The organism is bacterium SCSIO 12827 (assembly GCA_024397995.1).
Lineage (GTDB): Bacteria > Pseudomonadota > Alphaproteobacteria > Rhodospirillales > Casp-alpha2 > UBA1479.
Genome location: CP073746.1, coordinates 629739 through 685362 on the forward strand (window position 1 = coordinate 629739; position 55624 = coordinate 685362).

Genomic DNA, 55624 nt, shown 5'->3' on the forward strand with positions numbered 1-55624 from the left:
CCTGGAAACCTTCGATGACCGCGCCAAGGAAGCCGGCGTCGGCACGGGCGAGACCCGACCGTTGCGCGAAAGCGACATCCAGGTGGTGCGTGACGGCATGCGCAAGATGGGTAAGAAGGCGTTCACGGACAATTTCATCCGATCCCAGGCGACGGTCCTCATCACCCCGGGCAAGCCGCCCATGCCGGTGATGAAGGAATACTTCATTTCGGTCGAGATGATCCGCCAGCACATTCTGACCAACGTGGATTTCCGCGGCGCCGGCTTGGTGTTCCAGCATCTGACCCGCTCCCTCGATCAGATGCTCATCGAATGTTTCGATGAAGTGAATCCGGACCGCGCCAAGGCGTCCCTCAATCTGAACGTGGAAACCGTGTTCACCCATTCGTTCCAGAACCTCCTGGAAAAGGGCGGCAAGGCATTGTCGAGCTTGGTCCTGGAGTTTCGCGCCGAAAACATCCTGCAGAACTGGGATCAGTTCCAGACCGCGTCGGAACTGATCACCTCCCACGGCGGCACCATCGCCATTGACGCCATCATTCCGGAAAGCCTGGGCGTGATGGACCTGCCGCGTCTGGGCGCCAAGCTGGCCAAGGTGTTTTGGCGGCCGGGCACGGAAAATTCCCTGCCCAAGTTCAAGGAAACGATCCAGGGCTTGCAGCAGCGCGGCACAGTCCTGGTCATGGCGCGGGTCGACGACGAACTGGCGATCAAGACCGCTCATGCCTGCGGTATCACCATGTTCCAGGGCTTCCTGATCGACGACATGGTGCGCTAGGCGTTTCCTTGTTAGGATAAGCCATGCGCTTTCCAGAACGCTTTCTGCCGGTACGCTTCCTGATTATCGCCTGCGTCCTGATGGCCGCCGCCGTCACGGCCGCGCGGGCCGAGGACGACGTTTCCAACACCGACCTGATCAAAGCGTTCGCCGGGGTCGCCCTTGGCTCCGAACACGAAAAGCGCATTCCCCGCATCATCAAATGGGTCGCCCCGGTCAACGTCGCCATCATCGGCAAGGGCTATCCGCCGTTGTTCGAGGAATTGGTTGTCCGTCAGCTGGATGATCTCGCCAAGGAAACCGGTCATCCGGTGAAGCTGGTGTATTCCGAGGTCATGCGCCAGGAAAAGCGCCTGGCGCCCAACGTGTCCAAGATTCCCATCAACGTGCTGGTGTTCTTCGGGCCCAAGGCGTCGCTCCCGGCGGTCATCGAAAAGCGCACCAAGGGCGCCTACAAAGCCGTCGATGCGGAAAGGATGCTGCGTCTCGGCTTCTGTCACGGGCGCCTGCGTATCAATAAGGCGGGGGCTTTGACCTTCGGCTATGCGGCGGTGCCGGCGGAAATCGTGACCCAGGTCCAGTACGGCAATGTTCAGGTCGATCCCAAAATCTTCCTGCGTGCCTGCGTGACCGAGGAAATCACACAGCTCATGGGGCTGGTCAACGACGTTGACGGGCTGACGTTTTCGATCTTCTCGGACACCAGCCGCCATGTCGACCTGACCCATGCCGACCGCTGGATGCTGCGCATGCTCTACGATCCGCGCATGAAACCGGGCATGAAGGCGGATCAGGCGCTGCCCATCGCGGCCCAGTATCTGGCCCTTAAACGGCCCGGTAAATAGCGGCTTCCAACGCTTTCTAAAACGTCCAGAACAGATCGCGCAGGTCGAACATGGCCTCCGCGGCCAGTGCCGTGAGCGTCAGCGGCAGGGCTACGGCCAAGGCGGCAAGGGGGGCTTTCAAGGTCTCCATGACAGGTCTCCTTTCTCCGTCCAAGCAAGGAGAAGAAGACCAAGGAACCCGGGCCGGGGAAGGGCGGGAAAAGGGCAATATCGGGGCGGCGAAGATCAAAAAAAGCGGGGGAACCAGCGTATCCCCCGCTTTTTTCAAATTTTCTAATGCGTTGCGCCCCAAAGGGCGGTTTTCTTAGACGACCTTGATGGTCAGTTCGTCCACGCCGTCGACCCCGCCCTTCAGCACGTCGCCGCGCTGCACGGCGCCGACACCAGCGGGCGTGCCGGTGAAGATCAAGTCGCCGGGGGCCAGGGTGAACAGGCCCGACAGATATTCGATCATTTCCGGAATTTTCCAGATCATCTGATTCAGGTCGCCGTCCTGGCGAACCTCGCCGTTGCGTTCCAGCCAGATGCGGCCAGAGGTCGGGTGACCGGTTTTTTCGGCCGGGTGGATCGCCGTGCAGGGGGCGGCCAGATCGAACGCCTTGCCCACGTCCCAGGGGCGGCCCATTTTCTTGGCTTCGCCTTGCAGGTCGCGGCGCGTCATATCCAGGCCCACGGCATAGCCGAAAACGTGGTCGAGCGCCTGTGCCGCCGGAATGTTGGTGCCGCCGGATTTCAGGCCGAGAACCATCTCCAACTCCCAATGAACGTCGTTCGAGGCGACCGGATAGGGCCACTCACCACCGCCGACCATCAGGTTGTCAGGGCATTTCATGAAAAAGAACGGCGGCTCGCGATCCGGGTCATGGCCCATTTCGATGGCGTGCTCGGCGAAGTTGCGGCCCACGCAATAGACGCGGCGCACGGGGAACTGGTCGTCCGTGCCGGCAACGGGCAGGAATGACTGGGGCGGCTGGGGAATGACGTAGGCCATCGGGAATCCTCGGATTTTTAAAGGTGGTGGGGCGGGCCGCCGGTCGGCGGCGCCCAATCGGTATGTTCGGATTTACGCGATGCGTCTCAGGCGCGCAATAGGATTCCCAAGGTTCTGAGGTGGGAGACACCGTTGCGGATTTCGGGTTCGCTGAGATTTGGCAGGCTCGTTTCCAACTCCGCGCGGGTGACGACGTCCCGGTCGAGGACCCATTCTGCAAGTTCCGCGGTGGCGGGAGTGATGGTGTCCCGGGTCTTCGGTGTTTTGACCTGCCAGTCTTGGCCCCGCCGCGCCAGTTTGACCCCGGCAGACTGGACGCGGAAGAAACCGGCGAATTCGGGGTCGGGAAGATCGAAGCCGGGAACCATGTCGAACAGTCGCCGGCGCTGTTCTTCCAACAATTCGGTGGTGACCTGGGGGTCGTCGAGTATATCCATCAGTCGCCCGGCAAGGTCGCGGACGCGTTCACGGTACAATTCGGGTTCATCCACGGTCGGCATCTCGCGGCGGAACAGGGGATCGGCAGTCGCCGCGCGGCTCACCGTGCGCAGAAAATCCAGGCCGGTTGGTCTGACCGTCCCGAACGACAGATGCAGGCAGGAATCCGACGCGGCCAGCGCGTCGTGGTACTGGCCGCGCGGAATATAGAGGATATCCCCCGGCGTCATGGTGATTTCCTGCGCCAGGGCGCCCCGGGCCTTGGCGTGATAGGCTTCATCGAAACTGGCGTAGCGATAGCCGTCGGCCTCGATCGGTTCTTCAAACCGTCCTTCATAAAGTTGCCAGGTCTTTTCGCCCTCGATATGGACGGCGAACACCTCCATGGTGTCGAAATGGCTTTTGAAGGCGGGCCGCTGGCAGCGGGAGTAATAGGCATTGCAGGTGACGCGGGACGCTGTCGCCATCTGCAAGGCCGTGGCGATCGCCGCCGACCCGGAATCCAGCATCTCCATCAAGTCCAGAACCAGGGACGCGCCGTCTTCAAGAAGGCCTCCGACCCGGGGCCAGTCCGGCACCATGGCGCGTCCGCCTTCGCGCAGAGTGCCCATGGAGCAGAATTCGTCGGGGGCCAGATTGCGGCCGTCCAGCGCCATTTTCATGGTATGGGCGTTCCATACCGTGGTCATGTTGATCAGCCGGTTGAACGACGACCAGTCGAACAGGCGGCGGATCTTGTCGGCATCGCCCGGAATGTGGACGGCCCGGCGGCCGGAATACTCGGTGAAAAAGGTTTCCGGCGTCATGGGTGCGATCAGATCGCGAAACGTTATGCTGGTTTGAGGATCCCGCACCGAACCACCCTTCTTATGCCCGCATTTCAGACTTTTACTGGCCGTTCTGGCCGCGACCGTAGTTTACGAAAACTCGTATGTATGCGCCAGCCTGGGCCCGCCCAGGATCGCCCGGTTATCCACACACCACCCGATAAGGGAATATTTTCGTTTTGTGTGATTCCCCTTGGAGGCGTATGTAGGACATCAGGCGGGAACGTCGCGCGGCGGCTGCGCGCGTTCCGTGACGATATACTAATAACAAAATGTTGGCAGGCGACTACCTGGGATAGGCAGCCTTTTCCAAAGGGCCGTGCCGTGTGATCGGCATTGTCTTCACCAGAGGACGGATAGCCATGTCCAACTCGACAGAAAATTCTACTACGGCAGGGGGCTTTGCGGGAAATCCCAATGCCTTCCTTCCCGGCGACTGGTTTTTCGAGTTTGATCAGGATTACGGCGACGGCATCCACGTTATAAAGCGTGGGCTCGACGCCTCGCTTCTGGTCGTGCGTAAATACGACATCGGCACCGAAGAGGTTTTGGCCTTCTCGACCTATGACGGCAAGCGCCGGGCCATGACCGTGTTCCACTTCCACCCAGATTTCGACCTTCACAGCCGCCGCCATTACATGGAGGCCCACCGCGAAGGTTACGATGTCGCGCGCACGGTCACGAGCCATCTGGAGGCCCAGCGCGCCGAACGCCAGGCCGCCATCAGGCGCCGAGTCGCCAAGGCGCGCCGCGCCGTGACCTTGGCCGCCCATGCCGCCGCCGTGTTCATCCTGGCCCATTATTCGCCCGGACGCTGACCCCTTCCCGCCGCGACTGGCTGTGTTACGCTCCTTGCTTGGATGAACCAGCCGGGAGACCTGCCATGGCACTCGCGACCCCCTATCTGATGTTCGTCGGCGATGCGCCGGACCAACTCGCGGCAAAGGTTGCCATCGGGGTCGTTCATTGGCGGCCCGAATGGTGCAAGGGTCAGCTTCGCCTGGCCGGCTGCAAGGCCGACCTGGGCATTCCCGACATGACCATTGCCGACGCGGTCAAGGCCGGCTGCAAGACCATGGTCATCGGTGTCGCCAACCGGGGCGGCGTGATTCCCGACAATTGGGTCGGCGTCATCGTCGAGGCCATCGAGGCCGGCATGGACGTGGCCGCGGGGCTGCACCGGCGGCTGCGTGACGTGCCTGCGATCGCCGAGGCGGCGGCCCGTCACGGGCGGACGCTGACCGACGCCCGCCACCCGTCCCGCGATTTCGACGTCGCCTCGGGCCAGGCCAGGGCAGGACGGCGGATATTGACCGTGGGCACGGATGTGTCCGTGGGCAAGATGTTCACGTCGCTGGCCATCGAGCGGGAGATGAAAACCCGCGGCATGAAGGCGGATTTCCGCGCCACCGGCCAGACCGGCATCTTCATCGCCGGCGAAGGGGCGTCCGTCGACGCCGTGGTCGCCGATTTCATCGCCGGCGCCGCCGAATGGCTGACACCCGCCAACGATCCGGATCACTGGGACGTGGTCGAGGGCCAGGGCTCCCTGTTCCATGCCTCTTATTCCGGGGTCACCCTGGGCCTGATCCATGGGGCCAGGCCCCACGCCCTGGTGCTGTGCCACGACGCGGCGCGGCTGGAAATGCGGGGCACACCTGGCGTGCCCGTGCCCGCGTTGGAGGACTGCATCGCGGTCAACGAGCGCATGGCCCGCATGTTCGAGCCCGACGCCAAGGTCGTCGGCGTGTCCGTGAACACAAGTTCCATGGGGGCGGCGCGGGCCACGGCCTATCTGGCCGAGATTTCCGAGCGCCTGGGTCTGCCCGCCGTTGATGCGGTGCGCACGGGCGTCGCCCCCATCGTCGACGCCATCGAGAAGCTGTAACCGTGGCGGGGTCGCGCCGCCTGTCCGCCGTCGACCAGGGCTGGCCCCTGGCCCGGCCCTTCGCCATTTCGCGCGGCGTCAAGACCGAGGCCCGGGTCGTCGTCTGCGAGGTCGAGGACGCCGACGGGCGGGCCGGACGCGGCGAATGCGTGCCCTATGCGCGCTACGGCGAAACGGTTGATAGCGTGATCCACCAGATCGCCGAGGTCGCCGATGCCGTGGCCGAGGGGGGCGGACGCCGCGATCTGCTCGACCTTCTGCCGGCCGGGGCTGCGCGCAATGCCGTCGACTGCGCGCTGTGGGATCTGGAATGTAAACAGGCGGGCCAGCGTGCCTGGGACTTGGCGGGCCTGCCGGAACCGCTGCCTGCGGTGACGGCGGAAACCATCGGCATTGCCAGCCCCCAGGAAATGGCGGTTCAGGCCCGCCGCCTGGCCAAGGCCCCCCTGCTGAAGGTCAAACTGGACGGCGCCGATGTGCGTGCGCGCTTAAGTGCCGTTCGCGAGGCCGCCCCCGAGGCCCGCCTGGTCGTTGATCCAAACGAAGGTTGGGACCTGCATCGACTGGAAAACCTGGCGCCGTTCCTGACTGAGATGGGCGTGGAGATGCTGGAACAGCCGGTGCCCGCCCATGGGGATGAAATTTTGCGCGGCCTGTCCTATCCGATCCCAATCTGCGCCGATGAAAGCTGCCACACGGCGGAGGATTTGGAGCGTCTCGCCGGGCTCTATGACATGGTAAACGTAAAATTGGACAAGACCGGCGGCCTGACGGCGGCCCTCGATCTGGCCGATGCCGCCTGCGCGCAGGGCTTCGGGCTGATGGTCGGCTGCATGGTCGCGACCTCCCTGGCCATGGCCCCGGCCACGCTTTTGATGGGCCGGGCCCGGGTCGTCGATCTGGACGGTCCCTTGTTGCTGCGCGAAGACCGCGTGCCGGGCCTGGATTTCGCGGACGGGCGCATTCATCCGCCGATACGGGATCTCTGGGGATGACGTTCCGGTTGTGTCATTAGATTATTCTAATGGTCTGATTTTAAACACTATTGGCTTTGTTAATCATTCACGTTAAGTAGAATGTGAATACAGGCGCAACTTTAAGACGCCAAGGGAAACGCCATGGGTGAGCAACACGTTAGACGGTGGAGAGGGGGCTGGCTCCCTCCGTTGAGAAGCAATGGGCGTATACAATCTGGAGCGGCTGACCTTTCTTCTGGTCGATGACAACCGTTTCGTACTCAAGATTTTGCAGGACGTACTGAAAACCCTCGGGGCCGGTCAGGTCATCACCGCGGAGAACGGCGTCGAAGCAATTGAATTCCTGAGCGCCCATCACGGCCCTTATGGCTGTCCCGTGGATATGATCATTTCCGACCTGGTCATGGCGCCGATCGACGGCCACCTGCTGCTGAAGTGGGTCCGCCAGGGCAAGGAATCGCCCAACCGCTTCATGCCTTTCATCATGATGTCCGGTGCCGCCGACGCGGAAAACGTCGAGAAGGCGCGCGACGGCGGGGCCAGCGAATTTCTGGCCAAGCCGTTTTCCGCCCAGACCGTTTGCAACCGGGTGCTTGAGGTCGTCGACTTTCCGCGCCAGTTCGTCGCAACCCGGGAATACTTTGGTCCCGACCGGCACCGCAAGAGCGACCCGAAGTGCCCTCACGACCGGCGCCGAATCAACGAAAAGGACGCGACCATCGTCTATTCCTCGGACCGGGTGCGTCGCCCCAGGAACGATGGCGACGTCTTCCTGTTCCGCCTGCCCAACAAGCTGAAGGAAAAGGTCGGCGGCCTGGGCATGAGCCCGCCGGGCGAACTGCCGTTGCGCCACCTGCAGGCGGCGGATCAGCACCTACAGCGCAAGGGCTTGGAATTCCATGACTGGGCGCTCGGCTATCTGGCGACTTTGTCGAGCATCTGCGAGCGCGCCCTGCAGCAATCGGTGGATCAGCGTGCCCGCCATTTCAAGAACATCAACCTGCTGGCCCATGAACTTCGCGGCCAGGGCGGAACCTTCGGCTACCCCATCATCACCAACGTCGGCGAGATGCTGTACAAGATGACTCAGGCGCCCTGTCCGACCGAAGACCGCGCGGTCAAGGTCATCAAGGCCCATATCGACACCATGCGCAGTGTGTTCCGTGACAAGATCACCGGCGACGGTGGTGAGATCGGCATTCAGTTGATGCAGGATCTGAAGCGGGCGATCCGAAAGTACACTTTCGAGGAACCCCGCGCCGAAGCCGCCGCCAAGGCGGCCAATGTCGCGAGACCGAAAGCGAAGCATGGCGGGGTCGAGCGCATCGTCGCCCCCCGTCCCAAGTCCGGCCCCGGCGACTGACCGGCGACCGGGTACCAAGCTCAGCCGCCTTCGATCTCTTCCCGTTTCATCTCAAGCGCCAGCCACTCCTCTTCCAGGGTGGCCAGTTTCGCTTCGGCCTTGGTCAGGGCCGCCGCCGTATCGGTGAAGCGCGTGGCATTCTTGGCGAACAGGTTGGGATCGGACAGGACCTTCTTATGGCCCGCGATCTCTTCCTCAAGCTTGGCCATGCGGTCGGGCAGAATCTTCAACGCGTGACTGTCCTTGAAGGACAGTTTGCGCTTTTCCTTCGGTCCTCCCGGCGAAGACGAAGCCGCGTTCTTTGCCGCGCCCTTATCCTTCTTCGGCTTGTCGCGCAGTGGCGCCTCGCCGCGCTGCGCCAACATGTCGGAATAACCGCCGGGATATTCCCGCCATTGGCCTTCGCCTTCCCAAGCGACGGTCGAAGTCACGACCCGGTCGATGAAATCGCGGTCGTGACTGACCAGCAGAACGGCCCCTTCATAATCGGCCAGCATTTCCTGCAGCAGGTCGAGGGTTTCCAGGTCAAGATCGTTGGTCGGCTCGTCCAGCACCAGAAGGTTGGACGGGCGGGCCAAGGCACGGGCCAGCATCAGCCGCCCGCGCTCGCCGCCCGACAATTCGCCGATCGGGGTCGGTGCCTGTTCCGGCAGGAACAGGAAGTCCTTCATGTAGCTGATGACGTGGCGCGGCTCGCCGCCGACGGAAATCGTGTCGCCGCTGCCGTCGGTCAGGGCGTCGGACAGGCTGGTCCGGGGGTTCAAGCTTTCGCGCTTTTGGTCCAGGGTCACCATCTCGACCGACACGCCGACCTTGACCTTGCCCGTATCGGGGGCGGCCTGGCCCGTCAGGATGTTCAACAGGGTCGTCTTGCCGGCCCCGTTGGGGCCGATGATACCGACCCGGTCGCCGCGCAGGATGCGGGTGGAAAATCCGTCGATCAGGGTGCGGTCGCCGTAGGCCTTGGTGATGTCCTCGGCGTCGATCACCAGCTTGCCCGAGGTTTCGCTCTGGGCGGCGGCCAGTTTCACCTCGCCGGTGACCTGGCGCAGTTCGCGTTTCTGCTGGCGCATGTCCATCAGATTGCCGAGCCTGCGCTGGTTGCGCTTGCGCCGGGCCGACACGCCGTGGATCAGCCAATGGGTTTCGGCGGCGATCTTGCGGTCCAGCTTGTGGCGGGCGGTGCTTTCCTGTTCCAGCAATTCGTCGCGCCATTCCTCGAACGCGGCAAAGCCCTGTTCCAGGCGCTTGACCTCGCCCCGGTCCAGCCACAGGGTCGCCCGTGACAGGTTTTCCAGGAACCGGCGGTCGTGGCTGATCATCACGATGGCCGACGGCATGGACTTCAATTCCTGTTCCAGCCAGGCGATGGCGGGCAGGTCCAGGTGGTTGGTCGGCTCATCCAGCAACAGAATGTCGGGCTTGGGGGCCAAGGCGCGGGCCAGGGCGGCGCGCCGGGCCTCGCCGCCGGACAGATGGCCGGGGGTTTCCTGGCCGGTCAGGCCCAGGACATCCAAAAGATACTGTGCGCGGTAGGGATCGTCGCCCGGCGCCAGGCCGTCCTCGACATAATCCAGGGTCGTGGCGTGGCCGGACAGATCCGGTTCCTGCGCCAGATAGCGTACGGTCGCCCCGGCTGTACGAAAATTTCGCCCTTGTCCGGGTCGATCAGCCCGCCCGCGATCTTCAGCAGGGTTGATTTGCCGGACCCGTTGCGCCCGACCAGGCACAGGCGGTCGCCGCGCATGACGGCAAGCTCCGCCCCCCCAAGAAGCGGCGTGCCGCCGAAGGTCAGATCGATGTCGCGAAGGTGGAGGATGGGTGGGGCCAAGGGTGGGGAAACCTAGTCTGTGGGCGAGAAGCGCCGCACATTACTAAATTCCGCGCGCCAATGGAGAAATTCCTTTGGCCTTTCTGAAAGCGGCCCGCGTTATCCCCGAACCCGGTCGAGAAACGGGCCGACCGCCGCCAAAAAGCCAGCCGGATTGTCGATATTCGACAGATGGGCCGCGTCCGGAATGACTTCCAGCGTCGATCCCGTGACCAGGGCATGGACGCTTTCCGCCGCCGCCAGGGGGGTGCGCTGATCCTGGTCGCCGGTGACGATATGCATGGGCTTGTCGATGCCCTGCAACTGCGTGCGCACGTCCTCGGTAAAGACGGAGCGCACGGCGTCCAGGTAATCGTCCTTGGTCATGCCGGTGATGGCGGCGATCAGGGCCTGATGATGAGCCGCATCGGTCGCCGGCAGCAGGGTGCTGTCGGCATAGTCCTTGGCGAACTCGGTCATGGTCATGGTCGCCATCTTGGCTTCCATGCCTTTGACCCGGTCCGGCCCCGCGTCGCCCATGAAAGCGAAGCTGTCTGCATAGACGATGGACAGAACATCATCGGGGGCCATGGCGTGCAGGCGGGCGCATTGCAGCCCGCCCATGGAAATCCCCATGATGTGCGCAGGCAACAAGCCCAGTTCCTTGAGCAACGCATGGGCATCCTCGGCGACGGCCTGCATGCTCACCCCGCCCCGATTGGACGAACGGCCATGGCCGCGGGCGTCCAGGGCGACGCAGGTGAACTTATCCTGCAGGGCCGAGATCTGGCCGTCCCACAGATAACCGTTGGTGCCCAGGCTGTGCAGCATCAGCAGGGTCGGGCCGCTGCCGGCCTGGCGGTAATGAAGGGTTTCGCCGTTAACGGAAATCGTGGTCATGGATTGGTCCTGTTCTTAGGTTTTGTCTTGGGAGGTTATCTCGACCGCAATCAGGTTTGCCCCATAACGCGCCTGTCCGGCAAGGTCCATGGTCGGGGCGAGGCGCATGTATTCCTTGATCGCGACCAGGGCGTCGCGGTCCCGGTCGGCTAATTTGGCAATATAGGCATCGACCGCCGCCGTCAGGCTGCCCTTGAGGGCAACCCGGGAAATTAGCCCGAAAGTGTGGGCCGTTTGCGCGTCGATTTCGTCCCGGGTCAGCACCATGTCGAGCACGGCCTTGGCCGGCATTTTCGGCAGGGCGGCGGAAATCGCCAGGGTCGGTGGCAGGTTACCGTCCATTTCCGGCATGGAGAAGCGGGCGCTCTCTTCGGCAATGGTCACATCCGCCTGAGCAGCGAAGGCGCAGCCGAAACCCTTGGCCCGGCCCTGCACGGCGGCCAGCACGGGCACCGGCGTCATGCGCAGGTTTTCGTAGACGCCCAAGATGGCATCGGCGACCCGCTCGCGAAACGCTCGCGCGTTGGCAGGCGGCGTCACGCCCGGCACGATGCGCCGGCCCAGGCAGAAATCGCCCCCTTCGCCGGTCACCACCACAAGCTTCACGGCCTTGTCCGACCCTTCCGCGCGGATGGCGGCACCAATGGCCTGCATGTCGGGCGGGGCCAGGGTGTTGCCCTCCGCCCCCTGGCACAGGGTCACACGGGCGACGGGGCCGTCGCGGGAAACGCGGAAACGGTCGCTGGTGCTCATCAGCAGTCCTCCTGAATGGGCTCTTGCGCGGCGTTGATCAGCTCGATGATACGCTGCGGGGTGATGGGGCAATCGGTGATGCGGATGTCGAAGGGCGATAAGGCGTTCTCCACCGCCGCGACGATGGCGGCGGGGGCGGGGATGGTGCCGCCCTCGCCGGCCCCCTTGGCACCCAGCGGATTCAGAGGCGTCGGGCTTTCCATATGCACGATGTCGCAGGTCGGTACGATTTCCGCCGTTGGCATCAGGTAGTCGGCGAAGGTGGTGGTCAGGGGATTGGCGTCGGCGTCGAACACCATGCGTTCCAACAGCGCGTTGCCGATGCCGTGGGCGACCCCGCCCTGGACCTGGCCGTCGACCAGCATGGGGTTGATGACCGTGCCGCAGTCGTGAACCACGGTGTATTTCAGGATGGTGACTTGGCCGGTGTCCGCATCGACCTCGACCTCGGCGAGGTGGCTGCCGTTGGAATAGGTGGCCTGCGGCGGGGTGAAGTATCCCGACGCTTCCAAATCCGGTTTCACCCCCACGGGCAGGGCATAGCCCGGCATGCCGCTGGTCATCTTGGCCAGTTCTTCGAAGGTGATGCTGTCGCCCTGTTCACCCTTGATGCGCACGGCGCCATGGGTCAGTTCCACGTCTTCCGGCTTCACGTCGAACTTGGCGGCGGCCAGGGCCAGGGTCTTGCCGCGCAGTTCGGCGGAGGCCATGCGAACGGACGACCCGGCGTTGACGGTAATTCTGGAAGCATACGTCCCCGCACCGCGCGGCATGACGCCCGTATCGCCGCCGACCACGTCGATGTCGCCCATGTCCACGTTCAATTCGTCCGCGCAGATCTGCGCCAGGGTCGTGCGGTGGGCCTGTCCCGCCGCCGCCGCCCCGGTATAGATCGCGACGCGCCCGTTGGTCAGGATGCGGATGGTCGCCCCCTCGAAGGGGCCCAGGCCCGTGCCCTCCACATAATTGCCGATGCCGATGCCGATGTGGCGCCCTTCGGCCAATGCCGCCTTCTGGCGGGCCGGAAAATCGTCATAGCCGGCGGCGGCCAAGGCCTGGGCCTGGGATTCCGGATAGTCGCCGGTGTCGTACATCACCGGCGCGCCGTCGCGGTAGGTCAGGCCCATGTCGTAGGGCATGTCCGATGCCTGGATGAAATTGCGCCGGCGTACTTCGGCCGGGTCGAGGTTCAGTTTTTGCGCCACGGCGTCCATCAGCCGTTCCATGGCGAACACGGCCTGCGGCCGCCCGGCACCCCGCAAGGGCGTGGTCGGCACCAGGTTGGTGAAGGCGATGGTCACCGCCATGCGGTAAGCCGGCAGCTTGTAGGGCCCGGGCAGGGTGGTGGCCGAGATATAGGGCATGATGATGCCCCAGGGCAGATAGGCCCCGGCATCGTGGATCAACGTTCCCTTGATGCCGAGCAGCACACCATTCGCGTCCACGGCGGCGGATACGTCCCAGACCTGGTCCCGCTCCTGCGTCGTGGTCAGGAAATGTTCGCGCCGGTCCTCGGCCCATTTCACGGGCCGACCCAACAGGCGGGCCGCCGCCGGAATGACCAGTTCTTCCGGATAGACCTGGTTCTTGGGCCCGAAGCCGCCGCCCACGTCAGGCGTGATGACCCGCACGCGGTCTTCGGGCAGGCCGAACATGTCGATCACGGCGCGCTGGGTGTTGTGGGGTGTTTGGGTCGACGTCCAGATGCGAAAAGCGTCGCTGACCAGATCATAGACAGCGACCACGCCCCGGCATTCCATGGGATGACCGGTGCCCCGGTGGGGCGCGTACCGTTCGCGGATGACATGGGCGGCGTTGCGGAACGCCGCGTCCACATCGCCGAAGCCCAGGTTCAGCCGCCCGGCGATGTTATCGGTCATCGAAGAATGGGTGACGGGCGCACCCGGCTTCAGGGCCGTGTCGCAATGGCTGGCGGCGGGCAGGGGTTCCCAATCGACGATCACCCGTTCCGCCGCGTCCTCGGCCAGGTGGCGGCTATCGGCGATCACGACCGCCACCGCCTCGCCGACGAAGCAGACTTCCGACGTGGCCAGCGGCTCCTGGGTCACGGCATAGGTGATTTCCGGATGGGGGACTTGCAGCAGGATGCGCTTGTCCCGCATCTCGGGCGGCAGGTCCTGGGCCGTCAGCACGGCGACCACGCCCGGCATGGCGCGGGCATCCTCGGCATCGATTTCGGTGAAGGTGGCATGGGCGAAGGGGCTGCGCACGAAGGCGGCTTCCAGCATCCCCGGCAGTTTCAGATCGTCCAGGAACTGGCCGCGGCCGGTCAGCAGGTCCGGGTCTTCCAATCGCTTCACGCGCTGGCCGACGAAGGCGGTCGAACTCATGACGCGGTCCCCCCGCGCATGGTCTCGGCGGCGGCCAGCGCCGCGCGCACGATGGTGTCGTATCCCGTGCAGCGGCAGATGTTGCCGGAAAGGGCTTCGCGCAATTCCGGCTCGTCCGCGTTCGGATGATCGCGCAGATAGGCCGTCAGCGTCGTCAGGATGCCTGGGGTGCAGAACCCGCATTGCAGGCCGTGATGCTCCATGAAGGCCCCTTGCAGGGGGCTCAAGGTACCGTCTTCGCCGACCAATCCCTCGATGGTGGTGACCTGGCACCCCTCGGCCTGAACCGCCAGCATCAGACAGCCGCGCACGGCCTGGCCATCGACCAGAACGGTGCAGGCGCCGCAGACCCCATGTTCACATCCCAGGTGCGTGCCGGTCAGGCCCAGGCCGTGGCGCAGGAAATCGGCCAGGGAATAGCGGTCTTCCGTTACGGCGGAATGTTCCTTGCCGTTGACGGTCAGGGTGATGCGGCGTTTGGGCAGGGCATCAGACATGGGCGGGCTCCGACGCGCGGACGCAGGCATTGGCGAGGGAACGGCGCAGCAGCACGCCCGCGAGGTGTTGGCGGTAGGTTTCCGTGACCAGGGCGTCGCCGGCCATGGGCCGCTCGGCGATGAGGGCGCCCGCCGCGCGGAACAGGGCGTCCGACGGCGCCTCACCGATCATCATGGCTTCCACGTCGGTCGGGCGGACCGGCCCGTCGTCGATGCCGATCAGCACCACGGCGGCGCGGTCGATGCATCCGTTTGCGTCCAGGGTGATCAGGCTGCCGACACCGGCCATGGCGAAATCGCCGTGGCGTTGGGCGAATTCCCGGAAATCCCAGCCGTGGCCCGAAGGCCAGGCATCGAAAGAAAGGGAGGTCAGAATTTCGCCCCCGTTGATATCGGGGGTCATGTAGCCCAGGGGGTAATCGGCCATGGCGACGCGGCGCGTGCCGTTCTGGCTGGTCAACGTGATCTCGGCCCCCAACAGGGCGGCCATACCCGGCAGTTCCGCCGCCGGGTCCAGGTGCGCCAGCGACCCGCCCACCGTGCCCCGATTGCGAGTCTGGACATGGCCGACAAAGCCGAGTGCTTCGCGCAGAATCGGGCAGCAGGCGGCCAAGGCGGCGTCTTCCAACACCGTGCGCTGGCGGGTCATGGCACCGAGGGTGACGCGCCCGCCGTCAATCGTGATCCCGGCGATCTCCGCCACCGGGTTGAGGTCGATCAGATGGTCGACCGCGACATAGCGCAGGTTCATCATGGCCATCAGGGACTGCCCGCCGGACAAGAGCCGCGCGTTGTCCAGCGTCGCCGCCATCTCGGCGGCCTCGGCGAGGGACCCTGCCCGATGATAGGTGAAGGGGGCGGGCTTCATGCGTCGGGCGTGTCCAGCTTGCCGGCCTTGAAGCGCGCCGTCAGCCCCTGCCACAAAAGCGACCCCACCTTGATCGCTTCCGGGTCCGGCTCTTCCCCGCTGTCGATGCGCTTGCTCAGGCGGGCCGCGAACTGATCGACCAACTGCTGCGCCGTCTTGGTGACCATGCCGGCCCCCCGCGCGTATTGGATGATGCTGCCGGCCAGGTTCAGGTCCGTCACCAGTTCCACGCGGGTGCCGTTGGCGGTCGGATGCAGTTGGAAGGTCACGGTGGCATGGGCAGAGCCGCGGCCCCGGTCTTCCCGCCCCTTGGCGGACACGCGGACCTTCATGACCTCCGGGTCCACGTCCTCGATCACCGCCGTGCCGCGGAACGACAGGCTGACCGGGCCCAGTTTCAGTTCTACCATGCCTTCGTAGGTGTGCTCGTCCACCACCGCTGTCAGCTTGGTGCCGGGCAGGCAGGGCGCGACATAGGGGATATTCAGCAAGGTGCGCCAGGCATCGTCGGGGGCAAGGCCGAGGTCCAAAGTGTTCTCGATGATCACGGCACCGGGCTCCGTTTGTCGGATTCCGGTGCTTCGAATTCGGCCAGCATCTTTTTCAGCAGGGCCGCGAGGGTATCCTGCTCCGCCGGGGTCAGGGTCTCGATCAAGCGGGCCTGGGTTTCCACATGGGCGACAAGGGCCTGTTCGATCAGCTTCCGCCCTCGGTCGGTCAGGACGATCCGCACGCTGCGGCCGTCATCACGGTTGGCCCGGCGCACGACATATCCCGATCGCTCCAACTGGTCGATGCGGTGGGTCATGGTGCCCGACGTGACCATGGTCGAGGCGATCAATTCACCCGGTGACAGGCTGTAGGGCGGACCGACGCGGAGCAGGGTCGACAGCACGTCGAACCCCGCCACATTCAGGTCGAACTTGGCCCAGGTCTCTTCCATCCCGCGCAGAAAGAAGGTGCCGAGCCGCCGCACGCGACCGACCACGCCCATGGGCGCGGTGGCCAGGTTCGGAAATCCCTGCCGCCATTCGGCAAGAATGCGGTCGACATGATCCTCGGGGCGATTCAAAGAGTGATCCATGCCGGACAGTATTCTCTGGCAACTATCTTGACGTCAAGATTAATTTTCAAATCCGGATATGGCGTTCGGCGCGGCACCCGATCACCGGATGCCGCGCCGAAGATATCTATCGGGCGACGCCCGGCAGCCAGAGGGCCAGCTGCGGCATGAACCAGACCGCCAAAACCACGAGGAAAATCGTGGCCAGGAACGGCAGGCAGGCGCGAACCACAAGATCGAAAGGCACATTGGCGATCTTGGTCATGACGAACAGCACCATGCCGAAGGGCGGGGTGGCCTCGCCGATCACCAGAACCATGATCATGATGACGCCGAAGTGGACCGGGTCGATGCCGACGCTGACCGCGATTGGAACCAGGATCGGCGTCAGGATGTTGATCGACACGGCGACGGCCATGAAGCAGCCGATCACCAGCAGGAACACGATCATCAGGGCCATCACCAATGTCGGGTCCGTGGTCAGGCCCGAAATGGCGTCAGCAATGCCTTGCGGCAGGCGTGCGCGGGTCAAAATCCAGCCGAACAGGCCGGAACAGGCCAGGATGAACATGATGACCGTGGAATCGTATGCGGATCGCCAGAACACCCGGCCGAGGGCGGCCAAGCCGACCGAGCGATAGATGAACACCGCCACGACGGTCGCCCATAGGGCGGCGATGGCGGCGGACTCCGTGGCCGTGAAAAAGCCCGCGAGAATCCCGCCGATCAGGATTACCGGCGTCAACAGGGCCCAGAAGGATTCCCGAAAGGATTGCCCGAGTGCGCGCATGCCGGGGAAGGGCTCCGACGGCAGCTTGCGCCGGCGCGCCAGGAAGGCGACCAAGATCATCAGGCCAATGGCCATCAAGACACCCGGGATGGCACCGGCCAGAAGCACGTCGGCCGGCGAAACCTCGGCCAGCACGGCATAAAGAATGGCGGCGATCGAGGGCGGAATGATCGGGCCGATCAGGGCGCTGCCGACGGTGACCCCGATGGTGGTCTTGTCGTCGTAATTGGCTTCGCGCATGGCTTTGACTTCGATGGCGCCCAGGCCGGCGGCATCCGCCGTGCCCGACCCGGACATGCCCGCGAACAGCATCGAGGCCAGCACGTTGACCTGGGCAAGCCCACCGCGCCAATGACCGACCAAGGCATTGGCGAAACCGAACAGCCGCGTCGTCGCGCCCGATTCATTCATCAGATGGCCGACAAACAGGAACAGGGGAATGGCCAGCAGGGTGAAGGAATTGATCGTTCCCACCAGACGTTGGGTGATGATTTCGTAGGGAATTTCCATAAGCCCGCGGGTCAGCCCGAAATATCCCAGGCTCGAGGCACCCAGCGCGATCCCGGCGGACACGCCAAGGACGAGCATCCCGATCAGGCCCGCCATCAACCAACCTGCGGCGATCATGTCCGGGGCTCCGTCGTGTCGGTGGTATGAGGAGCACCGGCCAGGTCGCCGAGCGCCCCGGCCAGTTTGGCGGCGGCGGTGATCGTCGCCAGAACGCAGCCGATGAACGGTGCCATGTAGATATGTCCTTGATGTAAGAAGCGGATTGCCGGCAGGATCCAGCCCCAGTTCGACAGCATCAGGCGGAAGGAGCCGTAGGCCACGGCGGACAGCAGCACGATGGTGACCAGGTATTGAAACACCCTGAACCCCGCGCGCATCCGGGGGCGGCTGCCGAGCAGCCGGTCGATCAGATCAATGCGGACATCGCCGTCCTGGTGCACGACCATGACGAGGCCGAGAAACACCGCATAGATGTTCAACAGGCGGGCGGCGTCTTCACTGAAGACCATGGACAGGTCCAGATGGCGATAGCCGACCTGGGCCAGGATCATGATCAGGAATCCGGCGAAGCAAAAGGCGGCGAGGACCATTGAGGTCCTCGCCACAAGGTTCAATACGCGAGTCATTTTTTTTATTGATCTCTGCGCGCTAGTTGCTGGCTTTGACGGCCGCGTCCCAGACGCCCGGGGCGAGGATGTCGCGGGCGGCCTTTTCAACGATCGGCAGGGCGTCCGTGCGGAACGACGGCTTCGGTTCGATGACCTTCACGCCCTTGGCGGCAATGTCCTTGACGATCTTGTCGTTAAGGGACGATGCGGCGTCGGTGGCTGCCTTGCTGGCGGCGTCCGTGGCGGCCTGGACGGCGGTGCGTTCGGCGTCGGTCAGCTTTTTCCAGAAATCCTGGTTGGCCATGACCGTCACGTAGCCCTGTTGGTGGCGGGTTGCGACCAGGTGGTCGGACACTTCGTACAGGCGCCGGCCCCAGATGTTGGACAGCATGTTTTCCTGGGCGTCGATCACACCGGACTGCATGGCGGAAAACACTTCCTTGGACGGCATCGGGGCGATGGTCGCACCCAGGCCGCTCCAGATATCGATCCACAGCGGGATCTTGGGCATGCGGATCTTGATGCCCTTCAGGCCGGGGACGGTATCAAAGGTCTTGCCCTTGGTGCTGGTCCAACGGGCGCCCTGGTAATAATAGCCGAGCGTCACGGCGTTGCCCTTCTTGAGCAGGGCTTCTTCCATCTGCTTGCCGATCGGGCCGGCAAGAAAGCGCTGCACCGCCTCAAAGCTCTGGAACAGATAGGGCACCAGGGTGGCGTCAAGTTCCGGATAATACTGGGAGGAATGGATCACGCCCATGTGGATCGAGGTTTCGCCCATGCGCACCAGGTCGATTAATTCCCGTTCCGCGCCAAGCTGGCTGTCGAGGAAGACTTCCAGTTCCAGTTCCGGCGCGCGGGACTTCAGCTCCTTCGTGAAGGTGTCGACAAAGATCTTGTTCATGCCGCTGTTGGGCGCGGAGGAGGCAAGGGTCACTTTCTTGGCCTGGGCCGGCAAGGCGGCGAAGCTCAGCAGCACGATGGCTGCCAGTAGTTTCTTCAGCATTGTTTGTTTCCTCAGATTTTCTTGGGGAGGGAGTGGGCAGGTCTGCGCCCGGCAGGTGATCGGGCCCGCAGCGCGCGGGCCCGGGGAGATCACTTGTATTTCTGTTCGAAGTCGTAGACCTGGCCGAAGCCCATGAGCTGGCTGAATTCCGCGAACGGGTAGAAGTCGACCTTGGAGCCGGCGGTCGAGCCGGTTTCCTTGAGGTCCGTGTACACGGCCTTCAAGGCCTGACCGGCGGCCAGGAACCCGCTTCCGGGGAACAGGGCGATTTTGTAGCCGAGGGATTGCAGGTCGTCGCGGCTGAGTACCGGGGTGCGGCCGCCTTCGACCATGTTGGCCAGCAGCGGCAGATCGAAGCGTTCGCAGATCGTGCGCATCTCTTCTTCGCTTTCCGGGGATTCGACGAACAGGATATCGGCGCCCGCTTCGGCAAAGGCATCGGCGCGCCGCAGGGCTTCGTCCAGGCCCAGGGTGGTGCGGGAATCCGTGCGGGCGATGATCAGGAATTCATCACTGTCACGGGTGTCGCGGGCGACGCGGATCTTGGCCAGCATGTCTTCCAGCGGCACCACGTTGCGGCCCAGCATGTGGCCGCATTTCTTGGGGAATTCCTGATCTTCGAGCTGGATCGCCGTGGCGCCGGCCCGTTCGTAGCCGCGCACCGTGTGTTCCAGGTTAAGCAATCCGCCGTAGCCGGTGTCGCCGTCGGCGATCAGGGGTGTCTTAGTGCCCTCGGCGATCTGGCGCACACGGCTGACCATGTCCGTATAGGTCGCGATGCCGGCATCGGGCAGGCCCAGGTGCGAGGCCACGACGCCGTAGCCGGTCATGTAAAGGACGTCGAACCCCAGAGAATCCGCGACTTTCGCCGAAATCATGTCGAACACGCCGGGGGCGATAAGAATCTCATCCTGCTTTAGACGTTGGGACAGGCTTTTCATTCGAACATTTCCTCTTCGTGGAATAATTGTATGCAATAAAGGCTATTTTTGCCGTTTCGGGGGCTGTTTTAGCCTATATTGCATACAATAAACAAGACTATGTGGCGCATCGCCTGGGACAGTATGTTTGCCGGCGTGATGCCCAGGGAGTGAAAGCATGGCGACGTCAAGTGATCGGGTGTACCGACAGATCCGCGAAGGCATTCTTGCCGGCGACTACGCTGTGGGCGACCGCCTGCGTGAAGGCGAACTGGCGACGCAGTTCGGCGTCAGCCGCACACCCGTGCGCATCGCCCTGCAGCGCCTGGTCAATGACCGGCTGATCGACTTCACGGCCCATGCCGGTGCCATCGTGCGCGGCTACGCCGATGCGGAGATGGTCGAAATTCTGGAAATCCGCGCGCTGTTGGAACCCCAGGGTGCCCGCCTGGCAGCCCTTAACCGCAAACAGGAACACCTGGACGAGTTGTTCGAGCTATGCGCGCGGATGGAAACGTTGGGTGACCGGAGCGAGCCGGACTTCGGGCAGATCGCGCCCCTCAACAACCGGTTTCATCAGGTCCTGCTGGATGCATCGGGGCAACGCCAGCTTCTGGTCGTCACGACGTCCCTGATCGAATTGAACAATGTGGTTCAGTCCTACAGGAAATTCGCCCGCGCCGATGTCGACCGCAGTTTCGCCGAGCATCGCCAACTGGCCACGGCGATCGAGCGCGGCCAGAGCGATCTGGCGGCCGCGATCATGCTCAGCCACGTCCATGCCGCGCTTGCCAATTTCAAGTTGCGGATCGGGACAGCTGCCGCCCCGGTCAAGCTTCGGACAGTTCCGGGATCGGGCTGATCAGGGGCTTGCCGGCCAGAAAGGCCTCGATATTGCGGCGCATGAGCTTCACGCCCAGGATCTGAACCTCGGGCGCGGCCCCGCCCACATGGGGGGTCAGGACGACGTTGGTCATGGTGCAGAGCGCTTCGGGGACCACAGGCTCGTCCTCGAACACGTCGAGTCCGGCCCCTGCGATCACGCCGTCCTGCAAGGCAGTGATCAGATCGTCCGTGTGGACGACGCTGCCGCGCCCGACGTTGATCAGGAACCCGTCCTTGCCCAGCGCGTCCAATACCGTGCGGTCGATCAGGTGATGGGTCGCGGGGCCGCCGGGCACGGCGGAAATCAGGAAATCCACGTGCTGTGCCAGGTCACGGACATTATCGACATAGCGCCAGGGCAGGTCCGCCTTGGCCGACCGGGCCATGTAGGACACCTCCATGTCGAAGCCTTCGGCGCGCCGGGCGATGCCCTGGCCGATGGCGCCCATGCCGATGATGCCGATCTTCTTGCCGTTCAGCATCGGGCGCTGGGGCAGGTCTTCCCGCCACTTTCCGGCCCGGGCCGACGCGTCATAGACGGGGATGTTGCGCACGATGCCCAACAGCAGGGCGAAGGCGTGATCGGCGACCGAGGGCGCGTTCATGCCCGCCGCATGGGTGATGCGGATGCCGCGTTCCCGGGCGGCGTCCTGATCGACTTTTTCGTACCCGGTGCCGATGGTGCAGATCAGCTCCAGCGCCGGCAGGGCGTCCATTTCCGCGCGGGTCACGCCGATGAAGCCCGATGTGACCATGATGCGGGCCGACTTGCGGGCATCGTCGTCGGGCGTCCCGGCGGCGAGGTCGAAATCCAGCAGGGTGAAGTCGGGTGCGAAGTCGATGCGGTGGCGGGGGGCTTCGTGTTTGAACAGGATGATGGGCTTCACGGTCGTTCCCTTGGGCATGGGTGAAAGGCACGGACCCTGCCGGTCCGTTCCTGGGTAGGCGCCGACGGTGCCCCGCGGCGTGATGATGGAAAACGGCGGATCGCTACGCTGCGCCCACCTTGCGTTCGATCACGGATTCAAGCTGCGCCGTCGTCGACCGCAACTGGGCCTTGATCTTGCCGGCGGGGATGGGCTCCGCCGCCGTCGATCCGTAATCCTTGGGCAGGATGTCGTGGATGTCGAAGCCGTCGGGCACGCTTTCGATGTCGAAATCGGCGTCGCTGAGATTCAGGTACTTGAGCGCCGCGTTGGTCCAGGCGAACAGCCAGAATTGGAAATAGCCGAACCAGTTGGGGACTTGTTTGCGCCGCGAAAAGGCCATGCCGAAACCCTTGAGCGCGTAGTAGACCCGCTTCGGGTTCAAGGAGAACCGGGTCAGGCGCTGGGTCAGTTGCAGCAAAGCCCGCCAGTTCTTGAACACCATCTTGAGGAACAGGCCCGTGTTGCCGAAACCCTGGCCCTCGATGGGCACATGGTGGCCCTCGGCCTGCAGGTTGAAGAACGCCTTGAGCCGTTCGTACTGATAGGCGCCGTCCGTGAACACGTCGACGAAATGCTTGTAGCCGTCGATCATGGTCCGGCGGGGCAAAAGGTATTTGATGTTGGTCTGGTACTTGTAGCCGCCCAGCCCGAAACGCACGTCGCGCAGACGGTTCGACAGCTTCATGCGGCGGTACAAGGGCGTGCCCGGCAGGGCGGTCAGCAGCGACGGGTCGCCGGACAACAGTGCCGCGTCGGTCAGGCCTTTCAAGGTGATGTCGAAGCAGTCTTCGTCGTCACTGTCGAAGCCGAAGATCAGGCCGCCGACGATGATGAAGCCGCGCGATTGGATTTCACGCACCACCTGGGTCAGTTCGGTCGACGAATTCTGCACCTTGGCCGTTTCCAGAAGCGAATTCTTGGAAAAGCTTTCGATGCCGATGAACAGCATGTCGAAGCCGGCGCGGCGCATCTTGTCCATCAATTCCGGATGGTTGTTCAGGTTGATGGTCAGCCAGGTATAGAGCGAGGGCGTATGGCCGGTCCTGGCCTTCCACTCGAGGATTTTGTCGATCACAAGTTCAGCCCAGCGCGGCTCGCCGATGAAATTGTCGCAGGCGAACAGGATCTGTGACACGCCGAGCGAGCACAGATGGTCCAGTTCCTCGACGATCAGGTCGGCCGACTTGTTATGGGGCCGGTTGTTGTCGTCCATGATGCGGATGTCGCAGAATTCGCAGAGGAACGGGCAGCCGCGGGAGACCTCGATCACCGCGCCGTAATAGCGCGAGATCGTCGCGTCCATCAGGCCCCGGTGCATGGGCTTGGCGCGGGATATTTCGAACCGGCCGGGCGATTTGATGAGATGCTCCATGGGCTGGCCGTCGCGCACGTCCTGGATCAACTGGGCGATGCAGGCCTCGCCGTCGCCGATGAACACATGGTCGAAATTCTCAAACCGGTCGAGGGTGCCCGCCTGATCGAAGGACCAGGCCAGGGGGCCGCCGACGATGGAGCGCGCCTTGGGGAACCGGGTCTTCAACTGGCCGCGGATCCGCTCCATGAACGGGGCGTCCTGGTTGATGCCGCTGAACAGGTAGATGTCGGCTTCGGGAATGTCCTCGACCTTCTGAACCCGGGTGTCGTGGAGCATCAAGTCCACGTTCAGGTCGTCGGGGATGTGCGCGGCCAGGGTATAGGCCCAGACGGGCATGAAGATGGCGCCGTAGGTCTGGGTGTTGGAATAGACCGGATCCGGCGCATGCACGAACATCACGCGGAGCGGCGCGTTGGTCGCGCGGTCGGCGGCAGTCGTGTGGCCTGATGTGGTCATGTCTTCCCCGATTTCATGTGCGCGCTTTGCATTATATTGGAATTCGGCGCGATTCTCCCGACTTATTAGCAGAGGAGAGGCAAGACCGGCAAAGCCTCAGTCGCCGTCACGGGGGCGTTTGGGCGACGTCTGAATGTCGAAATTGATGGCCTGGACCAGGAACTGTACCCCCAGAAGGATCGCGAGCGTTGCAATCATGATGGTGCCCATGCTCGACGTCACGCCGGTTTCCGCCGCTTCCCACCACTTGATCCCGCCGAAGATCAGGCCGAATGCGGTCAGCACCGTGCCCGCCGTCAGGTAGAACGACCCCAGCGAAAAATCGTAGAGGAAGTATTTGAACAGGATGCGTTTGCCCATGCCGCGGATCAGCCGATAGATGAAGACGGGCATGATCGACGGGATGTGCAGCGAGCTTTGCTCGTCCCCGTAGCGCGCGGGGATGGCCACGTCCTCGGCCACGGCGCCGATGATGTTGAGGCGGATCAGCATGTCCGATTCGAAGAAATAACCGTCCGACACCCGGTCAAGCTCCAGACGCTCCAGCGCGTCGCGGTTGATCGCCGTATAGCCGTTGGTCGGGTCCATCATCTGCCAGTATCCCGACGCGGCCTTGACCAGGAAGGTCAGCACGCTGTTGCCGAACAGGCGCACGCGGGGCATCTGTCGCAGCGCCTTCAGGTCGCGGAACCGGTTGCCCTTGGTGTAGTCGGCGCGGTCCGCCAGGATCGGCTTCAACAGCGCCTTCAAATAGGCCGGGTCCATCTGGTCGTCGGCATCCATCTTGACCACGATGTCGAAGCCGTCGGCCAGGGCCTGGCGGTAGCCGGTCTTCACCGCAGCCCCCACGCCGCCGTTCTGCTGCCGGCGCAGAACCATGACCCGGTTATCCCCGGCCGCCTTGGCCGCGTCGCCGGAATGTTCCGGGCAGGCATCGTCAACCACGTAGATGCGTTTAACCCAATCCGGCACGCCCCGGATCACCGTGGCGACCTGGGCAGCGGCCCGATAGGCGGGAATTACGACGGCGACTTTGTTGTCTTCCGGCACCTGAAATCCGTTCTTTCGCCCTTGTTCACGCCCGGGGCCCGTTTCAGGGGCCTTTCGGATAGTCGCAAGGTTGCGCTAAAACCATTAAAACTTCGTCGATCTTAAAATACCACCTAGACCACCAGCCCAGGAAAATCCATGACCTCCACCACGCCCACTCACCCGGAAATCCGGGAATCCGTTGCTGCCCTCTGCCGGGATTTCCCCGGCGAATACTGGCGCGAGAAGGACCGCAATGACGCCTATCCCACCGAATTCGTCACGGCCCTGACCGAGGCCGGCTTCCTCGCCTGCCTGATTCCTGAGGAATACGGCGGGTCCGGCCTGGGCCTGTCCGAGGCCGCTGCGATCATGGAGGAAATCCACAAGTCCGGCTGCAGCGGCGGTGCCTGCCACGCCCAGATGTACATCATGGGCGCGCTGTTGCGCCACGGCGACGAGGAGAAAAAGCGCCGCTATCTGCCCGAGATCGCGTCCGGCGCCCTGCGCCTGCAGGCTTTCGGCGTGACCGAGCCTACGTCCGGCACGGACACCACGCGCATCCGCACCACGGCGCGGCGCGACGGCAACGAATGGGTCATCAACGGCCAGAAGGTGTGGACGTCGCGCGCCGAACATTCCGATCTGATGTTGCTGCTGGCCCGCACCACGCCCCGCGAAGAGGCGGCCAAGCCGCACCAGGGCATGTCCATCTTCCTGGTCGACATGCAGAAGGCCAAGGGCAACGGCCTGACCATCCAGAAGCTGGAAGCCATGGTCAACCATGCGACCACGGAAATCTTCTTCGACGATCTGCGCATTCCCGCCGACGCCCTGATCGGCGAGGAAGGGCGCGGGTTCTACTACGTCCTCGACGGCATGAACGCCGAACGCATCCTGATTTCCGCCGAAGCCATCGGCGACGCCCGCTGGTTCATCAAGAAGGCCCGCGACTATGCCGTCGATCGACGGGTGTTCGATCGGCCCATCGGTCAGAATCAAGGCGTCCAGTTCCCCATCGCCCGCTGCTACGCGGAGACGGAGGCCGCGGCCCTCATGGTGCAGAAGGCGGCGGAAACCTTCGACGCCGGTGAAGAAGTCGGGGCCATGGCCAACATGTGCAAGTTGCTGGCCTCGGAAGCGACCTGGCACGCCGCCGATACCTGCCTGCAAACCCACGGTGGGTTCGGCTTCGCCCGTGAATACGATGTGGAGCGCAAGTTCCGTGAGACGCGCCTGTTCCAGACCGCGCCGATCTCGACCAACCTCATCCTCTCCTACATCGCCGAGCATGTCCTCGACATGCCGCGCTCCTTCTAAGCAGAAAGACCACACCTATGGACGACATCGACCCCAACGCGCCTTTGGACATGGACCACCTGCGGTCCTGGATCGGCAAGACCCAGGAACTGACGGACACCATCGGCGCCTTCCCGGTGCGCGCCCTGGCCGCCACCATCGACCGCGCCGACACCGCACCCCAGGACGGCGAGGCCCTGCCGCCGTCGGCTCATTGGCTGTATTTTCTGGAAACGCCGCAGCATTCGGAACTGGCGTTTGACGGCCACGCCAAGAAAGGCGGGTTCCTGCCGCCGGTGCCGCTGCCGCGCCGCATGTGGGCGGGCGGGCGCATCTGGTTCAAGGAAGCGCTCCGCATCGGTGACAAGGCGACGCGGCTGTCCACGGTCAAGGACGTGACCTTCAAGGAAGGCAAATCCGGGCGGCTGGTCTTCGTGCTGGTCGAACATCGCATCCAGGCCGGCGGCCAGGACGTGATTGTCGAGGAACACGACATCGTCTACCGCGACGAAGCCGCCCCCGACGCGCCGCCGCCGCCGCCGCCCAAGCCCGCCCCCGAAGGAGCCGTTTGGGAACGTCGCGTGCTGCCGGACGAGGCCATGCTATTCCGCTACTCAGCACTTATTTTCAACGCCCACCGTATTCACTACGACCGCGAATTTACGCAGAACGACGAAGGTTATCCGAATTTGATCGTCCACGGCCCCCTGATCGCGAGTTTGCTGATGGACCTGGGCGCGCGTGAAATGGCCAAGCAGGGCAAGCGCATGACCCGCTTCGCCTACCGGGCCGTCCGGCCCAGCTTTACCGACGGCCGCGCCATGACCTTCCAGGGCAAGCCGACAGGGGACAGCGCCGCCGACCTTTGGGCGTTGGATCAGGACAACTGGCTTGCCATGCAGGCCGACGCCGATTTCGAGGATGCGTAACATGACGAACAAGCAAAGCCCCGCCGCGCTGAACGGCGTTCGCGTCATCGATATCGCGACCTTCATCGCGGGACCCTATGCGGGCACGATCCTGAGTGAATTCGGCGCCGAGGTCATCAAGGTCGAACAGCCCCACAAGGACGGGCAGGGCGGTGGCGATCCCTGGCGGCGTTACGGGACCAAGACGGCACGAGAGGATTCGACCCTCGCCTGGCTGACCGAGGCCCGCAACAAGCAGGCCGTGACCCTCAACCTGCGGGAGGCCGAGGGCCAGGATCTGCTGAAAAAACTGGTCGCCGACGCCGACGTGCTGATTGAGAATTTCCGCCCCGGCACCCTGGAACGCTGGGGCCTGGGGCCGGACGTGCTGTGGGCGATCAATCCCGGCTTGGTGATCCTGCGGGTTACCGGCTACGGCCAGACCGGCCCCTACAAGGACCGGCCCGGATTCGCCCGTATCGGCCATGCGGTGGGCGGGCTGACCTATCTTTCGGGCAAGCCCGGGGAAATTCCGGTGACGCCGGGCTCGACCTCGCTCGGCGATTACATGACCGGCATGTACGGCGCCATCGGCATCATGATGGCCCTGCGTCATCGCGACGCCACCGGCGAGGGCCAGGTCATCGACGCTGCCCTTTATGAAAGCGTGTTTCGCGTGCTCGACGAACTGGCCCCGGCCTATGCCGCCCAGGGCACCGTGCGCGAGCCCGAGGGAACGGGTACCCTCAACGCTTGCCCGCACGGGCATTTCCCTTGCGGTGACGGCAAGTTCCTGTCCATCGCCTGCACCACGTCCAAGATGTTCGAACGCCTGACCCAAGGCATGGGCCGCCCGGATTTGTGGGACCTCTACGGCGATCAGGCGGAGCGCCTGAAGCACCGAGACACCGTGATTGAGGAAGTCACCAACTGGTGCCTGTCCATGACCCGCGAACAGGTCATGGAAAAATGCATCGGCGCCGAAGTTCCGGCCGGGCCGATCAATTCCATTGCCGACATCTTCGAAGACCCGCATTTCCGCGCCCGTGATCAGCTTGTCACGATCGACGATCCGGAAGTCGGTGAGGTGACGATCCCCGGTGTAATCCCGAAGCTGTCCAAGACGCCGGGGCAGATCAAGTCCCTCGGCAAGGGGCTGGGGGCGTCCAACGCGGACGTCTACGGCAAGCTGCTGGGCTTGTCAGAGGCCGACCTGGCGGACCTGAAGGCGCGCGGGATTATCTAGCCGTCCCGTAATCCCCGTTGCCGCCTGGACCGATTTCGGCGACTGTTTCCCGGCCGCGTCCTGCGGTGCCTTGGGGGAGGATACGACCATGTTCACGTTGTTCTACGCGCCGGATACATGCGCGCTGGCGACCTTGATTGCGTTCAAGGACGCGGGGCTGAAGGCGGGGGACGGTTATGCGCTGCGCCGTGTCGATTTTAAGCGCCTGGAGCAGCGCTCGCCGGAATACTTGGCCGTCAATCCCAAGGGTCGGGTGCCCGCCCTGGTCACGCCAAGGGGCATCCTGACGGAAACCCCGGCCATGCTCGCCTTCGTCGCGCAAAGCTTCCCTCAGGCCAATCTGGCGCCGCTTGAGGATCCCTTCGCCTTCGCCGAACTGCAGGCCTTCAACAGTTTTATCTGCTCGTCCCTGCATGTCGCCCATGCCCATCGCATGCGTGGCCACCGCTGGGTCGATGAAAACGATCAGGCAGCGATCACGGCCATGCAGAAGAAGGTGCCCGAGTCCGTCGGTGCCTGTTACGACCTGATCGAGGCGGGCATGCTCAAGGGCCCCTGGGTGATGGGTGATGCCTATACCATCGCCGATCCCTATCTGTTCACCATCGCGCAATGGCTGGAACAGGACGGCGTCGATCCCGCGCGCATCCCCAGGATCGTCGATCACCGCGCGCGCATGGCGGCGCGGGCCAACGTGAAAGCGGCCATCACGGAAGAAAACGCCTGATCCCTGGGGGGGAGCTGCATTGTGATTGAACGCAAGAGCCGGGAAGACGACCCGTTCCGATACGGGCATCACCGATACCGGGTACACCTGTCCGCGAGAGAAACATGACACAAGGCCAACCGCCCCGTTCCATGAACGGTCCCGAATGGGGGCAGTTGGTGTTTCTGTCCGTGCTGTGGGGCGGGGCATTCTTTTTCGTCGGGGCCGCCGTGCGCGAGGTTCCGCCGCTGACGGTCGTGTTCGCCCGGGTGTTCCTGGCGGCGCTGCTGCTGTTGCCGCTGTTTTTCCGCTATGGCCATCATCTGCCGCGCGGATGGGCGGCCTGGCGGCCCTTCTGCATCATGGGGATGCTGAACAACGTCCTGCCGTTCGGCCTGTTGTTTTTCGGGCAGACGCAGGTGACAGTGGGCCTCGCCTCGATCATCAACGCCATGACGCCGCTGTTCACGGTTCTCGTCATGGCGGGTTTCGGGGTGGAGCGGCTGACGGCGCTCCGCGTCATCGGGGTCGTCCTGGGTATCCTCGGCGTGGTGGTTCTGCGGGGCGGCGGGGCCGCCGACGCGGGGCAGACCCTCGGCATCGGCCTGTGTCTGGCGGCCACGGTCAGCTATGCCTTCGCGGGCCTGTGGGGCCGCCGCCACCTGGGCGGGGTGCCGCCGCTGAAATCGGCGACCTGTCAGCTGATCTGTTCCAGCCTCGTCATGGCCGTGGTCGCCGGCCTGTGGGACCGGCCATGGGAGCTGCCCTTGCCGGCGCCGGCGACATTGGGTGCGATCGTCGGCCTGGCCGCGTTCGGCACGGCGCTCGCCTATATCGTGTTCTTCCGCCTGCTGGTCAGCGCCGGGGCCAGCAATGTCATGCTGGTCACCCTGCTGATCCCGGTGACGGCGATGGCTTTGGGCATTCTGTTCCTGGGCGAAACGATGCATCCCCGGGAACTGGCGGGAGCGGCGGTGATCGGCCTCGGCCTTGTGTTTATCGACGGTCGCCTGCTGCGCCGTCCGGGGGCTGCCGGTCGGCCAGGGCGGTGACCTTTTGTTCGATGCGGTCGACCTGCATCGCCAGCTTGCGGATGATCTCGTCCTGTTCGGCCTGATGCTGCTCCGCGTCGACGGCTGCCGCGTCGTGCATGGAATTGACGATGATCGCGATGAACAGGTTGAGGACGGCAAAGGTGACGATCAGGATGAACGGCACGAAGAACGCCCAGGCGAAGGGGTGGACCTCCATCACCGGACGGACGATACCCATGGACCAGGATTCCAGGGTCATGATCTGGAACAGGGAATAGGCCGATTCCCCGATGGTGCCGAACCAGGCGGGGAAATCGCCGCCGAACAGCTTGGTCGCCATGACGGCGGCGATATAGAACACCAGGCACAGCAGGGCGAGGACCGAGCTCATGCCCGGCACGGCCTCCAGCAAGGCCTGGATCACTACGCGCATCTTGGGCACGGCGGAGACAAGGCGAAGTGCGCGCAGCACGCGAAGTGCGCGCAGCACGGTCATGCCCTCCGTCACCGGCATCAAGGATATGCCGACGATCACGAAGTCGAAGATATTCCAGGCGCTGCGGAAAAACCCAAGCCGATAGACCACGAGTTTGATCGAAAGTTCGGCAACGAAAATGGCGACCGCGATGTGATCGAGCAGGCGCAGGATGTCCCCGGCGGCGGCCATCGCCGTGGGCGAGGTTTCCAGGCCAAGGACGATGGCGTTGAAGATGATGACGGCGATGATCACGCGGCGGGTCGCCTCGGCCTCGATGAAGGCCTGCAGGCGGCCCAGGGCGCCCGCCGGGCGCTGGTCCAGGGTATCGGTCGATGCGTCGGACATATGTGGGCGTCGCCTTAGGAATATCGTTGATGGGAGTAGGTGGCCCTCTTTGCGGCAGCCGCGCCCAAGATAGGATCGGCGCGCATTTCCTTCAAGCGGCCATCAACGCCTGTGTCGGCGATGGCACGAAACGGGCGGCTTCTCCTTGCGGGGAAGCCATGCCATTGTATACAAAACGTCCACCAGAAAACCGCCAATAAAGGGAGGCTTCCAAATGGAACCCAAAATCATCCGCGCCGGCGATCGGCAAACCAAGATCGCTCCGGCCCATAATTTCGTCGGTCAGGTCCTGCATGAAAGCGTGTTCGCCGAGGAAGCGCCGTCGCGGCTGCGTGTGTCGCGCGTCACCTTCACGCCCGGCGGGCGCACCAACTGGCACACCCATGCGGTGGGGCAGATTCTTTACGTGCTGTCGGGTTCGGGCCGCTACCAGCTGGAAGGCCAGGCGGTCGAGGAAATCAACGCCGGCGACACGGTCGTCATTCCGCCCAATGCCCGCCATTGGCATGGTGCCGCGCCGGACAGCATGATGTGCCACCTCGCCCTGTCCGAAGCCGACGATCAGGGCAATGGCGCGACCTGGTTGGAGCCTGTCGATGACAAGGACTTCATGCAGGAACCGGCGTAACCACGTTTGACGTATTCAAAAAGTTGAGTTGCGAACGGGCCCCTCGCGGGCCCGTTCGTATTAGCGTTCGACCGTTATCTGTGGCGTGTCGCCGACCAACTTGCCGGTCCGGCGCCAGCGGTCAAGCTGGTCGCGGCGCTTTTCGGCGAAGGTGACGTCGCGGGTGGCGCGATCCAGGTCGCGCATCTTTTCCGCGCGCTGCACTTCCATCTCGGCGATTCGTTGGGCGACCACGGCCTCCAGGTGCACGCCGCGGCGTTTCTGATAACGCCAGTCGTCGAGATCGGTGCGCCGCCGGTCGGTGTCGCCCAGTGCCCGCATGTCCAGACGTTCGTTCCGGCGCTTTTCCTTGAGCAGGCCGTTCAAGCGTGCGGTGCGGCCGGTGTCGACGGCGACCAGGGTGGTCTCGCGGGATTCATCCCCGTCCGTCCCGGCGTCCTTCTTGGCTTGACGGGTTTCGCCGTCACCCCGGTTCAGGCGGTTCCAATAGCTCAGCACCTTGATGCGGTAGGGACGGAAGTTTTCCGGCGTTTGGGAATGGTACTGGCCGGCTGCGGTCAGCCAATTGCGGGTCTGGTCATATTTGGCCTTCAGGAACTTGGCCGCATAGGCCGCGTTGGCGGCGGGATCAAAGGCATGGTCCAGGGTCTCGAAGGCGTTCCAGTGGTAATGCATGTTGATCTGCATGCAGCCGACGTCGATGTTGCGGACCCCTTGGCTCAACAAAATTTCAACCTCGGCGCGGGCTTCGGCCTTGGTCGCGAAATAGCGGCCCTTGCCCTGGGATGTCACGGTCCAGGGCCAGGCAAAATTTTCCCCGCTTTCCTTATCGAAACGGCCCGACTCCGTCAGCGCGATGGCGGCCAGAAGATTGGCCGGAATGCCCTCGCGCCGTTCCACGGCGCGCGCCGCCTGGAGACAGACTTCGTCAGTATTTTCAGATGCTTGTCCGCGCGCGGCCAAGGCGTCCGGGGCCCATCCAAGACCCCAGGCCAAAAGCCAGCAAAGGAACAAGCGCGTTTGCCACGCCATGATTATTCTCCCGTTCTAGGCCAAGGCGTCGCAAGGGGCGTGCCAGGAACGGGCAAAAAATTTGACTGTAAAAACAATATGTTATCAGGTCGTCGTGCGTTGCCTGGGCGGCGGCATTTGCCGGGGGCGAAAAAAATGCCGAGGGCGGTATTTTTTTGTTTGCACCTGCGAACAAAGCCACGTATATATTGCATCGCAGCATGCGGGAGACGGATCCTCCCAGACGGTCTTCCGCACCTGCCTTTACTTGGATGTTTCCTCCCAACGACTCGGGCCGTGTCTCTGACACGGCCCTTTTTTTTGCCTGCGCCGATTGTTCATTAATGAGAAAATGCTAACAAAGTCCGGGACTTAGTCTTCGGGCAAGGAATCCCCGCCGTCGCCGAGCGCCAGCTGCATGGTCACCGAGTCGAGCCAGCGCCCGAACTTGAATCCGATGTTGCGGATGACCCCGACCTCGCGGAAGCCCATTTTGCGGTGCAAACTAATTGAGCCCGCATTTCCCGAATCCCCGATCACCGCGATCATCTGCCGATAGCCCTCGGCGGTGCAGCGACGGATCAGCTCCGCCAGCAGTTTCTGGCCGACGCCGCGGCGATGGGCGTCCTCGGCGACATAGACCGAATCCTCCACCGTATAGCGATAGGCCCGGCGCGGCCGATAGGCCCCGGCATAGGCGTATCCCAGCACCCGCCCGGCGTCCTCGGCCAGGATATAGGGGTATCCGGCGTCGACCACGGCGGCGCGGCGGCGGATCATCTCGGCGACATCCGGCGGATCGTATTCGAAGCTGCCGCCGCCGGTCGCCACATGATGGGCGTAGATGTCGCGGATCGCGGCCATGTCGGCCTCGGTGGCGTCGCGGACTTGGATGGTGTCGGATGTGCTCATCGCGGTGTTGTTCCTGGGGCGGGCTTATTCCGCCGCTTCCGGCAGGACCAGCCGCCGCGCCCCGGCGCAAAGCTGCGCCATGAAATCGTCAAGGCGGGCGGTGATCCCGGCCATTTCCGGCTTGGGCGCGATGGCTGTCTCGTCCAGGTAAAGGGCGCGGTTGAGTTCGATCTGCAGGACATGAACGCCCGCCCGGGGGCGACCGTAATGGCGGGTGGTATAGCCGCCGGCATAGGGCCGGTTGCGGGTCACGGAAAAGCCCAGTTCCCTGAGCAACCGTTCCGCCAGGGCTGTCATCGCCGGCGCGGCGGCGGTGCCGTGGCAATCGCCCAGAATGATATCGCCCAGGGGATGGTCATTGCGGGTGCCGGTCACGTTGGACGGCATGGAATGGCAATCGACCAGAAGACAGCCGCCGAAAGCCTGGCGCGTGTCGTCGATCAGGCCCATGAGTGCCTTGTGATAGGGCCGGTGGGTGTCCTCGATACGCCGGCGGGCCTCGGCGAAGGTCAGGGGATGGCTGTAGATTTCCTCACCGTTGGCGACCACGCGGGCGATGGTGCCAAGCCCCGCCGCGATGCGCGGCGAGCGGGTCACCACATAGTCTGGCAGGGCGCCTGAGAACATGCGGGGGTCGAGCTCATAAGCCTCGCGGTTGGCGTCCACATAGGCGCGCGGGAAATTGGCGCGAATCAGGGGCGCGCCGAAATCGGGGGCACGGCGGAACAATTGGTCAACGAAGGCGTCTTCCGAGCGGCGCAGCGCCGTCGCGTCCAAACAGGATTGTTCGACGAAGTCGGGGGTGTAATTGCGGCCCGAATGGGGGGAGGCGAACACCACGGGGGCGGTCTGCGCGTTGGGGCGGAAAATGTCGATAGGCCGGGCCGGGGTTTGGGGCCCGGCCGAGGCGGCGGACGAGGTACCGCCCGTGCCGTCTTCGTTTTGGCCTGCGTCCCGGCCTTTATCCATGTAATCGCGCCCCGTCGGCTGCTTCGACACACCCCATAATTTGTTAGCCTCCCGGCGCGGGGGGCGCAATGGTTTCTTGCGGTTGACGGCCTTGGGGCAGGCGGCGATCGGGGATCGTCACAAAGCCCGACCGCGGGCCTTGCCAAGCGGGGTCGAAGGCATTAAAACCCCCTTCTCTTGGCCGCCCCGATACGGGGCGGGGCCGGGACGGGCGCGTAGCTCAGCGGGAGAGCACCTCGGTGACATCGAGGGGGTCGTAGGTTCAATCCCTACCGCGCCCACCATCTAACACTCAAAAACGCCCCCTTCGGGGCGTTTTTTGTTACCGCATCGGCGCGCTAAATCCTGTCCCTACGCCCCTCGATTGGGTAGAAGACGCCTATGATCATCCTCTCCCTCCACACCGGCTATCACGACGGAACGGCGGCGCTGCTCGACGGCTACAATCTGGTCGCGGCGGTGCAGCTGGAGCGCCTGACCCGCAAGAAGGGCGACGGCGGCGGGATTCCCGAGGCGGCCATGGACGAGGTCCTGGCCATCGCCGGGCTGACGCGCAGGGATGTCGATGTGGTGGTGCTGTCCCGTGCGTCCTTCCCTGCGCGCTATTTCAAGTCGAACGCCCTGAAAACGGCGGAATACGCGTTTCACAAGATCATCGGCCATGAAAAGCTGAAGGATATGTGCGCGCAGATGCAGCAGCGCGGCGAGGGCGAGCCGGCGAAGCTGTTCCGCGAGGAAATGTTCCGCGCCGACTTCGGCTTCAAGGAAGGCGTGAAGATCGCCTATTCCAACCACCACATGTCCCATGCGCTGTCGGCCCTGTTCTACACGGATTGGGACGATGGGCTGCTCTATACCGCCGACGGTTGCGGCGACAACGTGCATTATTCCCATCGAATCCTGAAAGACGGCCGGCTCGACTGCCTGTTCGGCGGCGAGAACATGACGCTCCAGCCCCGGCGCGTGGATAGCCTGGGCCTCGCCTACGGCTTCACGACCCAGGCCCTGGGCTACCGGATGAACCGCCACGAGGGCAAGCTGACGGGCCTGGCCGCCTTCGGCGAGCCGGCGCAGGCGGATGCCCTGGGCCGCCATTTCAACGTCGATGCGGCGGGCGTCATCTGGTCCGATTTCGATTCCGACGCCGCCATGCGCGACGAGATCCAGAAACTCGCCAAGGGGGCGGAGCCCGCCGACATGGCGGCCTCGGTCCAGAAGGTGCTGGAGGACACGGTCTTGGCCTCCGTCCGCGCGATCCTCAAGCGTCACCCCGTGCGCCGCATCGGCCTGGCCGGCGGCGTGTTCGCCAACGTGCGTCTTAACCGGCTGCTTTGCGAGGAAACGGATACGGATGAAATCTTCATCTTCCCCGGCATGGGCGACGAAGGCATCACCGTGGGCGGCGCGTTGCAGTATCTGTTGGAGCAGGACGGGCTTGATGCCTGGCTGAAGCAGCGGCGGCGGTTGTCCTCGGTCTATCTGGGCCGCGATTACAACGCCGACGCCGATCAGGTGCTGGCCGCCAACGGGGTGCTCAAGCGGATCGACGGCAACCCGGCGGACCGGGCGGCGGAATTGATCGCGTCGGGCAAGGCCGGGGCGATCTATGACGGGCGCATGGAATTCGGGCCACGGGCCTTAGGCGCGCGCTCGATCCTTGCCAATCCGGCGGACGCGGAGATCAATGCGTCGCTCAACGCCAGACTTCAGAGAACCGAATTCATGCCCTTCGCCCCCTATGTGGCGGAGGAAGACGCAGACAGCGTGTTCGATATCACCAAGGCCAACCGCTACGCCGCCAGTTTCATGACCATTACCACCGCCGTGAAGCCGGAATGGCATAAGCGCATCCCCGCCGTGGTCCATGTCGACGGCACGGCCCGGCCGCAGGTCGTCCGCCGCGCGGAAAATCCCCTCTATGCCGATATCCTGTCGTCGTTCAAGGCGAAGACGGGTCTGCCGGTGCTGATCAACACGTCGTTCAACGCCCATGAAGAGCCGATCATCAATACGCCCGCCGAATGCCGCCGGGCGCTGGTCGATGATCGGGTCGATTTCGTGGTCACGGGGCAGGCGGTTTACACCCGTAACTCTGCTTGACGGCGATTGTATACAATCCTAAAAAGCCCGGCATGAAGGGGTTACCGGAAAAAGTAGACGTCATTGTCGTCGGCGGCGGCGGAGCCGCCATGGCGGCCGCCCTGACCGCGCGCGAACGCGGCGCCAGCGTGCTGGTGCTGGAAGCGGCACCCAAGGATTTCCGTGGCGGCAACACCCGCCACGTGCGCAACATCCGCTATGCCCATGACGCGGCGACGGATTTCGTCACCGGCCCCTATCCGGTTGATGAATATTACGATGACCTGTTGCGCGTGACCCAGGGCAATACGGACAAGGACCTGTCCCGCTTCCTGATCGAAAAATCCCTCGACGCCGCCGACTGGATGGCGGCCCGGGGTGTCAAGTTTCAGCCGCCCCTGTCCGGCACCATCGGCCTGGACCGCACCAACGCCTTTTTCAAGGGCGGCGGCAAGGCGGTCTTGAACGCCTATTACGCGACTGCGGAAAAGCTCGGCATTGATTGCCGCTACGAGGCCGAGGTCATGGACCTGAAGATCGAGGACGGCGCCTTCACCGCCGCCCGCGTCAAATACCAGGGTCAGGAACAGACGGTCGAGGCGCGGGCCATCGTGCTCGCCTCCGGCGGGTACCAGGCCGACATCGACTGGCTGAAGGAAGGCTGGGGCGAGGCGGCCGAGGGCTTTCTGATCCGCGGCACCGGCTACAACAAGGGCCGCATGCTGCGGGTTCTCATGGACCACGGCGCCGAAACGGCTGCCGACGCGGACCAGTGCCACGCCATTGCCATCGACGCCCGCAGCCCGAAATGCGACGGCGGCATCGCCACGCGGGTCGACTGCGTGATCTATTCCATCATGGTCAACCGCAAGGCCCAGCGTTTCTATGACGAGGGCGAGGACATCTGGCCCAAGCGCTATGCCATCTGGGGCCGTCTGCTGGCCAAGCAGGAAGACCAGATCGCCTTCGGCATCGTCGACGCCAAGGCCAACGACCTGTTCATGCCGTCGCTTTACCCGCCCTTGAAGGCCGACAGCATCCGCGACCTTGCCGGTCTGCTGGAACTGGACCCCGACGCCCTGGAAAAGACCGTGGCGGACTACAACGCCGCCTGCCGCGGGGGGGGCAACAAGGACAGGGAATTCAAGCCGGGTGTGCTTGACGGTCTGTCGACCGAGGGTCTGAGCCCCGCCAAATCCAACTGGGCGCAGACCATCGACACGCCGCCCTACTACGGTTATCCCCTGCGCACCGGCATCACCTTCACCTATCTGGGGGTCAAGGTGAACAAGGAAGCCCGCGTGCAGTTCAAGGGCAAGGACGGCCGCACTGTGTCCGCCGCCAATATCTTCGCCGCCGGCGAGATCGTGTCCGGCAACATCCTGGGCCAGGGGTATGCCGGTGGTATCGGCATGGCCATCGGCCTGGTATTCGGCCGCATCGCCGGAGAGGGAGCCGCCCGCAATGCCTCAAACTGAGACACCGCAAACTGAGACCCCCTTGGCCAAGATGGCTGCTGCCTCCGACGAAGCGCTGCAGGGCGATCAGCTGGCCGACCTGCACGACGAAGCCCGCCGCCTGATGACCATCTGCAATGCCTGCCGGTATTGCGAGGGGTTTTGCGGCGTATTCCCGGCGATGATGCGCCAGAACACCTTCGCCGACGGGGATCTGGATTACCTGGCCAACCTGTGCCACGGCTGCAACGGCTGCTATTACGCCTGCCAGTACGCGCCGCCTCACGAATTCGCCGTCAATGTGCCGCAGGCCTTCGCCCGCCTGCGCGCCGACACCTACCGCCGCTACACCTGGCCCGGCTTCCTTGCGGGGCTGTTCCAGAAGAACGGCACCCTTGTGTCGGTCTTGATGGCGGGCGGCATCGGCCTTGTCCTGGCGCTGATCCATCTGTTCCAGCCGGCGGAGGTCATCCACGGCGAGCACGCCGGAAACTTCTACGCCGTGATTCCCCACAACGTGATGGCCTATTCCTTCGGCAGCGTGTTCCTTTATGCCGTGGGGGTGCTGCTGTTCGGGTTCTGGCGGTTCCGCCGCGACACGGCGCCGTCCCAGGCCGACGAAACGGCGCTGTCCGTCGCGGGGGCGACCCATGACGCCTTGGTCATGAAGTACATGGGCGGCGGCGGCGTGCGGGGCAAGATGGATGGCTGCAACTATCCTTCGGAAAGCTTTTCCCAGGTCCGCCGGGTGTTCCACCAGATGACCTTCTGGGGTTTCCTGCTGTGTTTCGCGGCGACGTCCCTGGGCACGGTCTATCACTACGTGTTCGGCTGGGAAGCGCCCTACGGCTATACGTCCCTGCCGGTCCTTTTTGGCACGGTCGGCGGCATCGGGCTGCTGATCGGGCCGCTCGGCCTGATCTATCTCAAGCGCATTGCCGACCCCAACGTGCTGGTCAACGCCCAGCGCGGCATGGACACGGGCTTCCTCGCGTTGCTGTTCCTGGTCAGCCTGACCGGCCTGGCCCTTCTGGGCTGGCGGGAGACGAGCGCCATGGGGACGCTGCTGGCGATCCACTTGGGCACGGTGCTGGCTTTGTTCCTGACCATGCCCTACGGCAAGTTCGTGCACGCGGTCTACCGCTACGCCGCCCTGCTGCGCAACCGCCGCGAACAGAAGCGCTGATTTCTCTTTTCCCCTAAGCCCAACGAAAAACCGGCGCCCGTTTCCGGACGCCGGTTTCGTTTGCCGGGTCTGCCGCCGGCCGCGGGGATGCGGCCTGGGCGGCGCCCGTCAACCTGTTAGTCGTCGGAACTCGGGGCCGTCGGCGTGACGATGGTCACGACGTTCAGCTGTCCCTGATAGTCGGCGAATTCCTCGGCCGACCGGGTGGCGGCGGCACTGGCGAGCTGGGCATCGTCAACCGGCTTCGGCTGAACGATCTGGCCTTCCTGCTGCTGGCCGAGCTGCTGCGACTGGTGATCGGCGATTTCCTCGGACGACATGGTGTCATAGGGGTTGGCGGCGATAACGCTTTGGGCGGTCACCAGGGCCAGACCGAGAACGAGCGCAGGAACGACATGAGTGCGGGACAGGGTAAACACGTGAATTGCTCCTTGAGCTGCCGCGTCCAACCAGGAGGCGGGGGAGGGACAGCTCCTTAAATTCGCCGGATACAGTCGGCGGCTGCGCCGGACCAAACCGGCGAGAGGGACTCTAGGACAAAAATTAACCTCCTCATATCGAATATAAATAATGGATGATATCGAAAAAATAGAAGCTATGGAGGCCGCTTGAGCAAAAGAAAGCCGGCGCTCCCGGGGGAAAGGGGAGCGCCGGCATGGGGGGCCGGAAGGGGGATGCTGCCGGCCCGCGGCTGTGGCGGGATCAGTCGCCCCAGCGATGGGCGTCTTCGACCGGCGCGTCGACGGTCTGGGTATGGTCGCCGGTGTTCAGGGCCGTTTCACCGGCCTGGGCCGGAGCCTGGAAAAGGGCGACGCCAAGGGCGAACAGAAGGGCCGGCAGCAAAGCGGCGGAAGTACGGTAGGTCATGGTCTCTCTCCTTTGAGTGTCGGGGACGGCGACTGCGTCCCGGTGATGAGGGAGAGATGTGGATCGACCACCGTTTTCGCCAAACACAGACGATCAACGACGCGTGAGCACATAACGCGTTGAAAAACAAATATATATTAGAAAAATCGGCACGCACGAAAGCCCTCCTTGCTCACGCCCCTATCGCGAGCAGGGTTTTCCGGCGGGATGTTTTTCGCCGATTTTACCGGGAAGGAAGGGTCAGTCGAAGCCCATGAACTTGGTGAACCCGTCGACCGGTTCGCGCACCGGACGGAAGGTATTGGCGACCGCGTCCGGATCGGCATGGCCGAGCGCCATACCGCAAACCACGATCTCGTTCTCGGGGATGTCCAGGACGTCCTTCACCGTGGTGTGGAACGAACACCAGGCCGCCTGCGGGCAGGTGTGCAGGCCGAGGCCGCGGGCCATCACCATGATGTTCTGCAGGAAGGTGCCGTAGTCGAGCCCGCTGCCCATCTCCAGCGTGTTGTCGATGGTGAAGACCAGGCCCACGGGGGCGTCGAACAGAAGGAAGTTGCGTCCGTGCTGGCGGTGCATGGCTTCCTTGTCGCCCTTTTCGATGCCGAGGGTACCGTAGAGGCCCCAGCCCGTGGCCCGGCGGCGCGTGAGGTAGGGTTCTGGAAACGGATCGGGATAGTACTTGAAATCCCGTTCCTGGGCGCGTCCGGCGTCGTGTTCGGCGCTCACGGCCTTGATCAGTCTGTCCCGCACGTCACCTGCGACCACGCGCACCTTCCAGGGCTGCATGTTGGAGCCCGAGGGCGCGTAGGAGGCGGCGGCGAGGATGCGTTCGATGGTTTCCTGGGGCACGGGCGTGGGCAAGAAGGCGCGGATCGAGGCGCGCGACGTGATGGCGGTTTCAACGATTTCCGCATGGATATCCTGCGGAACGGCGGGGGAAACGGCGGCGCCGTCGTGGTTGGGCATGGTCATATTCCTTTGTTTGGTCGGTATGTTCTGACCTACCATCGAAATCCGACAAGGCCAAGTGCAGGGCATCCAACGGCGGATGAGGGAGGACGACAATGGCAGACGGCGACGGCAAGGCAGGCAAACACGCATCCAAGGATACCTTCGACCGGCGGGCGACCGCCGAGATGGAGGCGAATCTCGTCAAGACGGACCAATGGTCCCTGCGCCAGAAATTGGCGCTGACGGCGCGTATGCTGGCCCGCGAAGGCCATGGCAACGCCCTGGCCGGGCAGATCACGGCCCGGGGCCCCGATGCGGGCACCATGTGGACCGCGCGGTTCGGCCTGGGCCTGGATGAAATCCGCGCTTGTGACTTCCTGCTGGTCGACGGCGACCTGAAGGTTCTCCAGGGCGAAGGCATGGCCAATCCGTCGAACCGTTTTCACCTGTGGATCTACAAGGCGCGGGCCGACGTTCATTGCGTCGTCCATACCCACCCGCCCTATGTCTCGGCGCTGTCCATGATCGGGGTGCCGTTGAAGGCGGCCCATATGGACACGGCCATGTTCTACGAGGACTGCGCCTTTCTGGACTACTGGCCCGGCCCGCCCATCGGTGATGAGGAAGGGGATCTGATCTCGACCGCGCTTGGCGGCAAGAATTCGATCCTTCTTGCCAATCACGGACAGTTGGCGGCGACGGAAACGGTCGAGGAAGCGGCCATGCGCTCGCTCTACATCGAATACGCGGCGCGTCTGCAACTGATGGCCCAGGCGGCCGGAACGATCCAGGAGATCGATCCCAAACGGGGCAAGGAAGCCCACGACTATCGCCTGAAGCCCCAGCCCCTGAACGCCAGCTTCCATTACTACGCGCGCAAGGTCCTGCGCGAGGACCCGAATTGTCTTGAGGAATAGAGCATTCGCCCGCAACCGCCATGACCGACACCATTGATAGCAGCCTGTTCCAGCCGCCGTTGACCTTCATGGGCGTGGACTACGGCCACGACCTTGCGGGACGGGGCGCTGCCGTCCTCGGCATCCCCTATGACAACGGCACCCACCCCAGCCGTGTCGGCGCCCGCGAGGGCCCCCGCGCCATCCGCGAGGCCTCGCGCCTGATCCGCCGCTTCCGTCCGCCCGACGCCGATTTCGACCCCCTGGACCGTCTTTCCCTGATCGATTGCGGGGATGTGCGGCTGATCCCGTCCCTGCAGGACGAGGCCGAGGCCGCCATCGAAAAGGCCATCGGTCTGATCGCCGGGGCGGGCCTTGTGCCCGTGACCATGGGCGGCGACGGCAGCGTCACCCTGGGCCAATTGCGGGCCCTGACCAGGCGGCATCCGGACCTGGTGGTGCTGCATGTGGATTCCCACACGGACGCCAACGCGGGCACGGGGCGCGCCGCCGCCACGGGCACGACCTTCACCCGTGCCGCAGAGGAGGGCCTGGTCGATACGGGAACTTCGCTGCACCTGGGCATGCGCGGCACCTTTCGCGCGCCGGGGACGTTCGATCAGGCGCGGGGGCTCGGCTATGGTCTGATGACCTATGACGACCTGCGAACGCGCGGGGTTGATGTGGTGACGGCCGAGATCAAAGCCCGGCTTGCCGGACGCCCGGTCTATCTGTGCTGGGACATGGATTTCTTCGATCCGTCCTGCGCGCCTGGGGTCTGCGCGCCCATTCCGGGCGGCCCGGGGGCGGAGGAGGGCCTGCGCCTGCTGCGCGGCTTCGCCGGCTTGAACATCGTCGCCTGTGACGTCAACACGGTCAGCCCGCCCCACGACGTCGGGGGGATCACGGCGCTGCTGGCTGCCCAGGTGATGTATGACTGCCTGGTTCTGGTCTGTCAGCGGGCCGGTTAGACCTCTTTCACCCGGCCCGGGTCGGCCTTGAACCCAGCGCCCTCGATCCCGGCGACGGCGCATTCCTCGTCGCGTTCGCCCGTATCGCCGGAAATGCCGCAGGCGCCGATGATGCGGCCCGTTTCGGGATCGCGAATCAGCACGCCGCCGGGGGCGGGGACCATGCCCTTCGGCGCGGTCGAGATCACCCCCGCCATGAACTTGGGGTTCTTTTCCCGAAGTTCCCGCCCGCCGACACCGAAGCCGAGCGCGCCATAGGCCTTGCCGACGGCGATCTCGACGCGCAGGATGCCCGAGTCGTCTTCCCGTTTCAGCGCCACCAGATGCCCGCCTGCGTCCAGCACGGCCACGGTCAGCGGCGCGCAGTCGATGGCATGGCCCTTGGCCAGGGCCCCGTCGACGATGGCGACGGCCAGTTCCAGGGTCATCATTCAGATCGGCTCCGTTCCCATTAATTGATCTGTTTCATGCCGGATACAGTCCGATTTATCCGTGTTGCCCGTCAGTGTTGGGTATATTGGCGGCAATGACAATCCACGATCCAAGATGGACACCATGACCACATCCAAGACCGATACGCCTCTCGACCTCACCCTCGCCTGCTGGGACTACGACCGCGCCCAGGCCGTGCTTGACGGCACGGTTGCCGTTCCCGGCTGCGCCATCCGGGCCGAAGTCCATCCGACCTCGACCCTGTTTCCGCTCGCCGTGGGCGAGGCCCGGTTCGACGTGACGGAAATGTCCATGTCGTCCTACATCCTTGAGGTCGCGAAGGGCGAAGGCGCCTATGTCGCGATTCCCGTGTTCCTCAGCCGCGCCTTCCGCCACAACGGCTTCGTCGTCCGCGCCGACGCGGGCATCGACAATCCCAAGGATCTGGAAGGAAAGCGCGTCGGTGTGCCCGAATACCAGATGACGGCGGCCCTGTGGATGCGGGGCATCCTGACGGAAGAATACGGCGTCGACACGGATACCTTCCAATGGCGTACCGGGGCGTTGGAGCAAGGGACCCGCAAGGACCGCCTGACCCTCGACCTGCCGCCGCATATGTCGGTCACGCCCATCGAGGCGGGGGAAAGTCTTCAGGACCTGTTGCTGGCGGGCGAACTGGACGCCGTGTTCGCGCCCAAGCCTTTGAACGCCCTGGTCGCGGGCGATCCCCGCGTCCGGCGCCTGTTCCCCGATTTCGCGGCGGTCGAGCGCGCCTATCACGCCAAGACCGGCTTTTTCCCCATCATGCATGCGATCGGGGTGCGCAGGACCATCGCCGAGGCCAATCCCTGGCTGCCCCGTGCCCTCTACGACGCCTTTACTCAGTCCCGCGACCTGGCCCTGGCCCGGCTGGACGGCATCTGGCGCGGTTCCGCCAACCGCCTGACCCTGCCGTTCTTCCACGCCGACATGGAGGAAACCCGCGCCCTCATGGGGGCGGATTTCTGGTCTTACGGATTCCCGGACAACCGGGCGGAACTGGACGCCATGTGCCGCTGGTCCTGGGCCCAACACCTGGCCCCCCGGCGGGTGGCGCCGGAAGAACTTTTCCACCAATCGCTGATTTCATAAACGCCGTGGTGGCCATCTATTCCCATGTCATTCCCGTGGAAGCGGGAATCCCGTCACCCTTTTTCTTCTCACCGTCTCACTGCCTCAGTGGTTCAAAAAATAGAAAACCACAGAGACGGTGAGACGGTGAGAAATCCTGGACCCCCGCTTTCGCGGGGGTGACGATAGGAGTAAAAGTGATCGACCTCATGCCGCCGGGCATTGAATTTGTGGAGACGTAAGCCGCCCATGACTCAACACGCCAATAACGTGATTGCCTGCCGGGGCGGCGACGCCACGGTGCTGGAGCCGCGGCCCGTGCCGGAGGTCGGCGCGGGTGAGATGCTGTTGAAGCTGCGGGTCGTCGGTTTCTGCGGCACGGATCTGTTCAAGCTGGATACGGGGGCGGCGCAGCCGGGCACGGTCCTGGGCCATGAACTGGTCGGCGAGGTGGTTGCCCTGGGGGACGGGGTCACCGAATTCCAGACCGGCGACCGCATCGCCGTGCCCCATCATGTGCCCTGCGGCACCTGCCTGATGTGCCGGCGCGGCAACGAGACCATGTGCGAGACCTTTCGCGAGAACCTGATGGCCCCCGGCGGTTTCGCCGACACGGTGCTGATCAAGGCCCGGGCCACGGCCCAGGCGGCGCATCGCGTGCCCGACGGCGTGTCCGACGAGGCCGCCGTGTTCATGGAACCGGCCGCCTGCGTGCTGCGCGGTGTGGAGCGGGCGGAGATCGCCGCCGACGGCGTCGCGGTGATCCAGGGGGCGGGCAGCATGGGATTGCTGCATCTGTTGGTCCTGAAGGCCGCCCTGCCGGGCGTGCGGGTCGCCGTTATCGATCCGCAGGCCGACCGCCGCGATCTGGCGGTGAAACTGGGCGCCGACGCGCCGGCCGCGCCGGGGGAAGCCGCCCAGACCGCCGTCGGAAACCTCAGCAACGGCGCCGGGGCTGATGCCGTGTTCGACACGGTCGGCGGTGCCGGGCCGCTCAAGGCGGCGCTCGGCCTGACCCGCCAGGGCGGCAGCGTGGTTCTGTTCGCCCATGCGCCGGACGGCCAGGCGGCGGATTTCGACCTCAACGACCTGTTCAAGTACGAGCGCCGCATCCTCGGCACTTATTCCGGCGCGGTCCACGAACAGGGGCGGGTGTTCGACCTGATCGCCTCGGGGGCGCTGGACCCGACGCCGCTGGTCACCCACAAGATGCCCTTGGACGATTTCCAGACGGGCCTGGACCTCGTCCGCGCGCGCAAGGCGCTCAAGGTTCTGTTCACACCGTCCCGCGCGGCGGAAGGAAGCTGACGCCATGACCCGCATGATGAAGGGGGCCATGCTGCTCGGCCCCGAGAAAATCGAGGTCCGCGACCTGCCCGTGCCGGAGCCCGACGACGGCGAGATCATTCTCAGCATCGAGGCCGCGACCACCTGCGGCACCGACGTGAAGGTGTTCAAGCGCGGCGGTCATCCCCGCATGCTCAAGGTGCCGACCCTGTTCGGCCATGAAATGGCGGGCCGGGTGGCGGCCATGGGAAAGGGTGTTGCCAAGTTCAAGGAAGGCGACGCCGTGGTGGTCGCCAATTCCGCCCCCTGCGGCGACTGTGACTACTGCGCGCGCGGGCGGGAAAACCTCTGCACCGATCTGCAATACATCAACGGCGCCTTCGCCGAATTCATCCGCATCCCGGCCCGCTTCGTCGACCGCAACACCTATAAAATTCCCAAGGGCCTGGCCTTCGGCAAGGCGGCGCTGACGGAACCGCTGGCCTGCGTGCTGCACGGCATGGACGCCTGCGAATTGGACAAATACGGCCCGGGGACCGAGGTCGTCCTGTTCGGCGCCGGGCCCATCGGGCTGTTGTTCGTGGGGGCGCTGGCGCGGGCCGGACATCGGGTCATTCTGGCCGACCCCAACCCGCCGCGCCTGGACGTGGGCAAGCAGTTGGGCGCGGCCCAGGTCGTGCAGATCGACCGCGGCGGAAACCAATCAGACAAGGTCAAGGCGCTGACCGAGGGCGGGCTAAATGGAACGCATGGGGGCGCCTGGGTCGCCGTCGATGCCTCCGGCGTGCCGGAAGTCTGGGTTGACGCCATCAACTCCGTGCGCCCCGGCGGCCTGATCAACCTGTTCGGCGGCTGCGCCCCCGGCACCTCGATCCCCCTCGACACCCATGCCGTCCACTACAGCGAACTGACGGTAAAGGGTGTGTATCACCACCGCCCCGACACCATCCGCCGGGCGTTGGACATGCTCGCCGACCCCGCGTTCAAGGCCGACCTGATGCTCACCGCCGAAATGCCCGTGGCGCAGACCGAGGCGGCGCTCCGCGCCATGATCGCCAAGGAAGCGTTGAAGGTGGTTATTCGGGGGGGGGATGATTAGGGGGTGCGTTATCTCCATGTGGCAGACATTGTGGTCTCTAATGGAATTAACTGCGCAAAGCTTTAATCACGTCATTTGCAGTGCTTTTATTTTCAATAAAAAATTCTTCAGCAAACCCGTAAGAGTCTTGCCAATTTGGAAAAATTGCGGCGAATGCTCCAATGCATTCGATCAATTTTTCTCTAACCGTATCCGGGGCGGAACTTCGATCAACAACTCCATCCATGAACATTGATGTCATTGTTTTTTTTAACTCTTGTTCAAAAAATTCCCATGCCTCGCGACCTTTGTCGCGGCCGAAAAATGTTTTTTTTCCTCGGTTTTTTTGGAACTTTGCCATCGCCATCACTAATTTCTGAAGGGAATTAAAAGTGTGTGGAATGGCTTCTTGGAGAATTGGCAGAGATTCATAATTTGTCGTCGCCATTTTTGCCTCCCGAAAGCGCCTTACAGCTCTTGGTAGATTAGTATTCACGTCAATACGTGTCTATATTCCGCGTAATCTGTACAATCGTATTAATTGACCCACTTTTCTGCGCTGTTACGCCCACTCGGCGGTTGATAACGCCCAACTGAATCCGTCACACACGACCCCATGGACTGCCGCCCCGCCGGTGATAAAGTGATGTCGTCGCACCGATCCGGGGAACATCATGCAACGCTTCACCACCTTCGCGCTTTTCGTGCTCGCCACGCCTGTGCTTATCGGGCTGGCGTTTTTTCATCTTTGGCTTATTCCCATCGCCGCGATCGCGGCCGCGTTGACGGCGCTGGGGGTGTGGGATCTGTGCCAGACGCGCCATGCGATCATGCGGAACTATCCGATCGTCGGGCACATGCGCTGGTTGTTCGAGGGCATCCGTCCTGAGATCAGGCAATATCTGATCGAAAGCGATCAGGACGAGCAGCCGTTCTCGCGCGAGCAGCGCTCCCTGGTCTATCAGCGCGCCAAGGGGGTCGAGGACAAGCGTCCCTTCGGCACGCGCGAAGACGTCTACGCCCCCGGCTTCGCCTGGCTGACCCATTCGGTCAACGCCAAGCATATCGACGACCACGATTTCCGCGTGCGCATCGGCGGGCCGGACTGCAAGCAGCCCTATGAGGCCTCGCTCTACAACATCTCGGCCATGAGCTTCGGCGCGCTCAGCGCCAACGCCATCCAGGCGCTCAACACCGGCGCCAAGATGGGCGGCTTCGCCCACGACACGGGCGAGGGCGGCATCTCGCGCTACCACCGGGAGGGCGGCGGCGACCTGATCTACGAGATCGGTTCGGGCTATTTCGGCTGCCGCGCCGACGACGGCACGTTCAGCCCCGAGCGCTTCAGGGAACAGGCCGCGTCGGAGCAGATCAAGATGATCGAGGTCAAGCTGTCCCAGGGGGCCAAGCCGGGCCATGGCGGCGTGCTGCCGGCGGCCAAGGTGACGCCGGAAATCGCCGAGGCCCGGGGCGTGCCCATGGGCCAGGACTGCGTGTCGCCGGCCGGTCATTCGGCCTTCACCACGCCCATCGAGTTCATGGAATTCTTAGGGACGCTGCGCGAGCTGTCCGGCGGCAAGCCGGTCGGCTTCAAATTGTGTATCGGCCATCGGCGTGAATTCATGTGCATGGTCAAGGCCATGCTGGAAACCGGGATCATCCCCGACTTCATCGTCGTCGACGGGACCGAGGGCGGCACCGGGGCGGCCCCCCTGGAATTCACCAACCACATCGGCACGCCGATGATCGAGGGCCTGACCTTCGTCCACAATACCCTGCGCGGGGCGGGCATCCGCGACCGCGTGCGCATCGGGGCGGCGAGCAAGCTGGTCACCGCCTTCGACATTTCCCGCGCCCTCGCCCTGGGGGCGGACTGGTGCAATTCGGCACGCGGCTTCATGTTCGCGATCGGCTGCATCCAGGCCCAGGCCTGCCACACCAACGCCTGCCCGACGGGCGTGGCGACGCAGGATCCGCTGCGTCAGCGCGCACTGAACGTCGACGACAAGTCCCAGCGCGTCGCCCGTTTCCACGCCAACACGCTGCGCGCCGTGGCCGACATGGTGGGGTCTGCGGGGCTCGACAATCCGGGCCAACTGCACCCCAAGCATTTCAACGTGCGCCAGAACAGCGGCGAGACCGTCGCCGGCGACATCGCCTATCCGGAATGGCCCGTGGGCGGGTTGCTCGACGGGACCTGCGATCCCGAACAGATGGTGCGCTGGTCGAAGGCGCGGGCGGATACCTTCCGCGAAGTCGGCGGCGAACGGCGCGGCAAGGCCCGCCGTCAGGTCGGCGCCGTCACGCCCTAGGACGCCAGCCGTTCGGGAATGAACCGCTCCTTCGCCGGGGCCGGCATGCCCAAATCGGCGGCCTGGCGGGTTTCGAAGGCGAGCCGCACGTCATCGTATTCATGGCCGCGAATGCCGCCCCGCACCGTGCCCGGTTCGATGGACCGGAAGTAACCGCCCCAGCTTTCCGGCATGCGCAGGGAATTGGGCGTCGCCAGCCACAGGCGATAGAGCAGACGCTTGCGGTCTTCGTCCTCATGATCCTCGAACGGGGTGCGCGAATGCAGCATGACGTGGTTGTTCATGATCTGCAGGTCGCCGGGCTCCAGCCACATGGTGAACATGACCTCCGGGCGGCGCAGAATGTCGTCCAGCAGGTTCGTGCATTCCTTCTGCGCGTCGGTCAATTGCGGCACACCCAGGATTTCCTGGGCCGTGCGCACGCGGTTGCGGTTCCATTTGCCGAACATGTGGCCCTCGGCCATGTCGAACAGCGGCTGGCTGTAATAGGGGCCTTCGTCGGGGGCCTGTTCCGTGTTGCGCGAGAAATAGAACGGCTGACAGGCGATCTCGGCCAGGTCCGGGCGTTCGGCCAAAAGGATGTTCCAGGCGGTGATGCTGGAGGACACCATGCTCTGGCCGCCCGACTTCGCCTTGTTGAAACAGGCCAGGGTGACCAGATCGCAGCCGTCCGTGTGGAAATCCAGCCCGGCGTTGGAATTGTAGCCGCGCCCGTTGGCGGCGCGGTAGGTATGGCCCACGGCGCGGACCTCGGAAATGTATTGCGATTTGATGCCCTGGGGCCGGGCGACGCCGAAGTGCAGGCCGATGGCCCAGTTCATGAAGCGGAATTCGGGGGCGCTTAATTCATCCCGCGGCAGGCCCTTGACCAGGGCGATGCCGCGCCTTCCATGGGCTTCCATCATGGCGTCGGTGATGGTCTTGAGGGCCGGGCCCAGATCGACGTCGTTGCGCCGGTAATCGAACAGAGGGCGGTCGGCGTCGAAGGCGGCCTTCGTCGCATCGGCCAACTGGCCGCGCGCCGCGTCGTCGAGCCGGAAGATCCAGGTTTTGTCCTGTTCGATTTCGGAAACCCGCCAGGCGGCGGGGATGTCGATATGGGGGAAGGTCATCGTAAGGGCTCCTGATGCGGCGGGGCCATGGGCGCCCCGGTGAGAACGCGGCTAATCTATCGGCAATCTCATTGAAAGAAAAATACGATGATTATATAAACTGATAGATAATTATGATTAATCTGTCTCCCGCCGATCTGGACGCTTTCATCGCCGTCGCCGAAACCGGAAGCTTCCGGCAAGCGGCGCAGACGCTCGGCGTGTCGCAGCCGACGATCTCCGCCCGCATCCAGCATCTTGAAGCCGTTCTGGGCGTGCGCCTGTTCCACCGCACCACCCGGCGCGTGGTCATCACCGATGCCGGCGAGCGCCTGCGCGGGCGGGTCGAGCGCATGGTGCTGGAAACGCGCGCCCTGCTGCGCGAATTCCGCGAAGAAGCCCATCTGGGGCGCGGCCGGGTCACGGTCGGGGCCTCGCCTTCGGCGGCGGCGGCCATTCTGCCCCGGGTGATCGGTGAATTCCGCCGCCGTCATCCCGCCGTCGAAGTCGTGCTTTTCGACGACTTCTTCGGCCAGGTCATGGACCGGGTGATGCGGGGTGAGGTCGATTTGGCCGTATCGCCCTTTGTCGGGGACGAGACGCCTTTCCGTATCGATCCGCTGTTGACCGACACGGTCATGCTTGCGGTGCGCGAGGACCATGCGCTTGCGGCCCGGGAGTCGGTAACCCTGGCCGAGATCGGGGCCGAGCGCTTGATTTCCATGCCGCCGGAATCCGCCGCCTGGGCCTATACGCGCCGGGCCTTCGAAGACGCCGGGGTCGATTATGCGCCTGTGTTCATGACCCGCTATGCCCTGACCCTGGTCAATCTGGTCAAAGAAGGGGTGGGGGTCGGACTGGTCGCGGGGCTGGTTGCCCGTGTGCTCGACATGCGGGGGCTGAAGCTGCTGCCCGTGGCCGACGTGGATCTGACCCGCCGGGTCTCGCTCATCCGGGCCCGCGACCGCGCCCTGACCCCGGCGGCCCAGGCGTTCTGCGACCTGCTGCGCCAGACGGCCAAGCGGCTTTAGGGCCCCCTCACCCTGTCCTCTCCCCCGTGCCGGGGGCGAGGGGACACCCGCCGTACGATCACGGCACCCTTCTCCCTCTCCCCTTTGGGGAGAGGGTTGGGGTGAGGGGAGGGGGAGTAAGAAAGAAGCGGGCGCCCGCCGCCTAAACTGGCACCGGCCCCCGGATCGTGGTGCGCCACAACAGGCGGCGCTGCGGTTGGTCATAATCCAGGATCGCCTTGTGCTGCACCGTGCAATTGTCCCACACCACCAGTTGATCGACCTGCCATTGATGGCGGTAGACGAATTCAGGGCGCACCACGTGTTCGGAAAGCGCGTTGATCAGGTTGCGCGCCGCGTGATCGTCCATGCCGACGATGCCGGTGCAGTCGTCGTGGTTGACGTAAAGGCTTTCCCGGCCCGTGCGTGGATGGCGGCGCACGATGGGATGGTCCACGGGCGGGTACTGGGCGATGGCTTCGGCGCTGGGCTTTACCGGGCGCTTGCGGCCCTGGAAATCGAAGATGGCGCGCTTGCCCCGCAGAAACGTCTTCATTTCCTCCGGCAGCGCCTCAAATGCGGCGGCGGCGTTGGCGAAGCCCGTGTCGCCCAGGATCAGGCCATGCAGCACCGGCACCTCGCGGGCGTAGAGCATGGTCGCCAGGGCCGGGTTCCGGGCGTAGCACATGTCCGAATGCCATTCCTCGCCGGCGCGGGCGGAGCCGACGGGCTTGCCGTCCACGGTGACGTTGGAGATGACGTAAAGTTCCGGGCTGCCGCCCAGGCCGTAGCGGGCGGCGTTGTGGTTGATTTCCACGGGTCCGAAGATGCGGCTGAAGGTGACCTGCTGTTCCGGGGTCAGGTGCTGGTCGGGAAACACCAGAATGCCGTGGATGCCCAGCGCCTCGGTGATCGCCGCCGCCGTTTCGGCGGTCGGCGGTTCGGACAGGTCGACGCCGGTGACCTGGGCCCCCACGGCGGCGTCCAGGGGCTGCACGGACAGTTGTGCGTGATCAAGCATGGCAGGGGTCCTCCCAAGACCGGTGACCGGCGCGGTTTTCCGCGTTCCGGGCAGTCAGGATAGGACCGTTCCGGCCCCGCCGCTATGGACGATTCCTAACGCCGGGGTTGAGGTTTTCTCTGTCGGTTTTAGGCGAAGCGGTCTGTGAAAAAGGCCCGGATACGGGCGTTGGCCAGGTCCGGGCTTTCCCAGGCGACGAAATGCCCGGCGCCTGGGGCCTGTTCCAGGGTGATGTCGGTGAACACGCCGGTCAGGGTTTCCTGCCATTCGGCGCGTAGGATCGGATCGGCCGCACCCCATAGGGAATAGGCGGGGATATCCAAGGGTGGATGGTTCTCCCCGCCCGCCGCCATGGCCTTGAGCCGCCGGTCGTTGGCGCAGGCGTACCAGCGGAACCCGCCCGCCAGGTTTCCGGGCTTGAGGAAATTATCGACCCATTCTTCCAGCACGGCCCCGTCGAAGGCGTCGGCTGATCCCGCCCAATGGCTAAGGAAATGGCGGAAATAGACGCGGCAGCTGTCGCGCGACGCGCCGACCAGTTCCTGGGCCAGGGGCAGTTGATGAAACGACTGATACCAGATTTCCCGCAGCTGCTGGCCCTGGACCCAGCGTGGCCCGATGCCGAAGTGCGGGCAGTCGAAAAAGAACAGGCCAGCCACGCGCTCGGGATGCTTGCGGGCGTAGTCCTGGGCCAGGAATCCGCCGATGTCGTGGCTGACGATGCCGACGCGGTCCAGCCCCAGGCCGTCGACCAGGGCTTCGATATCGGAAACGTAATGGGCGACGTTGCGGGCCTCCGCCCCCCGGCTGTCACCGAAATTGCGCAGGTCCGGGGCAATAACGTCGAAGGTTTCGGCCAGCACGGGCAGATTGTTGCGCCATACGCCCGACCATTCGGGCCAGCCGTGCAGGAACAGCAGCGGCGGGCCGCTGCCTTGGCGGCGGTAGTGAAGGCGCAGGTCGGGCAGGTCGAGGAAATTCATGGCCGTCAATCTGCCCGTCTACCAGGCCAATTCCAATAGGTCGAGGGATCGGGCGATGCGGTCCTCGGGCGAAGTCAGGTCGGCGCTGGCGTTGAAGATCTTCACCGTGCGCGCTGCGATGCCCGGCAGGTCGTCACGCTCGATACCGAGGGCGCGCAAGCCGGTCGGCATGCCGGCGGTGCGGTAAAGGCCTTGCAGCGCGCTCGCAACGGCCTCGGCGGTGGCGGCCGCATCCATGCCGTCCCGCCACACGCCCAGGGCCTCGGCCGGAGGGCGCGCCTGGGCCGGCGTGACGTCCCGCGCCCGGCGGATGGTGGCGGCGTGGACGGCGGCGGTCGTTTCTCCCTGGCCCAATTCCGGGGCATGCAGGTGCAGAGCCGTCGCCACGGCATAATCGCTGGCGAAGGGGCCGCGCCGGAACAGGGCCTGGCCGTCGTCCTCGGCCCGGTTCTGCAAAAAGGCGGCGAGACAGAGATCGCGGCGCAGCCCGGGGGCATCCATGGCGCCGTTCATGCGCAGGTAGGCGTCATGGGCCAGGCGGAAGGCCTGGGCATGGTCGCCCGCGACCAGCGGGTTCACCTCGGCGAGGGACAGCGCTCCCAGGGCCCAGGCGAACACGGTCGTCGCCGTGGAACGCAGCAGCCCCGGTGGCGCCGACATCAAGGCCCCGTCGTCCAGGAAGACCGCCTGCGGCCGGGTCTTGGGATCGAAGTATTCCATGCGGTGGTCCAGGTCCGGATTCTTCAATCCGGTGCCGCCCCGGTTCATGGCGCTGGTCGGCGTCGTCGGCACGTTGATAATCGGCACCTTGGGCACTTCCAGGCGGGGGCTGAAGGGCCGTCCGTCCTTTGGATACTGGGTCATCAGGTCGAACGGGCTGGCCGTTTCCGACAGGAAGATGGAAACGGCGCGAACCGCGACCAGGACGCTGCCGCCGCCCACGGCTATCAGAAGGTCGGCGTTCTGGTCCCTGGCAGCCTGCGTGGCGGCGGTGACGGAGGCATAGGTCGAATCCTTGGCGATTCCATCGAACACGCCGGCGTAAAGGTCGCCGAGTGCGGCCCGGATGCGGGTGACGCAGTCGGTCTTCTGATTGACGGAAGGAGAGCAGACGACCAGGGCGCGTTTCGCCCCCGCGCGGGTCACAGCACTTTTGAGGTTCGCCTCGATAACCTCCGGGCCGCAGAATAGCCGCAGCGGATAGCTTGCGCTTTTGAAGCCGTCCCGGGCCATGGCCGGGCGGACCCTAGACCGCCGCCGCCTTGGCTTCGGCGATGTAGAGTTCGCGCAGCTTCTGGGTCACCGGGCCGGGCACGCCGTTGCCCAGGATGTGGTCGTCGATCTTGATCACCGGCATGACGAAGGCGGAGGCGCTGGTGGAAAAGGCCTCCCGCGCCTCATAGGCTTCTTCCGGTGTGAATGCGCGTTCGATCAGGGTCAGGCCCGCCGCCTCGGCGCATTTCAGCACCGCCTTGCGGGTGATGCCGTGCAGGATGTCGTTGGACAATTGGCGGGTGATGATCTTGCCGTCGTCGGTGACGATGAAGGCGTTGTTGGAGGTGCCTTCGGTGATGAAACCGTCCTCGATCAGCCAGGCGTCGTCCGCCCCCATGTCCTTGGCGGTCTGTTTGGCCAGGGAGGAAGCCAGCAGCTGCACGGTCTTGATGTCGCGGCGGTGCCAGCGGATGTCCGGCAGGGTGACGACGGCAAGGCCCTTGGCGGCGTTCGGGCTGTTCAGGATGTTCTTTTCCTGGGTGAACATGACCAGCGACGGCGTCGCGTCCTTGGGAAAATTGAAATCCCGGTCGGCGGCGCCGCGGGTGATCTGCATGTAGACCACGCCCTCGGTCAGGTTGTTGCGCTTGATCAGTTCCTTCTGGATGGCCAGCAGATCGTCATCCGAACAGGGCCGCGCCATCTTCAGTTCCGACAACGACCGGGCGAGCCGCGCCATATGCCCGGCGTTGTCGATCAACTTGCCGTCCAGCACCGACGACACTTCGTAAATGCCGTCGGCGAACAGGAAGCCGCGATCAAAGATCGAGACCTTGGCCTCTTCCTCGGCAACGTAGTCGCCATTGACGTAGACGGTGCGGGACATGATGGAGGCCTCCGGGCTCGAATTGCGATGGGCCCGGTTATACCACCGGGCCCGAGGAATCAGATAGGGTCAGACCGCGCCGAACGGGCGGTCCACGCCATCGGGGAACGGCGGGCGGAACACGTTCAGATTGGCCGATACCATGCAGTAGCAGCCGCTCAGCAGCACCAGTTCGACCATGCCCTGGTCGCCCAGGATGGCATGGGCGGCGGCGTAGGTGGCGTCCGACACCTTGCGTTCGGCCAGCATTTCCCAGACGAAACCGGTGATGGCGGCGTGCTTGGGATCGGCGGGGGCGTTGCCCTGGCGCACGGCCTCGATGGTCGCTTCATCGACGCCTTCGTTCCGCGCCACCTTGGCATGGGCGTAGAATTCGTAATCGGCCTTCCAGTGCTGACC

Annotated in this window: 54 protein-coding genes, 1 tRNA gene and 1 pseudogene (2 of these 56 only partly in view); 24 read left to right on the forward strand and 32 right to left on the reverse strand. The window is 64.3% G+C overall.

Features of this window, described 5'->3' with window-relative positions; genetic code table 11:
* Nucleotides 1-778 carry the 3' portion of a hypothetical protein gene (locus KFF05_02950; GenBank protein ID UTW52352.1) on the forward strand. 401 nt of this gene lie to the left of the window's left edge, so 778 of the gene's 1179 nt are visible here — the last part of the coding sequence; its start codon lies off the left edge, out of view; its stop codon occupies nt 776-778.
* A 23-nt stretch (nt 779-801) separates the two neighbouring features.
* On the forward strand, nt 802-1623 hold the full coding sequence (locus KFF05_02955; protein ID UTW52353.1) for a DUF2927 domain-containing protein: 822 nt from the start codon (nt 802-804) through the stop codon (nt 1621-1623).
* 304 nt (nt 1624-1927) lie between these two features.
* On the opposite strand, the gene KFF05_02960 is transcribed toward KFF05_02955, so the two are convergent.
* Together KFF05_02960 and KFF05_02965 are read right to left on the reverse strand one after the other, a co-directional pair.
* Nucleotides 1928-2614: a fumarylacetoacetate hydrolase family protein gene (locus KFF05_02960; protein ID UTW52354.1), complete on the reverse strand. Its 687-nt coding sequence runs from the start codon at nt 2612-2614 to the stop codon at nt 1928-1930.
* Between the two features lie 86 nt (nt 2615-2700).
* The gene (locus KFF05_02965; protein UTW52355.1) at nt 2701-3906 is read right to left on the reverse strand and encodes a hypothetical protein; all 1206 of its coding nucleotides are present in this window, start codon (nt 3904-3906) and stop codon (nt 2701-2703) included.
* A 335-nt stretch (nt 3907-4241) separates the two neighbouring features.
* Here KFF05_02965 and KFF05_02970 point away from each other — a divergent pair, with 335 nt between their 5' ends.
* The 4 genes from KFF05_02970 (at nt 4242) to KFF05_02985 (ending at nt 8107) form a co-directional block, all read left to right on the forward strand.
* Entirely contained in the window at nt 4242-4697 is a 456-nt protein-coding gene (locus KFF05_02970) for a hypothetical protein (GenBank protein UTW52356.1), read from the forward strand.
* A 65-nt stretch (nt 4698-4762) separates the two neighbouring features.
* The gene (locus KFF05_02975; GenBank protein UTW52357.1) at nt 4763-5767 is read left to right on the forward strand and encodes a DUF1611 domain-containing protein; all 1005 of its coding nucleotides are present in this window, start codon (nt 4763-4765) and stop codon (nt 5765-5767) included.
* A gap of 20 nt (nt 5768-5787) precedes the next feature.
* Entirely contained in the window at nt 5788-6762 is a 975-nt protein-coding gene (gene ycjG / locus KFF05_02980) for an L-Ala-D/L-Glu epimerase (GenBank protein UTW53559.1), read from the forward strand.
* 181 nt (nt 6763-6943) lie between these two features.
* The gene (locus KFF05_02985) at nt 6944-8107 is read left to right on the forward strand and encodes a response regulator (GenBank protein ID UTW52358.1); all 1164 of its coding nucleotides are present in this window, start codon (nt 6944-6946) and stop codon (nt 8105-8107) included.
* 20 nt (nt 8108-8127) lie between these two features.
* Here KFF05_02985 and KFF05_02990 read toward each other — a convergent pair.
* From KFF05_02990 to KFF05_03045, 12 genes and pseudogenes are all read right to left on the reverse strand, one after another.
* Nucleotides 8128-9938: pseudogene (locus KFF05_02990) on the reverse strand (ATP-binding cassette domain-containing protein).
* Between the two features lie 99 nt (nt 9939-10037).
* Entirely contained in the window at nt 10038-10817 is a 780-nt protein-coding gene (locus tag KFF05_02995; protein ID UTW52359.1) for an alpha/beta fold hydrolase, read from the reverse strand.
* Nucleotides 10818-10832: 15 nt separating this feature from the next.
* Nucleotides 10833-11570 carry an enoyl-CoA hydratase/isomerase family protein gene (locus KFF05_03000; protein UTW52360.1) on the reverse strand — a complete coding sequence of 246 codons (738 nt, stop codon included), beginning with the start codon at nt 11568-11570 and terminating at the stop codon, nt 10833-10835.
* On the reverse strand, nt 11570-13921 hold the full coding sequence (locus tag KFF05_03005) for a xanthine dehydrogenase family protein molybdopterin-binding subunit (protein ID UTW52361.1): 2352 nt from the start codon (nt 13919-13921) through the stop codon (nt 11570-11572). The genes KFF05_03000 and KFF05_03005 overlap by 1 nt, the downstream gene beginning before the upstream one ends.
* Nucleotides 13918-14406 carry a (2Fe-2S)-binding protein gene (locus KFF05_03010; GenBank protein ID UTW53560.1) on the reverse strand — a complete coding sequence of 163 codons (489 nt, stop codon included), beginning with the start codon at nt 14404-14406 and terminating at the stop codon, nt 13918-13920. Before KFF05_03010 ends, KFF05_03005 begins: the two co-directional genes overlap by 4 nt.
* Before the next feature lie 4 nt (nt 14407-14410).
* Entirely contained in the window at nt 14411-15286 is an 876-nt protein-coding gene (locus KFF05_03015; protein ID UTW52362.1) for an FAD binding domain-containing protein, read from the reverse strand.
* Entirely contained in the window at nt 15283-15834 is a 552-nt protein-coding gene (locus KFF05_03020) for an SRPBCC family protein (GenBank protein ID UTW52363.1), read from the reverse strand. Before KFF05_03020 ends, KFF05_03015 begins: the two co-directional genes overlap by 4 nt.
* Entirely contained in the window at nt 15831-16370 is a 540-nt protein-coding gene (locus tag KFF05_03025) for a MarR family transcriptional regulator (protein UTW52364.1), read from the reverse strand. Before KFF05_03025 ends, KFF05_03020 begins: the two co-directional genes overlap by 4 nt.
* A 106-nt stretch (nt 16371-16476) precedes the next feature.
* The gene (locus tag KFF05_03030; GenBank protein UTW52365.1) at nt 16477-17766 is read right to left on the reverse strand and encodes a TRAP transporter large permease; all 1290 of its coding nucleotides are present in this window, start codon (nt 17764-17766) and stop codon (nt 16477-16479) included.
* Complete coding sequence (locus KFF05_03035; protein ID UTW52366.1) at nt 17763-18239, reverse strand: TRAP transporter small permease subunit; 477 nt, start codon at nt 18237-18239, stop codon at nt 17763-17765. The genes KFF05_03030 and KFF05_03035 overlap by 4 nt, the downstream gene beginning before the upstream one ends.
* 58 nt (nt 18240-18297) lie before the next feature.
* The gene (locus KFF05_03040) at nt 18298-19260 is read right to left on the reverse strand and encodes a TRAP transporter substrate-binding protein (GenBank protein UTW52367.1); all 963 of its coding nucleotides are present in this window, start codon (nt 19258-19260) and stop codon (nt 18298-18300) included.
* A gap of 89 nt (nt 19261-19349) precedes the next feature.
* On the reverse strand, nt 19350-20201 hold the full coding sequence (locus KFF05_03045; protein UTW52368.1) for an isocitrate lyase/PEP mutase family protein: 852 nt from the start codon (nt 20199-20201) through the stop codon (nt 19350-19352).
* Nucleotides 20202-20358: 157 nt separating this feature from the next.
* Here KFF05_03045 and KFF05_03050 point away from each other — a divergent pair, with 157 nt between their 5' ends.
* A complete protein-coding gene (locus tag KFF05_03050) occupies nt 20359-21042 on the forward strand; it encodes a GntR family transcriptional regulator (GenBank protein UTW52369.1) in 684 nt (227 codons plus the stop codon).
* Here KFF05_03050 and KFF05_03055 read toward each other — a convergent pair.
* The 3 genes from KFF05_03055 to KFF05_03065 form a co-directional block, all read right to left on the reverse strand.
* A complete protein-coding gene (locus KFF05_03055) occupies nt 21011-21952 on the reverse strand; it encodes a 2-hydroxyacid dehydrogenase (protein UTW52370.1) in 942 nt (313 codons plus the stop codon). The genes KFF05_03050 and KFF05_03055 overlap by 32 nt on opposite strands.
* A 103-nt stretch (nt 21953-22055) precedes the next feature.
* A complete protein-coding gene (locus KFF05_03060) occupies nt 22056-23825 on the reverse strand; it encodes a B12-binding domain-containing radical SAM protein (GenBank protein UTW52371.1) in 1770 nt (589 codons plus the stop codon).
* Nucleotides 23826-23921: 96 nt separating this feature from the next.
* On the reverse strand, nt 23922-24875 hold the full coding sequence (locus tag KFF05_03065; GenBank protein UTW52372.1) for a glycosyltransferase family 2 protein: 954 nt from the start codon (nt 24873-24875) through the stop codon (nt 23922-23924).
* Nucleotides 24876-25013: 138 nt separating this feature from the next.
* Here KFF05_03065 and KFF05_03070 point away from each other — a divergent pair, with 138 nt between their 5' ends.
* The 5 genes from KFF05_03070 (at nt 25014) to KFF05_03090 (ending at nt 30065) form a co-directional block, all read left to right on the forward strand.
* The gene (locus KFF05_03070) at nt 25014-26174 is read left to right on the forward strand and encodes an acyl-CoA/acyl-ACP dehydrogenase (GenBank protein UTW52373.1); all 1161 of its coding nucleotides are present in this window, start codon (nt 25014-25016) and stop codon (nt 26172-26174) included.
* Between the two features lie 17 nt (nt 26175-26191).
* Entirely contained in the window at nt 26192-27082 is an 891-nt protein-coding gene (locus tag KFF05_03075; protein UTW52374.1) for a MaoC family dehydratase N-terminal domain-containing protein, read from the forward strand.
* A 1-nt stretch (nt 27083) separates the two neighbouring features.
* Entirely contained in the window at nt 27084-28307 is a 1224-nt protein-coding gene (locus tag KFF05_03080; GenBank protein UTW52375.1) for a CoA transferase, read from the forward strand.
* An 88-nt stretch (nt 28308-28395) separates the two neighbouring features.
* Nucleotides 28396-29034, forward strand: coding sequence for a glutathione S-transferase family protein (locus tag KFF05_03085; GenBank protein ID UTW52376.1), 639 nt, complete (start codon nt 28396-28398; stop codon nt 29032-29034).
* A 131-nt stretch (nt 29035-29165) separates the two neighbouring features.
* A complete protein-coding gene (locus KFF05_03090) occupies nt 29166-30065 on the forward strand; it encodes a DMT family transporter (protein ID UTW53561.1) in 900 nt (299 codons plus the stop codon).
* On the opposite strand, the gene KFF05_03095 is transcribed toward KFF05_03090, so the two are convergent.
* Entirely contained in the window at nt 30010-30870 is an 861-nt protein-coding gene (locus tag KFF05_03095; protein ID UTW52377.1) for an ion transporter, read from the reverse strand. The two genes, KFF05_03090 and KFF05_03095, sit on opposite strands and share 56 nt — an antisense overlap.
* 214 nt (nt 30871-31084) lie before the next feature.
* On the opposite strand from KFF05_03095, the gene KFF05_03100 reads away from it, so the two are divergent.
* Entirely contained in the window at nt 31085-31498 is a 414-nt protein-coding gene (locus KFF05_03100; GenBank protein UTW52378.1) for a cupin domain-containing protein, read from the forward strand.
* A 60-nt stretch (nt 31499-31558) separates the two neighbouring features.
* Here KFF05_03100 and KFF05_03105 read toward each other — a convergent pair whose 3' ends face one another.
* From KFF05_03105 to KFF05_03115, 3 genes are all read right to left on the reverse strand, one after another.
* Nucleotides 31559-32530: a transglycosylase SLT domain-containing protein gene (locus KFF05_03105; protein UTW52379.1), complete on the reverse strand. Its 972-nt coding sequence runs from the start codon at nt 32528-32530 to the stop codon at nt 31559-31561.
* Nucleotides 32531-32881: 351 nt separating this feature from the next.
* Nucleotides 32882-33421, reverse strand: coding sequence for an N-acetyltransferase (locus tag KFF05_03110; protein UTW52380.1), 540 nt, complete (start codon nt 33419-33421; stop codon nt 32882-32884).
* A 24-nt stretch (nt 33422-33445) separates the two neighbouring features.
* Nucleotides 33446-34390 carry an N-formylglutamate amidohydrolase gene (locus KFF05_03115; GenBank protein UTW52381.1) on the reverse strand — a complete coding sequence of 315 codons (945 nt, stop codon included), beginning with the start codon at nt 34388-34390 and terminating at the stop codon, nt 33446-33448.
* Between the two features lie 209 nt (nt 34391-34599).
* On the opposite strand from KFF05_03115, the gene KFF05_03120 reads away from it, so the two are divergent.
* From KFF05_03120 to tcuB, 4 genes are all read left to right on the forward strand, one after another.
* Nucleotides 34600-34674, forward strand: a tRNA-Val gene (locus KFF05_03120).
* Between the two features lie 97 nt (nt 34675-34771).
* Nucleotides 34772-36490, forward strand: a complete 1719-nt coding sequence (locus tag KFF05_03125) for a hypothetical protein (protein ID UTW52382.1) — start codon at nt 34772-34774, stop codon at nt 36488-36490.
* Between the two features lie 32 nt (nt 36491-36522).
* Entirely contained in the window at nt 36523-37947 is a 1425-nt protein-coding gene (gene tcuA, locus KFF05_03130; GenBank protein ID UTW52383.1) for an FAD-dependent tricarballylate dehydrogenase TcuA, read from the forward strand.
* A gap of 31 nt (nt 37948-37978) precedes the next feature.
* A complete protein-coding gene (gene tcuB, locus KFF05_03135) occupies nt 37979-39112 on the forward strand; it encodes a tricarballylate utilization 4Fe-4S protein TcuB (protein ID UTW52384.1) in 1134 nt (377 codons plus the stop codon).
* 116 nt (nt 39113-39228) lie between these two features.
* On the opposite strand, the gene KFF05_03140 is transcribed toward tcuB, so the two are convergent.
* The 3 genes from KFF05_03140 to KFF05_03150 all read right to left on the reverse strand — a co-directional run bounded on the left by KFF05_03140 (nt 39229) and on the right by KFF05_03150 (nt 40948).
* On the reverse strand, nt 39229-39531 hold the full coding sequence (locus tag KFF05_03140) for a hypothetical protein (protein ID UTW52385.1): 303 nt from the start codon (nt 39529-39531) through the stop codon (nt 39229-39231).
* Between the two features lie 283 nt (nt 39532-39814).
* Entirely contained in the window at nt 39815-39979 is a 165-nt protein-coding gene (locus tag KFF05_03145) for a hypothetical protein (protein UTW52386.1), read from the reverse strand.
* Between the two features lie 240 nt (nt 39980-40219).
* The gene (locus KFF05_03150) at nt 40220-40948 is read right to left on the reverse strand and encodes a nitroreductase (GenBank protein ID UTW52387.1); all 729 of its coding nucleotides are present in this window, start codon (nt 40946-40948) and stop codon (nt 40220-40222) included.
* 98 nt (nt 40949-41046) lie between these two features.
* Here KFF05_03150 and KFF05_03155 point away from each other — a divergent pair, with 98 nt between their 5' ends.
* A complete protein-coding gene (locus tag KFF05_03155; GenBank protein ID UTW52388.1) occupies nt 41047-41850 on the forward strand; it encodes an aldolase in 804 nt (267 codons plus the stop codon).
* Between the two features lie 20 nt (nt 41851-41870).
* Nucleotides 41871-42800, forward strand: a complete 930-nt coding sequence (locus KFF05_03160; GenBank protein UTW52389.1) for an arginase family protein — start codon at nt 41871-41873, stop codon at nt 42798-42800.
* On the opposite strand, the gene KFF05_03165 is transcribed toward KFF05_03160, so the two are convergent.
* Complete coding sequence (locus tag KFF05_03165; GenBank protein ID UTW52390.1) at nt 42797-43231, reverse strand: heme-binding protein; 435 nt, start codon at nt 43229-43231, stop codon at nt 42797-42799. The two genes, KFF05_03160 and KFF05_03165, sit on opposite strands and share 4 nt — an antisense overlap.
* Nucleotides 43232-43355: 124 nt before the next feature.
* Here KFF05_03165 and KFF05_03170 point away from each other — a divergent pair, with 124 nt between their 5' ends.
* The 3 genes from KFF05_03170 (at nt 43356) to KFF05_03180 (ending at nt 46728) form a co-directional block, all read left to right on the forward strand.
* Entirely contained in the window at nt 43356-44363 is a 1008-nt protein-coding gene (locus KFF05_03170; GenBank protein ID UTW52391.1) for an ABC transporter substrate-binding protein, read from the forward strand.
* 228 nt (nt 44364-44591) lie between these two features.
* Nucleotides 44592-45650: an alcohol dehydrogenase catalytic domain-containing protein gene (locus KFF05_03175; GenBank protein UTW52392.1), complete on the forward strand. Its 1059-nt coding sequence runs from the start codon at nt 44592-44594 to the stop codon at nt 45648-45650.
* 4 nt (nt 45651-45654) lie between these two features.
* Nucleotides 45655-46728, forward strand: a complete 1074-nt coding sequence (locus KFF05_03180) for an alcohol dehydrogenase catalytic domain-containing protein (protein ID UTW52393.1) — start codon at nt 45655-45657, stop codon at nt 46726-46728.
* Between the two features lie 46 nt (nt 46729-46774).
* Here KFF05_03180 and KFF05_03185 read toward each other — a convergent pair whose 3' ends face one another.
* Nucleotides 46775-47155, reverse strand: coding sequence for a hypothetical protein (locus KFF05_03185; protein ID UTW52394.1), 381 nt, complete (start codon nt 47153-47155; stop codon nt 46775-46777).
* Between the two features lie 226 nt (nt 47156-47381).
* On the opposite strand from KFF05_03185, the gene KFF05_03190 reads away from it, so the two are divergent.
* Complete coding sequence (locus KFF05_03190; protein ID UTW52395.1) at nt 47382-49019, forward strand: FMN-binding glutamate synthase family protein; 1638 nt, start codon at nt 47382-47384, stop codon at nt 49017-49019.
* Here the strand turns inward: KFF05_03190 and KFF05_03195 are convergent.
* The gene (locus KFF05_03195) at nt 49016-50131 is read right to left on the reverse strand and encodes a TauD/TfdA family dioxygenase (protein ID UTW52396.1); all 1116 of its coding nucleotides are present in this window, start codon (nt 50129-50131) and stop codon (nt 49016-49018) included. The two genes, KFF05_03190 and KFF05_03195, sit on opposite strands and share 4 nt — an antisense overlap.
* Nucleotides 50132-50244: 113 nt before the next feature.
* On the opposite strand from KFF05_03195, the gene KFF05_03200 reads away from it, so the two are divergent.
* Nucleotides 50245-51141, forward strand: coding sequence for a LysR family transcriptional regulator (locus tag KFF05_03200; GenBank protein ID UTW52397.1), 897 nt, complete (start codon nt 50245-50247; stop codon nt 51139-51141).
* 142 nt (nt 51142-51283) lie between these two features.
* Here KFF05_03200 and KFF05_03205 read toward each other — a convergent pair whose 3' ends face one another.
* From KFF05_03205 to KFF05_03225, 5 genes are all read right to left on the reverse strand, one after another.
* Nucleotides 51284-52141: a TauD/TfdA family dioxygenase gene (locus KFF05_03205; protein UTW52398.1), complete on the reverse strand. Its 858-nt coding sequence runs from the start codon at nt 52139-52141 to the stop codon at nt 51284-51286.
* A gap of 128 nt (nt 52142-52269) precedes the next feature.
* Entirely contained in the window at nt 52270-53124 is an 855-nt protein-coding gene (locus tag KFF05_03210; protein UTW52399.1) for an alpha/beta hydrolase, read from the reverse strand.
* Nucleotides 53125-53142: 18 nt separating this feature from the next.
* Nucleotides 53143-54357: an iron-containing alcohol dehydrogenase gene (locus KFF05_03215; protein ID UTW52400.1), complete on the reverse strand. Its 1215-nt coding sequence runs from the start codon at nt 54355-54357 to the stop codon at nt 53143-53145.
* 13 nt (nt 54358-54370) lie between these two features.
* Complete coding sequence (locus KFF05_03220; protein ID UTW52401.1) at nt 54371-55225, reverse strand: D-amino-acid transaminase; 855 nt, start codon at nt 55223-55225, stop codon at nt 54371-54373.
* A gap of 69 nt (nt 55226-55294) precedes the next feature.
* On the reverse strand, nt 55295-55624 hold the 3' portion of the coding sequence (locus KFF05_03225) for a carboxymuconolactone decarboxylase family protein (GenBank protein UTW52402.1). Its footprint extends 258 nt past the window's final position; the window shows 330 of its 588 coding nt (coding positions 259-588); its start codon lies off the right edge, out of view; its stop codon occupies nt 55295-55297.

What these genes read in the sequence shown, in the direction of transcription:
- KFF05_02955 (UTW52353.1), top strand. Translation starts at nt 802, where the DNA reads ATGCGCTTTCCAGAACGCTTTCTGCCGGTACGCTTCCTGATTATCGCC.
- KFF05_02960 (UTW52354.1), bottom strand. Translation starts at nt 2,614, where the DNA reads ATGGCCTACGTCATTCCCCAGCCGCCCCAGTCATTCCTGCCCGTTGCC.
- KFF05_02970 (UTW52356.1), top strand. Translation starts at nt 4,242, where the DNA reads ATGTCCAACTCGACAGAAAATTCTACTACGGCAGGGGGCTTTGCGGGA.
- KFF05_02975 (UTW52357.1), top strand. Translation starts at nt 4,763, where the DNA reads ATGGCACTCGCGACCCCCTATCTGATGTTCGTCGGCGATGCGCCGGAC.
- KFF05_02985 (UTW52358.1), top strand. Translation starts at nt 6,944, where the DNA reads ATGGGCGTATACAATCTGGAGCGGCTGACCTTTCTTCTGGTCGATGAC.
- KFF05_02995 (UTW52359.1), bottom strand. Translation starts at nt 10,817, where the DNA reads ATGACCACGATTTCCGTTAACGGCGAAACCCTTCATTACCGCCAGGCC.
- KFF05_03000 (UTW52360.1), bottom strand. Translation starts at nt 11,570, where the DNA reads ATGAGCACCAGCGACCGTTTCCGCGTTTCCCGCGACGGCCCCGTCGCC.
- KFF05_03005 (UTW52361.1), bottom strand. Translation starts at nt 13,921, where the DNA reads ATGAGTTCGACCGCCTTCGTCGGCCAGCGCGTGAAGCGATTGGAAGAC.
- KFF05_03015 (UTW52362.1), bottom strand. Translation starts at nt 15,286, where the DNA reads ATGAAGCCCGCCCCCTTCACCTATCATCGGGCAGGGTCCCTCGCCGAG.
- KFF05_03025 (UTW52364.1), bottom strand. Translation starts at nt 16,370, where the DNA reads ATGGATCACTCTTTGAATCGCCCCGAGGATCATGTCGACCGCATTCTT.
- KFF05_03030 (UTW52365.1), bottom strand. Translation starts at nt 17,766, where the DNA reads ATGATCGCCGCAGGTTGGTTGATGGCGGGCCTGATCGGGATGCTCGTC.
- KFF05_03035 (UTW52366.1), bottom strand. Translation starts at nt 18,239, where the DNA reads ATGGTCCTCGCCGCCTTTTGCTTCGCCGGATTCCTGATCATGATCCTG.
- KFF05_03040 (UTW52367.1), bottom strand. Translation starts at nt 19,260, where the DNA reads ATGCTGAAGAAACTACTGGCAGCCATCGTGCTGCTGAGCTTCGCCGCC.
- KFF05_03045 (UTW52368.1), bottom strand. Translation starts at nt 20,201, where the DNA reads ATGAAAAGCCTGTCCCAACGTCTAAAGCAGGATGAGATTCTTATCGCC.
- KFF05_03050 (UTW52369.1), top strand. Translation starts at nt 20,359, where the DNA reads ATGGCGACGTCAAGTGATCGGGTGTACCGACAGATCCGCGAAGGCATT.
- KFF05_03060 (UTW52371.1), bottom strand. Translation starts at nt 23,825, where the DNA reads ATGACCACATCAGGCCACACGACTGCCGCCGACCGCGCGACCAACGCG.
- KFF05_03070 (UTW52373.1), top strand. Translation starts at nt 25,014, where the DNA reads ATGACCTCCACCACGCCCACTCACCCGGAAATCCGGGAATCCGTTGCT.
- KFF05_03075 (UTW52374.1), top strand. Translation starts at nt 26,192, where the DNA reads ATGGACGACATCGACCCCAACGCGCCTTTGGACATGGACCACCTGCGG.
- KFF05_03080 (UTW52375.1), top strand. Translation starts at nt 27,084, where the DNA reads ATGACGAACAAGCAAAGCCCCGCCGCGCTGAACGGCGTTCGCGTCATC.
- KFF05_03085 (UTW52376.1), top strand. Translation starts at nt 28,396, where the DNA reads ATGTTCACGTTGTTCTACGCGCCGGATACATGCGCGCTGGCGACCTTG.
- KFF05_03090 (UTW53561.1), top strand. Translation starts at nt 29,166, where the DNA reads ATGAACGGTCCCGAATGGGGGCAGTTGGTGTTTCTGTCCGTGCTGTGG.
- KFF05_03095 (UTW52377.1), bottom strand. Translation starts at nt 30,870, where the DNA reads ATGTCCGACGCATCGACCGATACCCTGGACCAGCGCCCGGCGGGCGCC.
- KFF05_03100 (UTW52378.1), top strand. Translation starts at nt 31,085, where the DNA reads ATGGAACCCAAAATCATCCGCGCCGGCGATCGGCAAACCAAGATCGCT.
- KFF05_03105 (UTW52379.1), bottom strand. Translation starts at nt 32,530, where the DNA reads ATGGCGTGGCAAACGCGCTTGTTCCTTTGCTGGCTTTTGGCCTGGGGT.
- KFF05_03110 (UTW52380.1), bottom strand. Translation starts at nt 33,421, where the DNA reads ATGAGCACATCCGACACCATCCAAGTCCGCGACGCCACCGAGGCCGAC.
- KFF05_03115 (UTW52381.1), bottom strand. Translation starts at nt 34,390, where the DNA reads ATGGATAAAGGCCGGGACGCAGGCCAAAACGAAGACGGCACGGGCGGT.
- KFF05_03125 (UTW52382.1), top strand. Translation starts at nt 34,772, where the DNA reads ATGATCATCCTCTCCCTCCACACCGGCTATCACGACGGAACGGCGGCG.
- tcuA (UTW52383.1), top strand. Translation starts at nt 36,523, where the DNA reads ATGAAGGGGTTACCGGAAAAAGTAGACGTCATTGTCGTCGGCGGCGGC.
- tcuB (UTW52384.1), top strand. Translation starts at nt 37,979, where the DNA reads ATGGCTGCTGCCTCCGACGAAGCGCTGCAGGGCGATCAGCTGGCCGAC.
- KFF05_03145 (UTW52386.1), bottom strand. Translation starts at nt 39,979, where the DNA reads ATGACCTACCGTACTTCCGCCGCTTTGCTGCCGGCCCTTCTGTTCGCC.
- KFF05_03150 (UTW52387.1), bottom strand. Translation starts at nt 40,948, where the DNA reads ATGCCCAACCACGACGGCGCCGCCGTTTCCCCCGCCGTTCCGCAGGAT.
- KFF05_03155 (UTW52388.1), top strand. Translation starts at nt 41,047, where the DNA reads ATGGCAGACGGCGACGGCAAGGCAGGCAAACACGCATCCAAGGATACC.
- KFF05_03160 (UTW52389.1), top strand. Translation starts at nt 41,871, where the DNA reads ATGACCGACACCATTGATAGCAGCCTGTTCCAGCCGCCGTTGACCTTC.
- KFF05_03165 (UTW52390.1), bottom strand. Translation starts at nt 43,231, where the DNA reads ATGATGACCCTGGAACTGGCCGTCGCCATCGTCGACGGGGCCCTGGCC.
- KFF05_03170 (UTW52391.1), top strand. Translation starts at nt 43,356, where the DNA reads ATGACCACATCCAAGACCGATACGCCTCTCGACCTCACCCTCGCCTGC.
- KFF05_03175 (UTW52392.1), top strand. Translation starts at nt 44,592, where the DNA reads ATGACTCAACACGCCAATAACGTGATTGCCTGCCGGGGCGGCGACGCC.
- KFF05_03180 (UTW52393.1), top strand. Translation starts at nt 45,655, where the DNA reads ATGACCCGCATGATGAAGGGGGCCATGCTGCTCGGCCCCGAGAAAATC.
- KFF05_03185 (UTW52394.1), bottom strand. Translation starts at nt 47,155, where the DNA reads ATGGCGACGACAAATTATGAATCTCTGCCAATTCTCCAAGAAGCCATT.
- KFF05_03190 (UTW52395.1), top strand. Translation starts at nt 47,382, where the DNA reads ATGCAACGCTTCACCACCTTCGCGCTTTTCGTGCTCGCCACGCCTGTG.
- KFF05_03195 (UTW52396.1), bottom strand. Translation starts at nt 50,131, where the DNA reads ATGACCTTCCCCCATATCGACATCCCCGCCGCCTGGCGGGTTTCCGAA.
- KFF05_03200 (UTW52397.1), top strand. Translation starts at nt 50,245, where the DNA reads ATGATTAATCTGTCTCCCGCCGATCTGGACGCTTTCATCGCCGTCGCC.
- KFF05_03205 (UTW52398.1), bottom strand. Translation starts at nt 52,141, where the DNA reads ATGCTTGATCACGCACAACTGTCCGTGCAGCCCCTGGACGCCGCCGTG.
- KFF05_03210 (UTW52399.1), bottom strand. Translation starts at nt 53,124, where the DNA reads ATGAATTTCCTCGACCTGCCCGACCTGCGCCTTCACTACCGCCGCCAA.
- KFF05_03215 (UTW52400.1), bottom strand. Translation starts at nt 54,357, where the DNA reads ATGGCCCGGGACGGCTTCAAAAGCGCAAGCTATCCGCTGCGGCTATTC.
- KFF05_03220 (UTW52401.1), bottom strand. Translation starts at nt 55,225, where the DNA reads ATGTCCCGCACCGTCTACGTCAATGGCGACTACGTTGCCGAGGAAGAG.